This window comes from Varibaculum cambriense (assembly GCF_022133705.1).
GTDB lineage: Bacteria > Actinomycetota > Actinomycetes > Actinomycetales > Actinomycetaceae > Varibaculum > Varibaculum cambriense_A.
The window spans coordinates 57,672-115,342 of sequence record NZ_JAKNHJ010000006.1; the positions used below are offsets into that span (position 1 = coordinate 57,672).

Genomic DNA, 57,671 nt, shown 5'->3' on the forward strand with positions numbered 1-57,671 from the left:
AGCTGGGAAGAATCTTGCGTATCCGGTAGCGACGGTAAGCCCACCCCCGAAAAAATCACTACTATCAAGGCCAAAGCCGCAGTAGCTAGATTCGGCATCGAGATTTTCCAAGTCACGCTAACTAGCGCAGCAACGATCCCAACCATTAGAAAGGCCATCCCGTTTTCACCCAAAAGCGGAATCCATCCCTTCATAGGGCTATCTACCTGGGAAAATCCCAACATTCCCCAAGGCATTCCCGTCCAGGGAAAACACGCTCGCCACGCTTCGATCCCGGCAAAAGAAAAGGCCGTCCAAAATGTCCAAAGCGGGCTGGTCAGTTTGCGGGTAGCCAAAACTGCCCCTGCCCACAAGGTGGGAAATAAGGTTTCAAACAGCGCCAGCGCAATCCAAGGAGTAGAAAAGGTCAGGGAGATAGCCACCCAGCGAAATAGCACCACGAAAAATAGCAGAGAGGTCAGAATGGAGATCACTAGGGCGTAGCTGCGGCGCGCCCGGCGCAGAATTAGTAGCCATAGTCCGAGAGATAACCAGGCGCCTAGCCAGTGTGACCCCCAGGTAGAGGGGAAAGCCAAAAGTAGACCTGCTGCAATGGCGATGGCAGCAACTAGAGCCCAAAAACCATTTATTAAATATCTGACCATGCCACCACTCCGCGCAAAATTAGTTTTTGGGCTTTACGCGCGGTAGCCGAGGTTTCCACACTGCCCACCATTTCTAGTTGCCGCAGCACATCGAGCAGCTGTTTCATCGCTCGCACGAAATCCCCGGCCTCCAAGGGCGCGGTCTCTAAAGCTACCGCGAGCGGTTTCCCCTTAGCCCAAGCGTAGGTCGCTGCCACCAGCGCCGAAGATGACTGCGGAAGTTCTGGTGCTTGCAGCTCGCTTTGTAGCTGGCGCAGATCAGCCGCCAAAGTTTCGATTTGATTGACCACAGATTTCAAAGAAGCAGGCACCGGGGCTCCCGTTTCTTCCCGCCGCGCCTCATAACTAGCCGCCGAACAGGCTGCCGCTAGTTGCGCCGGGGAAAGCCCCGCAAAAACATTTTCTAGGGCGCATTGCGCGATGAGTAAATCGTATTCACTATATATCCGGCAAAGCACCGCCCCGGATTCGGTTACTTGCCCCCTGGGATCTAGATACCCTAACTGGATTAGAACCTTAACGACCCGGTCAAAGGTATCAACCAGTGCGCCCTCCGAAATATCGACTTGGCGCCGCAAGCGGGCAGCCTGCCGCTCGAGACGCGCCCAGCGAGAGGCCTTCTTTATATGGCTCGCTAACTGGGGACAACTGGACGCGGGATGGTGCGCCAGTAGCTCGGTAAGTTCCAGTTCGGTCAGTTCTGCCAGTTCACGGCCATTAGTTTCCAGTACCGGAGAGGATCTCTGCGAGCTTGATACCGCAGGTTTTGCGGGGGTAGCCGCCTCTTCCTCACTAGGTTTGGCAGGTTCCGGATCGGTAAAAATCCCTTCGCGCACCGCGGTACGTAACTTAGAGGCTAGGCGTTGTCGGTCGCGCGGTTTGCGTTCCGAGTAATCTTTCACCCACATCTGCCCCACCAAGGCTAAGGGGCCAGCAAAGCCATTAGTGGAAAACTCCCGTAGCTTGGCGTTATCGGCCAAGATAGTTAAAGTGGTTTCCCCGGTGCGAGTGCCCGATTTTTTCATCACAATCCCGTGACGAGGGCGGCGAGCATCTTTATAAGCCACCACATCACCGCGTTTTAGGGAACTAAAAATCTCTAAGCGCCGCCGCGCTTGCTCGCGGGCAAGCAGTTGGGCATGGCGGGCATCACGTGCCTCCAGCTCACTCTTAATCCTTACATACTCGTAAATATCCCCCAAAGAGCATTCCAAAGACTTAGCCGCGACAATTTCATCGGCTGCCCTTTGCTTTTCAGCGGCTTGCTGCGCCTTCCCCACTACTGCCCGGTCTGCCTGAAATTGCGCAAAAGAGCGTCGCAAAACGTCCCGAGTACCCTCCAAGGATCCTCGCTCCAGCAGGTTAACCGCCATATTGTAGGTGGGACTAAAAGCTGATTTCAGCGGATAGGTACGTTTTGAGGCCAGCGCGGCTACCGTAGCTGGATCCATGCCGGGGCGAAACATTACGATGCCGTGACCCAAAGTATCGATCCCGCGCCTGCCAGCTCTCCCGGTAAGCTGGGTATATTGCCCGGCCGAGAGCATTACGAACTCGTGACCATCCCATTTGCGTAGTGATTCAATAACTACCGAACGCGCTGGCATATTGATCCCCAGCGCCAAAGTTTCGGTTGCCAGCACCACTTTTAGTAATCCGGCAGCGAACATTTTCTCTACTGCTTCTTTAAGTACCGGAAGCAGGCCAGCATGGTGCACGGCGATTCCGCGCCTGAGTCCCTCGAACAGCGTATCCAATCCCAAAGCGAGGGCATCACCAGGAGGAAGATTTTCACTGATGGCATCTAGCCACGCCGAGATTTGGCGTTTTTCCTCGGGACTAGTTAGATCTATGCCCGCTGCTACCAGCTGATTTTGACCCTGCTGACAGCGGGCGCGCGAAAAAATAAAAATAATTGCTGGCAGTAGCCCTTTCGCGTTTAACTCCCCTACCGCTGCGGCCAGTGACGTATGGTGACCGCGTCGGGACTCCCCCAAGCCGCGGCGAGTCCTAGCTAGCAACGCCGGATTAAGTTTAGTTTTACCACCGGAAGACTTTACTTCTAAATCAAAAAGTTGCCCTCCTACCAGCATATGTTGGTAAAGCGGCACCGGACGTTTTTCCGAAACCACAATCTCAACATCTCCGCGCACTTGGCGTAGCCACTGACCGAATTCTTCGGCATTAGACACTGTGGCCGACAAGGCGATTACTTTTACCTGCGCATCCAGATGTAAAATTACTTCTTCCCATACGGGACCGCGATAGCGGTCAGCCAGGTAATGCACTTCATCAAGAACTACAAACCCTAAATCATTGAGGCGCCCATCGGTCCGGTAAAGCATATTGCGCAGAACTTCGGTGGTCATCACCACCAGGGGAGCTGAGGGGTTAACGGATATATCCCCGGTCAGTAGCCCCACATTTTCACTGCCGTAGGTGGCAGAAAAATCTCGAAATTTTTGGTTAGAAAGCGCCTTGATTGGGGTGGTATAAAAGGCTTTCACCCCGCGTTTTAACGCCAAGAATAGGGCGAACTCCCCCACTAAAGTCTTACCGGAACCGGTAGGGGCAGCAACTAATACAGATTTATGGTTCTCGAGGGCGCGAAGGGCTTGATCTTGGAAATCATCAAAGGGAAAATCAAAACCAGCCGCGAAACTAGCCACCTCGCCCTTAATCTGGGTGCGTTTAAAAGTGGCTAACTTTTCCGCCGCACTTAGGGAATCCCAGTCCCCCGCACCTGGAGTAGGAGGTTTTTTTCGTTTACGCCTACGCGGCACCTACATCAGCCCCAGTTTCTCCCAGCGCGCTTTAGCGGCTGATAAGCGCGCGTAGCGGCGAGTACGCCGAGTGGCTGCCACTTCGGCGCGCACCTGGCGAGCCGCAGCTAACACCTGGGGATCACCGCTGGCTCCGGCGGGGCGCAGAGCCGGAAGCTCTGAGGCTTCCTGCAAATTCTCGAGCGGAGAGGTTACCTGCTGAACTTGTTCCCCGAAAACATTTAAAGTGGCATTGGCTTTGCGGAATAGCCAGACAAACATGACAATCGGACAAATTATTGCCGCGAGAATCCCCAGCGTCCAAAGCACAACTAAAAACCCATGCATACCTTAAGCCTACCTGTTTCCGACCCTGGCGGTCACCCCGACAAAGACCGCTAGAATATAAAACATGATGTTACGGGAAGGACAGGTGGCAGCGGTTCGCAACTTCAAAGCCACGCAAGAACTCACGCTCAAGATTTCCGCTCATCCTAGTGGAGCCGAGCAGTTTTTAACCGGGGAAACCATGCGCGCCTTAAACTATCCGGCCTTAAACGGGGAAGTTAAAGCGGGAGACACGGTACGCGTTGATTGTTCTGCCCTCCAGAAGAACTTAGGAACCGGCGGGTTCGCACTGGTGACCGCACTTTGTGGACGTCTGCCAGAAGACTCGTTGCCGGCTAATGAGGGTCACATTATGAAGGCGCGCTATACCCCCAGCCAGTACATGGTTTCCTCTGTGGAAGAACAAGAATCCCCTTATCACCAGCAGATGCGACAGGCAGAAAACTTGCAGGGAATGCCGGTAGTAGGGATCGATCTGCATTCCCAGCTTCCCGCGGTGATCGCCGGGGTGCGGGCGGAAAATCCCGCGGCGAAAATCGTTTATGTTTACACCGATGGCGGGGCGCTTCCGGCGTTTTTCTCCCGCAACATTACCGCGCTGCGCGAAAATGGCTGGCTATCGGCGGTAATTACCGCTGGTCAAGCCTTCGGGGGTGACTTGGAAGCGATCAATACTTTTTCGGCGCTGCTGGCAGCCCGGCAGGTGTTAGCCGCCGATATCGCGATTGTGGGACAAGGCCCAGGCAATGCGGGTAGCGGCACCCCCTACGGTTACTCCGGTTTTGATCTTTCCTCGTTCCTAACCCAGGCGGCTGCAGGAGGCGGGAAAGCAATTTGTGCCCTGCGGATGTCAGCAGCTGACCCTCGGCCGCGCCACCGGGGAATCTCCCATCATAGTTTGCGAATTCTCTCTGATTTTACGCCTGTTCCCCTGACCGTAGCGCTGCCGGAATTTACCGACGAGGGCGAAGGGCAAAAACCTCTCCTAAACAGTGAGTTCACTAAATTGGTAGACTCCCAACTGGCACAGATTAGTTCCCGGCACCGGGTGCAAAAATGTGCAACTACCGGACTCTACCAGGCCTTAAGCGACTGCCCGGTGAAGCTGTCAACCATGCGACGGGGACTGGAGGAAGATGCTGCTCCCTTCCTGGCAGCTGCGGTAGCCGGACGCCTCGCCGCGCAGGTTGCCTAGCCTAAAGCTTCCGGCGAAATCCTTCGGGATTTTACCTCCGAGGCGACAAAGTACCAGTTAGGGTGCCGGCCTGCGCCTGGCGCAGCTCCAGCTAGATCCGAGCCGATAGCAGCTGAGTAACCAGAATTCCTTCCGCCCCTAGGGCGTGGAGTTGATCAACCACCGCGTGAACTTCGGAGCGTTTGCACATCGCCCTAACCGCTAGCCAGTGGCTATCTTGGAGGGAAGATATGGTGGGGGACGAAATTCCCGGAGTGTAATTGACTGCTTTAGCTAGCAGATCTCGGTGAACGTTGTAGTCCACCAACACATAGTTACGCGCATTGAGCACGCCCTGGAGGCGCTGCTGAAGAACTTGCAGACCCGCACTGCCGGCTGCCTGCGGATTAGCGATAAGCACAGCCTCTGATTGCATCAAAGGTGCGCCAAATACTTCCAACCCGGCTGCCCGCAAAGTGTTGCCCGTTTCCACTACATCAGCGATTGCATCTGCCACCCCGAGGCGAACCGAGGACTCGACGGCCCCATCTAGGTGTACGGTATCCGCTTTGACCTGCTGCGAAGCCAGAAAGTCTTGCACAATCCGGTCAAAGGAAGTGGCAATACGTTTACCCCTTAGATCCTGAACCGAACTCATGGTACCTTGAGGCGCCGCAAAGCGGAAAGTAGAGGAGCCAAATCCCAGTGCTAATACTTCTTCGGCATTGACTCCCGAATCCGCTAGTAGATCGCGTCCGGTAATCCCGGCTTGGATAAAACCGGCACCTACGTATTGGGCAATATCGCGCGGACGGAGAAAAAATACTTCCACCTGGTTGGTTTGATCGGTGATATGTAGCTCTCGACCCCGGCGCCGGGTGCGATATCCAGCTTCTGAAAGAATCCTGATGGCTGGCTCTGACAGGCCACCTTTATTGGGAACAGCTATTCTTAACATTTGTATCCTTAGAGTTTTCGGTAGACGTCTTCGAGGCTAACCCCTTTAGCGATCATCATCACTTGAGCGTGATAAAGCAGCTGGGAGACCTCTAAACAAAAATCATCGTGACTTTCGTATTCGGCAGCCATCCAGGTTTCGGCTGCCTCTTCTACGATTTTCTTCCCGATAGCGTGCACCCCGGCATCTAGCTCTTTTACGGTGCCCGACCCTTCCGGACGTTCGCTGGCTTTCGCCTGCAACTCTGTAAATAACTCTTCAAAACTCTTCATAGCTTTAAGGTTAGTGGGTTTTGAAAAATCTTGCCTTCCGGCTCCAGTTGGCAGGAATCCAGTTAGCTCCAACCTGCCCCTGGGGCGCGCGAATAAGCTTTTCGAGGACGCCGCTGCTTCCTCGCCGAAAACCTCGCTAAATACTAGCAGTGGGACTGGGCGATGCGCCGCAGTTCCTCTACCTCCGCGTAGGCATCCTCAGCTTTATAAACCGCTGAACCCGCGACGAATACATCCGCTCCGGCCTCGGCAGCTACACTAATAGTTTCACGGGTAATTCCCCCATCCACCTGCACCGATACTTGCAGGTTAGCAGCAGAAATAGCTTCGCGGGTACGGCGAACTTTCGCCATCATCGACTCTAGGAATGACTGACCCCCAAAACCAGGCTCCACCGTCATTACCAGCAACATATCGATTTCCGGGAGGATATCGATATAGGGAGTGATATCGGTGGCTGGACGCAGCGCCATTCCCACTTTTGCCCCTTGCCGGTGAATCTCTCGCGCCAGACGAATCGGCGCTGCCGCTGCCTCGGCATGGAAGGTTACCGAGGCACATCCGGCCTCCGCATAGGTAGGTGCCCACCGGTCGGCGTCCTCGATCATTAAATGGGCGTCTACTGGCAAAATATTTTGGCGGATTACTGCTTCCACCACCGGCAGCCCCCAGGAAAGATTGGGCACAAAATGATTATCCATCACGTCCACATGCGCGTAATCTGCGTTCTTTATTTTTTTGATTTCAGCAGCCAAGTTAGCAATATCGCAGTTAAGGATAGAAGGAGAAATAGTTACGCCCATGATTAGTTTCCTTTCTAGTTTTTGCTGATTACTGCTGCAAACATAGCGTCACTGGCATGAATATGTGGCCACAATTGTAAGTATTTATCGGCGCAGCCCAAGCCCTGGGGCCAGGCATCGGCATCGATAAGTTGATCCCATACGGGGGTGAGTTCCTGTAGTTGCCCGTCCCCGCGGGCTTTTAATACCCGCTCTACCAGGAAAGTAGTCTCTGCCGGGTGCGGTGAACAAGTAGCGTAAATAACTAAGCCTCCCGGGCGGCAAACATCTAAAGCCCGATTTAACAGACGCTCCTGTAGATCAGTGATATCCGGAATGGTTTCATTACGGGCACGGTAACGGGACTCGGGGTGACGGCGCAATGCCCCCAATCCGGTACACGGAGCATCTACCAGTACCCGGTCATATCCGCCCTCACGGAGCGGAAACTGGGTGCCGTCTTTTTGCGTCACCTGCACATTGTCAAGAGCCTGCACCGAATCTTCCACCAATTTGGCGCGGTGAGGACTAATCTCATTAGCAACAAGTTGGGCGCCGCGTTGCCTGCCTAACGCCGCCATTAAAGCTGCTTTCCCGCCGGGACCGGCACATAAGTCTAGCCAGTTCTGGTCGCTGCCTTCCAAAGGATAGGTAGCTGCGATTCCGGCTACCAGTTGTGATCCTTGATCTTCCACCCCTGCGCGAGCCTGCCGAACCTCTTCTAGGCTTGCGGGGTCGCCTCCAGACACAATCAAACCCCAAGGACTCAGCGTCGAATAGGCAACATCTTGCTCCATATCTTCTACCGCATCGGCAAGTTCTTCTCGATCAACCAAGCCAGGTCGCGCCACCAGGTTGATATAGGGGGCGCGATTATTTTCTGCCAGTAATGCCGTCAGGGAATCATCGTCACTGGGAATCTGGGCACCCAGTTTTGCGTGTTCACTTAAAGCCGCGCGATAGGCGGCAATAATCCAAGCGGGATGGGAATACTCAATTGCCAGGCGGCGGGAGGCACTAAGGGCGTCCAGCCGGGATTCTAGTTCCCCACTGTCAGCCAGGCGCACCGCTTGACGTAAAACCCCGTTGACCAGTCCGGCGGCTCCCTCATTGGCTTCCTGTTTTGTCAGATTCACCGATTCGCTGACCGCGGCGTGGGTGGGCACTCGCATATTTAACAGTTGATGCAAGCCCATGCGCAATATAATCAGCACTTCTTTTTCCAAGGCAGCTACTGGGCGGGTCGAGCACTCATCGATTATCCAATCGTAAAAGCCTTGGCTTCTGAGCGTCCCGTAGGTGAGCTCGGTAGCGAAACCAGCGTCGCGCCCGGCAATATGGGCGCGAGTAAGGCGCGGCGGCAGCAATAGGTTCGCATAGGCATCTTTGGTCTCTACTGCCAGCAGTACCTGGAAAACCAGGGTACGTACCCGATCGGTTTGGGGACGCCATTCCTCCGGTTCGAAGCGGTTTCCTCCCCGCTTTTTTCGCTGGTTACCCCGGGGAGACTTACGGGGAGAATATTCTTTCGAGGGACGATCTGGTCGCACTAGTTTTGCTCACTTTCACCCGGGAGACTAAAGAAAAATTCTTGCCCATATCGTTGTCCCCGTCCCCAGGCATCGGCAGCCATCTCCCTTTTCCCAGCCGGGGTGACAAAGGTGAGTTTCACATCGTTACTGCCGGTGCCGACGGTGACTTCATGTTTAGTAACCCGCACCTGACCGGGCTGCAGCGTATCATGTTCTTTCATCTCGATTACGGGATAGATACTGATCCGTTTACCATCAGGCAGTTCGGTCCAAGCTCCCGGTTCAGAGGTAAAGCCACAAATCATGTCGGCTACCTGGTGGGCATCTTTTTCCCAAGGTATTTGGGCATCTGCCTTGGTGAGCAGAGGCGCGTAGCTGGCGCCTTCGCTAGTTTGCGAATGGGCTTTAGCATTTCCAGTTTCCAGCGCCGCGAGGACGTGGGGCAACAACCCGATTCCCGTGTCGGTTAAGCGCTGCAGCAACAAATCTGCGGTGGTTTGGGGAGCTACGCGGATGGGATCAACCGCATAGATAGGGCCGGTATCCATTCCCTCGTCAATGCGGAAAATACTAACCCCGGTTATTTCTTCCCCAGCGATACGCGAATGCTGCACCGGAGAGGCCCCCCGCCATTTAGGCAGCAGCGAATAGTGTAGGTTAATCCAGCCGTGGGGGAAAACCTCTAATAGATCTTTCGGAATCAGCAACCCGTAGGCGACTACCACCGCCACGTCGGCGCCTAATGCTTTAAAGTCAGGGCGCTCACTGGTGTCTTTCAACGAAGTAGGGGTAAAAATCGGCAAGCCAGCCTTTTCCGCCACCTGTGCCACCGGCGAAGGCGTAAGCTTGCGACCTCTACCAGAGCGAGCAGGACGGCGAGTTAACACCCCGACTACTTCATGCTCCGAGTCGAGCAGATACTTCAGGACAGGTACCGCCGAGTCGGGAGTACCGGCAAATAAGACACGCATAGAGGAAATGTTATCAGTTAAGTACCGCTATCTCAGGAAACATTAAAGATCTTGGGGATCTACCTGTACCCGGATCTGACCCCACTTTTTACGAGAAGCCACCGCTTGCAGGCGGCGCAGCTCTTCGCGCAACAGCTCACCTTGATCCAAACGGGAACGTACCAACACCTGGAAGTGATCGTCCTGCCTAACCGGACCGATAACTTGGGCACCGGGGAAGCTGGACTCAGCAAGGAAACGGTGCAAGGTGTCCTCTGAGCCGCGAATAACCGCTAAGGCGGCAGTGGGGGGAATCCCAACTTCCGCTCGCTCGGCTAGCTCCTGGCTTGCCCAGCTACTAAAAGTTCGGTGTTTAAAAGTTTCGGCGAGTCGCTGCCCCGGATCACCGGTGAGCATCACCTGCCCGCCCGGGGCAACTTTAGCAGCGGTATTTGCCCAACGCCGCAAAGCTTCTTCCGCTGCCCAAATCCGATCTAGGCTCAGGAGCAGGCCAGCATCTAACAGTAGTGCCGCAAGGTAGCCACCCTTAGCTACCGGTTCTTGTTCCGCAGTTGCCACGATTAAGGCTGGCTCAGCATTGATAAGGTTCAAAGAAGTATCGGCGTCACAGTTATAAACGGGGACACGCGGAAACGCGGCCGCCAGTTCGGTTCCGATTTGTTGATGTCCGCGCACCCTAGCGCGGGTCTCTTTAGCCCCACAACGCGGGCACGAAAACCGAAATTGATGAGCGCAACTATGGCAGATAAACTTTGTGCGCAGCTGCTCTACGTGCCCTAGACACTGCGGACAACGCACCGGCGCTAGGCAATTAGCACAGCTCAGGCCGCCGCGTCCTCCTTTGCGAGGAGCCTGGATCAATACCGGACCGTATTTTAATCCGCGCCGCAGGAATTGCAGGGCGGTAGAAGATAGCCCGCTTTGCCCGAGGGAAGGGTCGTCTCGATTTTCATATTCGGGGGTAAAAATTTTAGGCAGCGGCATTTGGTGAGTTTTGGGAACCAACTCGCGAGCCCAGGTAGACATAACTAAAGCCTGCGCCTGGGGTGAACGCGAGAAACTTCCTAACACTAAAGAAGCTTTTTCACGCTGGGATCGTAGCATTGCAACTTGCCGGGTGTGCCAATAAGGTGCGGATTTTTCCTGATAGGTGTCGGCTGTCTCGTCCCAAATCAACAGCAGAGACAGCTTTTTCAAAGGAGCAAAGATGGCGGAACGAGTTCCTATCACCAGAGAAGGATGGTTAAACCGACACTCTAAGAAGGCGCGGTAACGGGCATTCGCCCCCAGATCAGAGTGATACTCCAAGGCTGAGGGGGCTCCGATGGGAGCATATTCATCCCAGTAGGCAGCAAAATTCTGCGCTAGCTTACTAGTGGGGAAAAGACAGAGCGTTGAGCCACTATCCCTTAGCGAATGGGAGATGAGCTGGGAGATTTGAGAGAAGGGAGCGGGCAGTTCGGGTTCGGGAAGTGCTTGCCACACTACGCGGCTCGTTTTCCCCCGCGCTAAAGACTCTAAAAGGGCTGTCCCAGTAGGATAGGAAGCAACGAGGGGCTCCCTAGCTGCTTTGTCCTCGGCGAGCCCGCCTAGCTTTGCCACTTTGGTTGCCACAGATTCGCGGTTATCAGAATCAAAGAACTCTTTCTCAATATTCGCGCGGCGTGCAGGGATCGCCTGGCGTAAAATCGCGGATAAATTTCCGGCATAACGCCGAGCTACCTTTTCTGACAATGCAAAGCTGTCTTCGGACACCAAAGGATGGGGGCTGAGGATCCGGCTGATTGGTCGTAAACGCTGTCGGGTGGGTTCTGCTTTGCGAATATCCCTTACCCATCCGTGTACCAGCTGGCCGGCAATTTTTACGCTCACGAGGCATCCGGGCTGTACTTTTGCCTGCAGCCGGGCAGGAATCGTGTAATCGAGGCCGCTGGCCAGATGAAAAACCGAAACCTCGGGAATAACTCGGGCAATCGGGTCACTATTTTCCCATTTGCCACGGGGTTGACTCGGAGTGGCCAGTAGCTCTTGTTGGGTTCCTGCCAGGGAATTAGTCTGCTTCCGGGATCTAAGGCTAGCTAGGGGGTCAGTGCCGCTCCACCGCGGCATCGTGTCAGTCACTGCAGCTGCTGGCGTACCAGCGTAACTATCTGGGTAGCCACCTGGGTTTTATTGCCCGAAAACTGCCCAATTTCACTGCCTTCGCCGTCAACTGCGCAAACTCTGGTAGCGATATCTCCGAATCCAGTTTCGGTGCCCACTTGGTTAATAAAAATAATGTCGGCTCCTTTGCGGCGAGCCTTTTCTTTACCCAGTTGCAGCACCTGTTCCCAGCTGCCGGTTTCTGCCGCGAATCCGGCTACTAACTGATCGGAGTGTTTCTTTCTGGCTAAATCTGCCAAAATATCGGCAGTGGGGCGCAGCCTTAAAGAGAACTCCTGTTGATTAGGAACTTTCTTGATCTTTTCGCTTTGAAAATCTACTGGCTGATAGTCCGCTACTGCTGCCGCCATTACCGCCACTTGCATGTGGGGGAAATAGTCTAGTGCTGCCTGGCGCATTTTGCCTGCACTAGGAGTAGCCACCACTTCTACCCCACCGGGCAAAGATTCCAGGAGCGTTGGTTCAATATTGGCAGCCAATAAGGTTACTTGGGCTCCCTGCCAAGCAAACTGCCGGGCAATCTCAACTCCAAAGCGCCCAGAGGAACGATTCCCGAGAAAACGTACGGGATCTAAAGGCTCACGGGTGCCTCCCGCGCTTACCATTACCTTCTTGCCTTGCCATTTCCCGGTAGAAAGAACCGATAGCACCTCGGCGTAGATATCTTCTTCCGGTGCTAGCCGGCCTAGCCCTCGATCCCCACTGGATAGCTCACCTGCTACCGGGCCGATGAAACGCGCTCCCCTAGCTTGCAAGGTTTGCACATTTTTCCTGGTAGCCGGGTTTTCCCACATATTGGTGTGCATCGCCGGGGCTAACAATAGCGGGCAGTCAGCCGCCAAAATCACGTTGGTGAGCATATCGTTAGCAATGCCGTGGGTTATCCGTGCCAATAGATCAGCAGTTGCGGGAACCACCACGATAGCGCTGGCCTCGCGGGCGAGTTCAATATGCCCAACTCCGCTTACGGGGGAATCTACCTGCGTGTAGACCGGATTACCGGATATTGCTTGCCAGGTAACTTCCCCGATCATTTTTAGAGATGCTGGGGTAGGAACTACCCAGACATCGAAGTTGGCTTTAACTAATGCCCGCACCACATGGGTGGCTTTATAGGCGGCGATACCCGCCCCCACCCCGACAACAATTTGGCGGCGCTGCGACATAGATCAGTTAATCCTGGGAAGAATCGTCATGCTCTTTCAGATTTAATACTCCCTGATCAATTTCGCGCAAAGCAATACCTAGAGCTTTGTCTTCAGGGGTGGAATCAATCAGCGGCCCGGGAGTGGAAAACATTCCTTCCGCGATCTCCAGATTGTAAGTGTTAATCTGCCGTGCCCGTTTAGCCGCATATACTACTAGGGCATATTTGGACTCTACCTTTTCCAGTAGATCATCTATTGGAGGGTTGGTGATCCCCTCTGGGCTAGCAACAGTACCCGACATATTGTCCTCTCATTTCTATTTTCAGTGGCGAAGCGCCACCTCTTCACGAAGAATCTTACGCTATTCCCATTAGAGCTGCTAGTTCGCTAGCCGCCTGATCAGGGTGATTATTTACCACGATATGCTCAAATTCTCCGGCAGCTGCCATCTCAATTTCGGCGGTTTTTAAACGCCGAGTTACCTCGGCTTCTCCCTCGGTGCCTCTTCCCCGCAAGCGTTCTTGCAAGATCTCTTCACTGGGAGCTTGTAGGAATATAAAACAAGCATCGGGGTTAGTGCGCCGCACCTGCCGCGCGCCAGCTAGATCGATTTCTAAAATCACGTCCTCGCCGCGGGCGATATACTTTGCGATTTCAGAGCGTAAAGTACCGTAGCGCTTTTGACCGTGAACTATCGCCCACTCTACAAATCCATCGCTGTCCACCAGTTCATCGAACTGGGGTTCACTTAGGAAATGATAGTCAATCCCGTCGCGTTCACCCGGACGGGGCGAACGAGTAGTAGCAGAAACCGCTACATTTACCTGGGGATGGGCTTTTCGTAAAGCCTTAACCACAGTTCCTTTGCCTACCCCGGAAGGGCCAACCAATACATAAAGACGAGACATGGGTAAACTTTTCGCTCCGAGCTTGTCCGGTAAATAACAGTATGGGACCCAAATCTTGGGTCCCATACTGCAATAAGTTGGTTAGATTATTAGCCGAAGCGACGAACCAGTTCAGCGCGCTGGTGCTCACCTAGACCACGGATACGACGAGACTTGGCGATGCCGATCTCCTCCATTACCGCAGCAGCAGTGGTGGCGCCTACCCGAGGCAGAGCCTCCAGCAGAGCCTGAACCTTCATCTTGCCCAAGTACGGATCATCCTGAGCGTTCTTGATTACTTCAGACAGGGTCAGTTCCCGGTTCTTCAGCTTCGCCTTAGTTTCAGCACGAGCCTTGCGAGCCTGAGCGGCTTTTTCCAGAGCCTGCGCGCGCTGTTCGGGAGTCAAAGAAGGAAGTGCCATTTTGTATTACCTCTTCATCTAGATTTACGGGATAACAACACGAAAAACACTAGTTGTTTTTTTCCGTTTAAGCCAAACTATCGACTAAGCTTTGCTAGTTCCATTGCGAAAAATATCACTCATTTGCTCAGTTATTCGCCTGGCGGCTGCTTGCAAAGATGACACTTTCGGACCAGCTGAAGATATCCCCCGGGAAGTTGATGCCAACACCCGGAAGGCACTTTCCCCGAATATTTTTTGTATATCCGCTGGTGTAGCCCCTTGAGCGCCGATCCCCGGAGATAAAACTGATCCCGAAAATGCCGAAAAATCGATTCCTAAATCCTTCGCAGCATTTCCAGTGGTGGCGCCCACAACCAACCCCACATCTGCGATATGACCTTGATCACTACCGGCTTTATTTGTGCGTTCAGCCTGCGAAATTATGTCGGCCGCCACGCTTTTACCACTGGCGCATTGGGCATGTTGAACCTGAAATCCTTCCGGATTTGAAGTAAGGGCTAAGACGTAGACCCCTTTCCCATTGGCCTTGGCTAAGTCCAAAGCAGGGGCCAGCGAACCGTATCCCAGGTAGGGAGAAAGGGTAATCGCGTCCGCTGCTAGCGGGGAACCAGAGCTTAAATAGGCCTGCGCGTAACCGGCCATGGTGGAACCGATATCGCCACGTTTAACATCCAAAATGGTGAGCAGCCCCGCCTCTCGGCAAGCCGCGAGCACTTCCTCTAATACCTGGATACCGCGAGAGCCGAAACGTTCAAAAAATGCCGATTGGGGCTTTACTACCGGTACTTGCCCCGCCATGGCTTCCACCAAAGTTAAGGAGAAGCTACGCAAGCCCTGGAGGTTGTCCTCCAATCCCCAAGCGGAAAGTTGTGAGGAGTGGGGGTCAATACCTACACAAACATTGCCTCTTTCGTCCATAGCCTGCGCTAAGCGTAACCCGTAGCGACGCATATTTCCTCCTTAAAACTGTAACTGTCCAGCTAAAACTGTGGGTTTGCCTCGATAGATAGTGTGGCGCACCTGCCCTAATAATTCCTTGCCCACAAAAGGAGTGTTATCGGAGCGAGAAACTTGTCTCTCGCGATGAACCTGCCAGGAAGTATCGGCAGATACAAAACAAAGATTTGCTACCGCTCCCGGAGCGATTTCCTCTCCCTGCCCCTTAGCTCTCCCAATTCTCGCCGGGGTGACCGACATGACGCGCGCCAGGTCGCGCCAAGTCATTTTTCCGCTTTGCACCATAGTGGTGGCCACCACGGCCAGGGCAGTTTCCAGTCCGATCATCCCAAAAGCACCGCATTCAAAATCGCAGTCTTTGAGTCGGCGTGGATGGGGAGCATGATCGGTACCGACCAGGTCAATGGTGCCGTCTGCTAATCCGGCTTGCACTGCCTCCACGTCTTTTCGTGAGCGTAGCGGCGGATTTACTTTAAATAGCGGATCTCGTCCTCTTACTTCTTCCTGGGTGAGGAACAGATGATGGGGCGTGGCCTCGGCACTTATGCGTGCGCCTTGGGATTTGCCCCAGCGCACTAGTTCGACCGCTCTGGCGCTTGACAGGTGGCAGACATGTACTCGCACGTCCAGGTAGAGAGACAGCAAAATATCGCGGGCAATGATCATCTCTTCTGCAACGGTCGGCCAGCCCTTTATCCCCAGTTCCTGAGCCAGGTAGGACTCGTTCATTTGCGAGTCCTCAGTCAGGCGCGGCTCTTGGGAATGTTGGGCAATCAACCCGTCAAAATCGCGGACAATTTCTAGAGCCTGCCGCATCAGCAGCGGATCAAAAACGCATTTTCCATCGTCACTAAACACGTTAACCGCTGCCCGCGACTGATGCATTCCCTTAAGATCCGAAAGCTCTTTGCCCGCTAGATTCTTAGTGACTGCCCCCACTGGATGAACATCTACCCGTCCGGCTTTACGCCCTAAATCTAGGACTTGCTCGACTACCTGTGGACAGTCCTGGGTAGGGGTAGTATTCGCCATGGCGAAAACTGCGGTATATCCGCCCTTTGCGGCCGCGGCAGTGCCAGTGTCGACGGTCTCTGCGTCGCACCCGCCGGGCTCACGCAAATGGGTATGCAGATCCACCAGACCAGGCAGCGCTACCAAGCCCCGGGCATCAACTTCGCGCACCCCCGTGCCGGTGTCTACAGACAAATCTGACCCGACCTGGCGAACCACTTCGCCCTCTATTAAAATATCAGCGCGCTCTTCCCCCAGGATATTTGCGCCGCGAAAAACTATTGCCCCCATGGCTACCTCCTAAAATCTGAGTGCAGCCAGGCGGCGAGGACGCAAGCGTCAGTTTTATGCCGTAGGGCTACTTCTCACTTGGATTATTGTCAGTGGAGCGCCCAATCGCATCTAGCACTCCGTTTATAAAATCTGGTGATTCCGGAGTGGAAATCGCTCGCGCGGTACCTACCGCTTCGTCTACCGCAATCTTCCAGGGAACATCCTCATTGTAAAGAATCTCCCACACGCCGCAACGCAAAATCGCTAGATCCGGTTTGGGCATGCGATCTAGCGCCCATGCCCGGGAATACTGGCTGAGCGTCATATCGATATCGAAAAGATGCTCCGCTACGCCCTCGGCAATTTCTGCCGCGTAATCAGGCAGGGTGGTTTGCGCGGTAGTCAGATGCTGCCGGGCAAGTACCAGTTCCCGCAAATCTTCTGGGTCTTGATCTAGACCTTTGAGATTAGCTTCGTAAAGGGTATCAACTGCCCGTCGCCGTGCTTTGGTACGCCGAGATAGCCGATTCTTGGACACTGGCTACTATTCCTTAACCCGGGAAATATAATCACCCGAACGGGTATCTACCTTGATTTTCTCGCCCTCTTCCACAAACAGCGGAACCTGAACTTCATAACCAGTCTCTACGGTCGCCGGTTTGGTTCCCGCAGAAGAACGATTACCCTGCAGCCAGGGCTCGGTGTGGGTAATCTGCATGATTACCGAGGGGGGCAGTTCCAGGAACAATACCTGTTCGTCATGAAAAGCGACTACGGCGCGCTGATTTTCAATGAGGAAGTTCTTGGCGTCGCCTACGATTTCCGAGGTAATCATCACCTGCTCATAGGTGTCGTCATCCATGAAGACGAAATCAGTACCATCTTGGTACAGGTAGGTCATATCCCGGCGGTCAACCGTTGCGGTCTCGACTTTTACCCCGGCATTAAAGGTACGATCAACCGTTTTGCCACTTAAAACATTCTTGATCTTGGTTCGCACGAACGCCGGGCCTTTTCCCGGTTTAACATGCTGGAACTCCACTACCTGCCATAACTGGTTGTCAAGTTTTAGTACCAGACCGTTTTTCAAATCATTTGTTGTCGCCAACTTAATACCCCCAAGTCAAAATCAATCGTTACTACTTTACTTTAATCATGCGACGGTGGAAAATATTGCCCCTAACCGGTACTTTCACTTCCTAGGTTTAAAGCCTCCGCCACTTTTTGCAGCGCTTGCGCTTTCGATAAATCCGAAACTTCTACTGTTAGGGGATGTAGAATCTGCCACCGCTGGCGTCGCTGCTGCCCCATTTGCCGCAGCCACGCCCGCGGCATCCCCAATCCTAGGGAGCGAGGGCGATTGAGCCCGGCGCGATCGGCCATAGTCGACAGGTCAATCACCAGTTCTAGCACTTCAGCACCAGGCAAGTCTTGCAGCTCGCGCAAGGTTTGCGGGTTATCTAAGGCGCCGGAGCCACAATCAACGATGGTGTTTTCGCGGGGCAGATTATGCAAGAGGTCGCGCAATACTTCCCGTTCGACCTCGCGATAGCGTTCCTCTCCCACTGCTAGCAGCGCAGTATCTGCCGCGACCTGTAATTTGGAGGCTACCTCGCGATCGGTAGCAACCAGGTTCCACCCCAAGTTATCTGCTAGCGCCGCCCCGATAGTAGATTTTCCGCTTCCCGGTAGCCCAATCAAGAATACGATCCTATTCACTTGGCCGCTCCTGGCTCGATAAAGCGGGAGAACCTGCCGCGGTATCAGCCTGGTTTATAGCATTAAAAGCGCGCTCTAATAAGTGGTAATCCGTGATTGGGGTGACCTGAATCTGTCCGTTACCGGTGGTAAGCACCATGCGGATTACTCCCCCGCGAACTTTCTTATCCGAAGCCATGATTTTCAGCAATTGCTTGAAAGAGTATTGTGGGCAAGTGGTCGGCAATCCCAACGCTGCAATCTGGCGGCGTTGGGATTGCATTTGCGAGGGCGTAAGCAGGTTCAGTTCCACCGCCACCTGGGCAGCAAACACCATCCCGATGGCTACCGCTTCGCCATGTAACACTTGGTAGGAACTAGCCTTTTCGATCGCATGGGCGAGGGTGTGTCCATAGTTAAGGCACTCCCGCATCCCTCCTTCGCGCAGGTCTTCGCTAACCACCCCGGCCTTGACATTGATCGCGCGGCTAATTACTTCTTCCGCAGCGGCAGGAGATCCCACCAGCTTTTCGGGACTCTGTCCGTTCAGTATCTGCAATATTTTCCGGTCCGCAATAAACCCGCATTTAATGACCTCCGCCAAGCCGGAGTGCAGCTGCCGTGGCGGTAGGGTCTGCAAATAATCGAGGTCACAGATAACTGCGCTCGGTGGGTAAAACGATCCCACCAGATTCTTACCTAGGGAAGTATTGATGCCGGTTTTGCCTCCGATGGCTGCATCCACCATCGCCAACAAAGAAGTGGGTAGGTTAATTAATTCAATTCCTCGCAGCCAAGTGGCGGCTACGAAGCCCGCCATATCGGTAGTTGCCCCGCCTCCGAGCGCCACCACCGCGTCCTCGCGAGAAAAATGGTTTTCACCCAGACAGCGCCAGGCATCTTCCACAATCCGGATATTTTTGGCACCTTCTCCATCCGGGTGCTCGAACAGTTTTACCACTTGTCCCGATTGGGTGAGGCTAGTAGCCAAGGCACGGGCAGCGCCCGAAAGCGGCGGCGGATAGATTAAGAATATTTTCCGAGGATGCTCTTGTAGCATCTGAGTAAGCGCTGCGCCTGCCCCCTGCCCCACGATGACCTGGTACCCGGCACCAGAAGTTACCGGAATCACCCGCGACGCTGCCTTAACCTGCGCCGGTAAAGTAGCCAAAGCCTCCAGATGGTAGCGGCGCACCGGGAGCTGCTCTTTTCTGCCTAATCCCCGCATTACCGCGGAGGAGACTTCGCTAAGAGTGCCGTTAGCGGGAACGATTAGGGTAGCCGCCTCCAGATAACTCTCCCGGCGCTCTGCTTCCAATTGTGCAAGCTTGCCACTGGGACTGTCCACGTCAGCTAAAAGTGGGCGGTTAGCATCTTTCCCCACGCGGGCAGCCGCCTGGGAAAGTGAAACATCTAGGAAAACCACATCTTTGCCTGCCAGCGCTGATCGGGTTTCCTCCCGAGTGAGCGCGCCGCCGCCCAGGGAGATGACTCCAGCGTCGCTAGCGAGCAGTTCCGCAATAGTCTTTACTTCTAAGTCTCTAAAGCCGTCCTCACCGCGGGTAGCAAAAACCTCAGGGATCGACATTCCTGCCTTTTGGCTAAGCACTTGATCAGCATCCCGGAAGGAACAACCTAAACGCGCGGCCACGAGCCTGCCTACCGAGGTTTTACCGCTGCCGGGCAAACCAACGAAAACTATTTGCTTTTGGCGAGTCATAGCCTCGCCTCCACGCGCTTTTGGTAGGCCTGCAGATTCTCGCGTACCTGATCCAGGGAATATCCCCCCACATGCTCTAACAACGCATCAGCCAGGACTAATGCCACCTGTGCTTGGGCGATCACCGCCCCGGGGACTACCGCGCAAGTATCGGAGCGTTGATGAATAGCTCGGCTTTCTTCCCCGCTTGCCAGATCAATGCTGCGCAAAGCACGAGGTACGGTAGAGATCGGTTTGAAGGCACAACTGACTCGGATTAGCTGTCCGTTCGACATGCCACCTTCGATCCCGCCGGCATGGTTGGAAGCTCGGGTTATTTCTCCGTTTTCTGCCCGAACAATCTCGTCATGGGCTGCCGACCCCGGCAGATACGGCTGGGTTCCATCCCCGACTTTTACGGTTTTCACCGCGGGGATCGACATTAGAGCAGCCGCTAACCGAGTATCTAAACGCCTATCTGCCGTCACATGGCTACCGAGACCAAGCGGTACCCTAAAGGCCGCTACCTCGACACTGCCCCCGATAGTGTCTCCATTTTCCTTAGCCGCATCGATCTGGGAAATCATTTGCTCGCTAACGGTTTTATCCGGACACCGCACCGGGTTTTCGGCTAGGCTGCCTTGTTGATTCAAGTCCGGAACTGGATAATTTACCGGTAGCTCGGCTTTCCCAATTTGAGTTACATAGGAAATCAGCTCTATTCCGGCGGCTTGTTTTAAGAACTCTTGGGCAAAAGCTCCCAGCCCTACCCGCATTGCGGTTTCCCGGGCGCTGGCACGCTCTAAAACCGGGCGAGCCTCCTGCAGGTCATAGGCGAGCATTCCCGCCAGATCCGCGTGTCCGGGGCGAGGACGAGTTAAAGGTTTATTGCGAGCAATTTCCCGCTGGTCGCCTTTACCAGCGTCAATTTTTAGTGCCTGCGGATCTACCGGATCCGGGCTCATCACCGTTTCCCATTTTGGCCATTCGCTGTTTTCAATCAGCAGCGCTATAGGGGCACCGGTAGTCTTTCCCCTGATCACCCCAGCTACCAGATGGGCACGGTCCTGCTCAAATTTTTGGCGGGCTCCCCGGCCGTAGCCGGCGCGCCGACTGGCTAAATATTCGGCGACTTTTGCGGTCGTGATTTCTACCCCCGCGGGCATTCCTTCCAAGATTCCTACCAGCGCGGGGCCATGCGATTCGCCGGCGCTCATCCATCTCAACATGGCTTCATTCTTTCATGGAACCATTTTTTCCGGTTTAGCTTTCCACTTCTAGAACAGCTAAGCACACCGGCTAAAAAAACAAGTTTTCTAGCGAGGAACCACCAGTAGAGCGATATAGGTGGCTGCTAGCAACCAAGGGCCGAAAGCAAAGCGGGTAGCAGAGCTGGCTTTCTTCACTGTCACTAGATAAAGCGCCCACAGACCGCTACCTACTACGGAAAGGATCCCCATCAGCAAGAGGCTATGCCAAGAAGAGCAGGTAGCCAGCCCCACCAAGAGGGGAACTAGCCGCAAATCACCAGCCCCGATACCGTGACGTACAAAAGTACCCGGGAGCAGCAGTATAAAGCTTCCGATCGCTACGATGAGAGCATAAGCCGGTTTTACCCACTGTCCAGTAATGAAGCCAGCCAAGATAACGACTGTTACCACCAGTATCAAGAAAGTTAGAGTCATCGAACGCGGGAGCCTTTGGGTGCCCGCATCAATAACTGAAAGCACCGTCCCCAGGGTGAGTAAGGGAAACAGCAACAGTAAATTGATGGATCCGAACCGTACAATTACTGCAGTTCCGACTGCAACCCCAGCTATCAGACCTATCACCCACGGCTTATTCCAGAATGCTCTCGCTTGACCAGAAAGGCGAAAATACTTATCTACCTTGGGTAACCCGTATGCCAAGTTTCCAACTCCCGCGAATAATAACGCGATAATCAGGACTAACAATTGCATTTTCATGCCGTTATGCCTCCTTAAGAGCTGTCCGCATAGCTTGAAGATTGGGAGTGCGGGAAGTAAATAACTTGACCTGCATTTGGGCTTGATGTAGCAGCATGGATTTTCCGGAAATAATAGTGGCGCCGTCGCGGCGAGCTTGTTTTACCAGTTCGCTCGGCCAAGGATCATACACAATGTCTAATACGGTTTGATCAGAGTTAAAGGAAATAGTTTTATATAAGCCATCCAGAACTTCGCGAGGAACGGTGGAAATAATCAGTTCCGCTGCCTGCAAGGTTTCGCGAGCCTTCTCACTGGCGGCTAGGGGAATATATCCGGGATCGATGCCTAACCTGGTCGCCGCCTGCAGGGCATTACCTGTCCCCGATACTCTGCGCGCCAACAGATTAATCTGAGCGGCCTCAAGTTCGGTTAAAGCGGCTAGCGCCGAGGAAGCAGTGGCCCCCGATCCTACTATGACCGCTTTTTCGGGGCTGAAGTCACGACCCTTAGCCTCTTTAATGGCTGCCACCAACCCATAAACATCGGTGTTAAATCCCGCGGTAACTCCTCCTGGGAAGGGCACTACGGTATTTACGGCTCCGGTTGCTTTGGCTAGCCCATCAACTTGGGAAAGTAGGGGAATAATCACCTGCTTTAAAGGCATAGTCACCGACAGTCCCACCAGGTTTTCCGGCCAGCTGGCCAAAAATGGCTCCACCTGATCCTTGGTAACTTCTATCCGGCGATAGTCAATATTTAACCCAAGATCCCGATAGGCTGCCAGGTGGAGAACTGGAGACAGCGAATGGCTAATCGGGGATCCGATTACCGCTGCCCAGGGAGTTAGCGTTTGCATTTGCCCTGGTTTTGCTGGCACCACTGCTTAAGTTCCTCCACGCTCTTCTTCTGTTCTTCTAAAGTGAGGGCGAACTTAGTTTCCCCACTGTCCAGATTGACCGTGGTGAAGTAAAGCCATTTACCATCAGCCGGTTTCACCGCCGCTTGCAGTGCCTTCTGCCCTACCGTCCCGATGGCAGTTGGGGGCAGTCCTTTATGCTTGTAAGTGTTATACGGGGTGTCTTGTTTTAGATCCTCGCTACTGGGAATTCCGCCGGAGCGGCCAAGACCATAAACCACCGTGGAATCCATTTGTAAAAATCCGTGAGTATCCGGATTATCTTGAAGACGATTTTCAATAACCCTAGCTACCTGGGCGTAATACTTATCGAGATTGACTTCTTTTTCTAAGATAGAAGCCTTAATCAGGACACTAGCACGCTGCTCGGGAGCCACTCCCGCCTCATCTAAGCGTTTAATCTGGGTGTCCACCATGGTTTTTACCAGATCTTTTACGCTCTGTTTGGTGGAAACAGTATAAGTATCGGGAGCTAGCCAGCCTTCGAAAGATTCTTCGCTTTGCCCGGGAATACCGTATTCGGCGGGGTCTGCGAAGGCTTCAGCTACCTGATCAGCATTGAATCCGGCAGTTTCCTGCAAGCGGGTCTTTATCTGCTTAACGGTAAACCCGGGAGGAATAGTTACCTTAATATCTGCTTTGGAGGTAGGATCTAGCAGCATTGCCAGCGCTTCTCGCGAAGACATCCGTTTGTGCAGTCGGAATCGTCCGGCTTGCACCCCTTGTGCCAAAGAATTTTTCTTAAATATATCGGCAAAGACGTCCGCGTCCGCGATTACTCCTTCTTTTTCTAGGATTGTTCCGATAGTTTTACCCGAGGCACCTTCGGGAATCTCGATGATTACTTCCCCGCTGCCTTTACCTTCGTAGTCTTCACCCCCAGATATTATGCCGCTAATTCCTCCGAGCTCTTTGGCAGCAATAACTGAGGCTCCAGTAATTAAGCCGATGACCACCAGGATTACCACTGCCGCAATAGTACGTTTTTTACGGCGGGCTTTCCGCCGCGCACTACGCCCGGTAACGGCTGACCGGGAAGGAGTAGTCTCAGCCGACTCCCCTTCCCAATAGCTGTCGAGGTTAGCGGAATCTTGCCTTTGAGAAGGCTCCGCTACGCTGTTTTTATCGGCGCGGCGGGACGGAAAATGTCTTCTAGCCTCGCCATTGTCTTCCTCGCGGCTCATCAGGCTCCCTCGCTTTCAGATCCGTTGGCCAGCGGCAATCCGGGGGGACGTCCGGTTCGCCGTTCTATTTCCAGCGCCTGCTCCAGGATTAGCACTGCAGCCTGTTGGTCTACGACGCTCTTATGGTCACGCCCTCCAACTCCGGCAGAGCGCAACTGCTGATGAGCGCTCACCGAGGTGAGTCGTTCATCTACAAGTCTTATGTTACAAGTTGGTAACAGCTGTTCCAACTCTGCGCCCCACGCGCGCACGTCGGCGGCGTTTTTGCCTTCTTTCCCACTGAGTAAACGCGGCAGGCCAATGATGATTTCCTTCGCCTCATGCTCAGCTACCAATTCGGCGACGCGAAACAGCTCTTGCCCGCCGTCACGGTAAACAGTTTCCACCGGCAATGCCAAGATACCGGCCGCATCGGAGCGAGCCACCCCAATGCGTCTAGTACCCAGATCTATCGCTAGTCTGACGCCGGTACGCATTAGCTATTTGCAATCTCGCGTTCAATTGCTTGCAAAGCCTCAGCAAGCTTACCTGCGTCTTTACCTCCGCCTTGCGCCAGGTCGGGTCGGCCTCCTCCGCCGCCTCCCATGGTTTGAGCAGCGATCTTCACTAGATTCCCGGCTTTGAGTCCTTTTTCCCGAGCGCTAGCAGTAGTGGCGACAACTACCGAGGGACGATCTTTAAATACGCCCCCTACTGCTACTACTGCATTGGCATCGTGTAAATGTTGACGCAGTGCTTCTGCAAGTACCCTCAGGGCTTCCCCGGGCACCTGCCCCGCATTAAAGCTAACTACCCGCTTGCCCGCAATCTCTTTGGCAGAGGCCGCTAACTCCCCTACCCGGGATAAGAGATTTTCTTGTTGCAAGCGGTTTAGTTCTTTTTGCGCATGACGTAGGCGAAGTAGGGCATCGTCAATGCGGGAAGGAATCATTTCCGGTTTAGTTCCCATAATCTTGGCGATCTGGGTGATTAATTCATGCTCTTTTGCCTGAAAATCAGCGGCTTTATCGGCTACTAGCGCCTCGATTCGTCTAACCCCTGACCCGATAGAGCTTTCAGACATCAAGACTACCTGTCCCAGGTATCCGGTGGTTGGCATATGGGTACCACCGCAAAGCTCGCGATCCCAGCCATTACCAATATCAACTACTCGCACTTCTTGCCCGTATTTTTCCCCGAACAAAGCGGTAGCGCCCGACTTTTTGGCATCTTCTAATGACATAATCTCGGTATTAACCGGCAGATTTTCCCGCAGCTGATCATTAATCCGGTCAAAAATCTGCTCTGTTTGCTTATCGTTTAGAGATTTGCCGTGGTGGAAATCAAAACGCAGACGGTTTTCGTTATTTTCACTGCCTGCCTGGGTGGCCTGGGCGCCTAAAGTTTCTTGCAACGCCTTATGTAGCATATGGGTTGCAGTATGGGAACGGGCAATCGCTTGACGGCGAGCGGTATCAATCGCGGCCACCACCTCGTCGCCTACGGCGAGTTGTCCCGCTTCCAAAGTTCCTCGGTGTACCCGCAGACCGGCAACCGGACTTTGCACATCTTCGACCTTAAATTTAGCACCCTGGAAGGAACGGATTACTCCATGATCAGCCAGCTGCCCGCCCATTTCTGCATAGAACGGAGTGGCATCTAAAACGATTTCTACATTGCTTCCGGTAGAAACAGCCGGTACTGCCTGACCATCAGCCAGCAGTCCAATCACTTTCGCGTTGCAGCTGTCTTCGGTATAGCCCACGAACTCGACTTCGTGACCGAGTTCAGCTTCCAGTTCATGGTAGATACGCGCATCCACGTGCCCAGTCTTTTTAGCCCGGGCATCTTCGCGGGCACGGTTCTTTTGTTCCTGCATTAACTCGGTGAACTTCTCGCGATCAACCTGGATACCCTGTTCGGCGGCCATCTCAATAGTCAAATCAATCGGGAAACCGTAGGTGTCGTGCAAGGAGAAGGCATCTTTACCCGATAGCTGGCTTTCATGATGTTGCTTAAGGCGGGTTACAGCCTGGTCAAAAATTAAGGTCCCGGACTCTAGCGTGCGCCTAAAGGCTTCTTCTTCCGCGTAAGCCACAGTAGAAATGGTTTCCCAATCCCGGTCTAATTCGGGATAGGACGCTGCCATTTCCCGCTTTGAAACCGGCAACAGATCAGGAAATACCGGTTTTTCTACCCCCAAGAGGCGCATAGCGCGCACTACTCGGCGAATCAGACGACGCAGTACATATCCGCGACCATCATTACCGGGACGTACCCCATCCCCAATCAACATTAAAGCGCTGCGTACGTGGTCAGCTACTACCCGCATCCGGATATCGTCAGGATTATTGGAAGTTTTACCTTGGGTGTACCGTTTCCCCGACAGCTCCTGAGCCTTTTCAATTACCGGGAACACCTGGTCGATCTCGTACATATTGTCTTTGCCTTGTAGCAAGAACGCTAGCCGCTCCAGACCTAATCCGGTATCAATGCATTTCTTATCGAGTTCGCCGAGCAGCGGATAGTCTTTACCGCGTCCTTCACCACGTAAGTATTGATCAAAAACCAGGTTCCACAATTCCAGATAGCGGTCGCCACCGGTATCTGCTTCCGGGCCGCCTTCTGGGCCGTAGCCGCTTCCGCGATCGAAGTGGATTTCAGCGCAAGGTCCGGCAGGCCCGGGCTGCCCGGTATCCCAAAATATTTCTTCGCGAGGCAGCTTTTGTAGATGCATCGGATCGAGGCCGATTTGGTTTAACCAGATGTCTTCGGCTTCAGCATCGTTTTCCCAAATAGTTACCCACAGTTTGTCGCCGTCCAGACCGTATTTGCCTTCGTCGACCGAACCGGTGAGCAGATCCCAGGCCATGGTGGAGGCACCCTGTTTGAAATAGTCACCGAAACTAAAGTTCCCACACATCTGGAAGAAAGTGCCATGCCGGGTGGTTTTCCCAACTTCTTCAATATCGTTGGTGCGGATGCACTTTTGCACACTGGCAACCCGCGGCCAAGGGGCTGGCTCGGTTCCTACAATATAGGGAATGAACGGCACCATTCCCGCGATAGTGAACAAAATCGACTTATCGGGAGAAACCAAGGGAACGGAAGGGGCTAGGTGGTGTCCCTGCTTTGCAAAATAGTCGAGCCAACGGGAACGAATTTCAGAAGTTTGCATTATGCCTCTAGATCTTAGGGAGGAGGAGCTGAGCTCCCTCCTATTGAACATGGGATTAACTTAAGGGAGTGGTTTGTGGCATTAACGCCGCCCGCAATTGCCTTTCTCGGACTTTAAAATCTTCCTGGAAAGCGGATCCGGCAGCTTGTATCCGCTGACGTACCGGAGGGATCGAATAGGCAACGGCACCCACAACCGCCACGGCGATCCCCAGTTTTACTAGTTTGTTCATTAGTCTTGCCCTTTCCGGTTAAACATTCTCCGGGCGGCGTAAGAAAAGGCAGACAGCTTAATCAGTGGGCCGGCAAAGGTAGAAGAAACCAAGGTCGAAACCGCAGAGATATCTTGCGCAACTTGTGCTGCGGAAGTGGTTACTGCATCTACCCGCACCAACTGGGCATTGGCATCCCGGACTGTTTGGGAAACTTCCTTAACGGTATCGCCAGTATCCGCTGCTACCTGCTTAATTGATCCTTGAAGCTGGTCAAATACTTTCCCCAGCTTCCACAGAGGTATCGCTAGAAACACTACCAGCAGCAAAAACGCTAAAGCGGCGATTAATGAAGCAACCTCACCCACGCTCATTGTTCTTCCTTCCTAAAGAATGCTTGTATATAGCTAAATTTTACCCTACCGAGCATCAGTCCCAGAACCAAGCAAAATATGCGTGATGCCTCCCGAAAAATCGGGAGGCATCAGGCAACAAGAATAATTACTTAGCGTGAGTAGTGTTCAACCACCATCTGCAGATCGCAGACTACCGGGATTTCGTCGCGCTCAGGCAAACGCACGTAGGTTGCCTGTAGCTGTTCTAGGTTCACATCCAAATAGGGGGGAACATCCGGGAGTACATCGCGGTGAGAACCCGCGGCCGCCACAATAAAGGGATCTTTAGTCTGGGACTTGGGGCAAATCTGGATAACCTGACCGGGCTTTACCCGGTAGGAGGGACGGTCAACCTGCTTGCCATCGACCAGCACGTGACGGTGAACTACCGTCTGGCGAGCCTGCGGCATAGTGCGGGCAAAACCAGAACGCAAGACCAGGGCGTCCAGACGGGACTCTAGCAGTACGATTAGATTTTCACCGGTCATGCCCTTAATCCGCCGCGCCTCTTCGAATAGGCGGTGCATCTGAGCCTCGCGGATATTGTATTGGGCACGCAGACGCTGTTTTTCCTTCAAACGGATCGCGTAGTCAGATTCGCTGCGACGGCGAGCCCTGCCATGTTCACCAGGCCCATAGGGGCGACGGTCAAAGTAACGCTGTGCCTTCGGGGTCAGCGCGATCCCCAGAGCGCGAGAGAGACGAACCTGCTTACGTGCACGTTTATTTGCCATTTAATTTTCTCCTGTATGGGTTCTTTAATTTTCATTCACCGGCATTGCCGGTGGGGTCACCACGCGGGCTAAGACCCCAGGGTTGTCTGGAGACAACTGTCTTAGATTAGCTTATTTTTGTTCCCCATTGCCATTGGCCAAAATGCCGCGGATGGTATGCAAACGTTTAGACACCAAATCTTCGTAGCCGTTATCGGTGGGGTAATAATACTGAGTGCCAACTAAAGACGCAGGTAGATAGGTCTGCGCCACAATATGATGCGGATAATCGTGCGCATATTTATATCCGGACACTCCCAATTTTTTCGCATCAGCGTAATGAGAATCACGCAGATGGGCAGGTACTGAGCCGCTTTTCCCGGCGCGCACATCTTTAATGGCGGCTTCAATTCCCAAATAGGAGGCATTGGATTTCGGGGCGGTAGCAACTGCCACGGCGGCCTGCGCCAGAATAATCCGCCCCTCCGGCATTCCAATCATCTGGACTGCCTGAGCCGCGCTGACTGCAATTTCTAGCGCTTTAGGATCGGCCATCCCCACGTCCTCGCTGGCACAAATCATGATTCGCCGGGCAATAAAACGTGGGTCTTCTCCCCCTTCGATCATGCGTGCCAAGTAATGCAAGGTGGCGTCGACGTCAGAACCACGCATGGATTTAATAAAGGCACTGATTACGTCATAGTGATCATCGCGATCATATTTCACGATTGCAGTATCGGCGGCGCGAGCTATATCTTCAGTGCTGAGGGCGCTACGTCCCGCCGTTAACGCCCCCTCCGCGGCTGCCTCTAATAAAGTCAGAGCTTTGCGCGCATCGGCTCCCCCGAGATCCGCTAGGCGATTTAGGGCGTCCTCGTCCGCGGTTACCTTGCCTTTCAATCCGCGTTCATCAGTGAGGGCGCGCTGCAGCACTCCTTTCACGTCCTGCTTATTTAGCGGGTTTAAGGTGAGCAGCAAAGAACGCGAAAGCAAGGGAGAAACTACGGAAAAGGAGGGGTTCTCGGTAGTGGCGGCTACCAAAATAACCCAAGAATTTTCCACCGCCGGCAGCAGCGCATCTTGCTGGGACTTAGAGAAGCGATGCACCTCGTCCACAAAGAGCACGGTTTGTTTCCCGGTGGCTCGCAGTTGCTCGCGTGCCTGCTTTATAACTGCCCGTACTTCTTTAACCCCGGCAGAAACCGCGCTGACCTCCACAAAGTTTCGCTGCGAGGCAGTGGCGACCAGATAGGCTAGCGTGGTTTTCCCAGTTCCGGGCGGGCCCCAAAATACTATGGAACTAACTGCCCCCGCACTGCCTTGAGGTTCTAGAAGCCGCCGCAAGGGAGAGCCCGGCTCTAGCAAGTGTGCTTGCCCGACCACCTCGTCAATACTGAGCGGACGCATCCGTACCGCCAAAGGTGCGGATGCAGAAAAAGCGGGGATCCCCTGTTCGTTAAGCGCCGCCTGTTGAAAAAGATCCACTAGATCATTACATCCGAAAGATCACCGGCACCTTGGCGTAATACCTCAGGCACCTGGCCGGTGAGATCAATAACCGTGGTGGGACGGGCTTCTTCTACCGGGCCTTCAATCACTGCATCTAACAGGTAACCGATTTCATCGCGAATTTCCCACCCGTTCGCTTCTGGTACTTCTTTATCTGGCAAAATCAAAGTGGAGGACATTAACGGTTCCCCCAATTCTTCTACCAGTGCCAAAGTAGTTACGTGGTCAGGAATCCGTGCCCCCACCGTCTTTTTCTTAGGGTTGAGCATAATCCGTGGCACCGCTTTATCGCCCTTCATAATGAAGGTGAAAGGCCCAGGGGTGAGCCGGTTTATCAGCTTAAACGCCGAATTGTCGACGATCACTAGCTTCCCCAGCTGCTTGAAATCATGGCAAATTAGGGTGAAGTTGTGAGTTTTAGGCAGCTTGCGGATAGTTTGGATCCGTTCCAGCCCCGCTTTGTTTCCAAGTTTGCAACCGAGGGCGTAACCAGAATCGGTGGGGTAAGCGATCACGCCTCCATCTCGAATAATGTCAGCAGCTTTAGTGATTAGCCGCGCTTGGGGATTAACTGGGTGAATATCTATATAGGCAACCATGTCTTACAGTCTAGCAACCCGAGAATAATCAGTTCCTCCTGTTTAGCTTGGAGCATTAATCCGCCTGCACTTTGCTTTCGACCCGAGGACGGATTTGGGTATTATTGACCCGGATCAGTCGGCCGGGCGACCGCGGCTAGTAATAGTCGAGGAAAGTCCGGGCTCCACAGGACAGGATGATGGCTAACAGCCACCCGGGGTGACCCGCGGGCTAGTGCCGCAGAAAACAAACCGCCACGCGTGCGCGTTGGTAAGGGTGAAAAGGCGGTGTAAGAGACCACCAGTGGTCAAGGTGACTTGGCCAGCTAGGTAAACCCCATCCGGAGCAAGACCAAGCAGCAAGTTGGGTGGTCCGCCTTTAGCTTGCGGGTAGGTTGCTTAAGGCGTGCGGTAACGTACGTCTCAGATAGATGGTCGCCGCTGGCTATGCCAGTACAGAACCCGGCTTATAGGCCGGCTGATCTGCTAAAACTCTTGGCGGATACGCCAGGGAGAGGACGCGAAAACAGAACTGACGTTACTGCTTTTCGGTCTTCGCGTAAAGATCCTCGATTTGCTCCCCATAGGCATCCCGAATCCGATTACGCTTAATTTTTAGCGAAGGAGTCAGCATCCCGTTCTCGGTAGTCCAATCGGTAGTAATTATTTTGATCTTCCGGATAGATTCTGCCCGGGACACTGCCCGATTGGTGCGCTGAACTGCCCGCTGCAGAGCCTCCAGCACTCGCGGATCGCGAGCCGCACGGGTAACATCCATCTGCGCCATGCCGTGATTTTTCAGCCAGGTGGGCAACATTTCTTTATCTAGAGTGACTAAGGCCGCTACGAAAGGCTTATTGTCCCCCACCACCATCACTTGCGAGATCAGAGGATGCCCCTTCAGTCGTTCTTCTAGAACCTCGGGGGCAACGTTTTTTCCACCGGCAGTGACGATAATTTCCTTGGCCCGTCCAGTAATTTTAACGTTTCCATCGGCATCGATCTGCGCGATATCCCCGGTTTTTAGCCACCCATCCTCGGTAAAGGCCTCCCGAGTAAGCTGCTCTTCCCCGTGATAGCCGCGCATAATCGAACCTCCGCGTGCCTGCAGCTCGCCGCCCTCACCCAGACGCACTTCGTTACATAGCAACGGATGCCCGACATATCCGGTTTTATTACCGATCCGATCAGACATAGTTAAGGGGCCAGTAGTTTCGGTGGCGCCGTAGCCTTGCAAGACTTCGATTCCGCACCCGATAAAGAACCGGCCGAGCCGCTCGGCCATCGGTGCCCCTCCAGATACGATCCCCTCTAGGTTTCCGCCCATCAGTTTGCGAATCTTATTTAGGACTAGCCGCCGAGCCATGCGAATCTTGACTTTTTGTCCGAAAGAAATTTCTGCGCCTGATTCTTGCAGGCGCGCCCACTGTTCGGCAGTGCGGGCTGCCATCCGGAAAATCCGCAGTTTAATCCCGGAACCAGCAGTAGCATCAGCAGCGTTATAAATTTTTTCCAGCACTCGCGGTACCACTAGCAGCGCGTTCGGTTTAAAGGTCTGCATATCTTGCACAATGGTTTTCGGGTTAGGCAAGAAAGCGGCGGTACCGTGACCTACTAGTTGCTGATACCCCAAGAAACGGGCAAGTACGTGGGCTACCGGCAGGAAGTAAATTACCCGGGCACCGAGGTTGTAAATCCAGTCATTCCAGCTGCCCCGCTCGATTACGGCGTTTAAGGGACGCAAAAAGTTGGCGTGGGTAATTTCCACCCCTTTGGGGCGCCCGGTAGTCCCGGAAGTAAAAACGATAGTGCACAGGTCATCAAGTTTTATTTGCTGCAGGCGTTCATCTAGTTCTGCGGGAGGAATAGCGCGTCCGTGTTCTAGCAGCCGGGTAAAACCAGAGTCATCTAGAGAAAAAACCACCGAGATTTGCCCAGCGAGTTCGGGTTCTCTATCTAGCTGACGGATCATATTGGCTTGCACCGTAGAATCGGTAATAACCGCTTTTACTTGGGCTTTTTGGGCAATCCACTTTACCTGTTCGTAGGAATCAGTTTCGTAGATAGGTACCGTTACCAGCCCCGCTGCCTGCGCCCCCAGATCCATAACCATCCACTCGTAAGAGGTGGATCCTAAAATAGAAACCGCATCTCCCGGTTTGAGTCCCAGTCCGATCCACCCTAAACCGGCTGCCCGGATCGCGTCTCCCAGAGAAGCTGCAGAGATTTTTTCCCACGCTGCCCCCAGTGCGGAAGGGCGTTCCACCGCTACTTGCCGCGGGCGCCTGCGAGCACGATCAAGGACTGCTGCAGACACCGAAGTGAATTGCATTAGATCGATAAGGGGAGCTCCCATTGGCGAATCTCCAATTCAAAATAAGTTTCTCTTTTCCGTAGATTAGCACAGCACAAAAGACAAAAACGGCTAATCTTTCAGCACCAGTATTACTTGTCTCATTACTCTCTTTACTTAAGAGAACATCAGTTCAACATTGCGCGCAGGAACTGTCCGGTGTAGGAAGTTTTCACTTTTGCTACTTGCTCCGGAGTGCCTTGCGCCACTAGCGTACCTCCGCCGTCTCCGCCCTCGGGGCCTAAATCAATCACCCAATCAGCGCACTTGATTACATCCAGATTGTGTTCGATTACGATTACCGAGTTGCCTTTGTCTACTAAGGACTGCAAGACCAGCATTAATTTGCGAATATCTTCCAGGTGGAGGCCGGTGGTGGGCTCGTCTAATACATAGATAGTGCGTCCATTGGAGCGGCGCTGCAGTTCACTGGCCAGTTTCACTCGTTGGGCTTCTCCCCCAGACAGGGTGGTAGCACTTTGGCCCAGGCGCAGATACCCTAATCCTACCTCTACCAGGGTGTTGAGATGCCGAGAAATCTTGTTTATGGGAGCAAAGAATTCCGCTGCTTCGCTGATTGGCATATCAAGCACCTCGGCAACCGATTTATCCCGATATTTAATTTCTAAAGTTTCCTGGTTATAGCGAGCGCCCCCACATACTTCGCAGGGCACATACACATCCGGCAGGAAATTCATTTCGATCTTGAGGGTGCCGTCTCCCTTACAGGATTCGCAACGTCCTCCTTTCACATTGAAAGAAAAACGGCCGGGTCCATATCCGCGCAGCTGCGCCTCCGGAGTTTGGGCAAAGAGGGCGCGCACTGCATCCCAGACCCCGGTATAAGTTGCCGGGTTGGAGCGGGGGTTGCGCCCAATCGGGCTTTGATCAACGTGCACCACTTTGTCCAGATGCTCGACTCCTTCGATAGCTTTATGTCGCCCGGGAACCACTCTTTTTCGCTGTAGCTTGGCGGCTAGCGCCTCGTACATCACCTGATTAATGAGGGTAGATTTACCCGACCCCGACACCCCGGTGACCAGAACCAACTTACCTAGAGGGATCGAAACATCGAGATTTTTAAGGTTGTTTTCTCGCGCCCCAATAATTTTTAGTTGCCGATCTTTCTCGATCTGGCGCCGTTTTTTAGGGACTACTATTTGCTTCTTACCCGACAAATATTGTCCGGTGAGGGAGCGTTTACAGTCTGCGATCCCCGCTACTGGTCCCGAGTAGAGGACTTCTCCCCCATGTTCACCAGCTTGCGGCCCGATATCGACTATCCAGTCGCTGGAGCGGATAGTGTCCTCATCATGTTCCACCACCAGCAAAGTGTTCCCTAAATCGCGCAGCTTCTTGAGGGTTTCTATTAGCTTATGGTTATCCCGTTGATGCAAGCCAATCGAGGGCTCATCGAGTACATAAAGCACCCCGACTAGCCCGGATCCAATCTGAGTGGCCAGACGAATCCGCTGGGCTTCACCCCCGGAAAGCGTGGCCGCTCCCCGCGCTAAGGTTAAATAACCTAGACCTACATCTTGTAAGAACTGCAAGCGTACCTGCACTTCTTTCAAAATAGGTTCCGCGATTTTCTTGGCCGGCTCAGTTAACTCCACTTCCGCCAGGTATTGACAACTGGCGGAAATCGATAGTTTAGTTAGCTCCGCGATATTTAGGTCCCCGATTTTTACCGCCAGTACCTCCGGTTTTAGACGGTCACCGTGACAGGTGGAACAAGGAACCTGGCGCATATAGCCTTCGTAGCGCGCCCGCATCACCTCGGACTCGGTTTCCTCGCGCTTGCGCATAATCCAGGGGATTGCGCCCTCGAATCCGGAGGAATAGGTGCGCATCCGTCCCCAACGATTCCGGAACTTTACTTTCACCCGATAGTCGCGCCCTCGCAACAGAGCTTTCTTTTGGGAGGCCGAGAGCTCTCGGAAGGGAGTATCCAGATCGAATCCTAGTTCCTCCCCCAGACCAGCCACCATGTGCATAAGATATTTATTTTTGGTTGACCAGGGACGAATCGCACCCTCGGAGATAGATAGCTCCGGATTGGGAACCACCAGTTCCGGATCAACCTCTAGATGGGAACCCAGGCCGGAGCAATCAGGACAAGCCCCATAGGGAGCATTGAAGGAAAAAGTGCGCGGCTCGATTTCCTCGAGCTGCAACGGATGATCATTGGGACAGGCGCGATTTTCAGAAAAGTGGCGGGAACGCTCCGGATCAGATTCATCTCGGTCCACAAAATCCACCACTACCAACCCGTCTGCCAGTTTTAGCGCGGTTTCTATCGAGTCGGAGAGCCGGGTGCGCACTCCCTCTTTCATCACTAGACGATCGACGCGCACAAAAATATCGTGTTTAATTTTGCGCTCCAGCTTGGGGGGCTGAGTCAGGCGCACAGTTTCCCCATCCACCACTGCTGCCGAGAAACCTTGGGTTACCAGGTCCGCAAACAGTTCGCTATATTCGCCTTTGCGTCCGCGCGCCACCGGAGCCAGAATCTGGAACCGGGTTTTTTCCGGCAGGGTAAGCAGGCGATCCACGATTTGCTGGGCGGTTTGGGCTTGGATTTTTTCCCCACACACCGGGCAGTAAGCCTGCCCGGCGCGGGCATACAGCAACCGCAAGTAGTCGTAGACCTCGGTAATCGTACCTACGGTAGAACGCGGATTCCGGGAGGTAGATTTTTGATCGATAGAAACCGCCGGAGATAGCCCGGCGATGAAATCTACATCTGGTTTATCCAGGCGCCCGAGAAACTGGCGGGCATAAGAGGACAGGGACTCTACATAGCGGCGCTGACCTTCGGCGAAAATGGTATCGAAAGCCAGTGAAGACTTCCCCGATCCCGAAAGTCCGGTAAACACCACCATCTGGTCGCGGGGAATCTCGATGCCCACATTGCGTAGGTTGTGTTCCCGTGCTCCCTTAACTACCAGTTTTTCATCCACACTCCTATCCTACGAACAAACGTTCTATTTTGCATTTTCGCAGGCAGCTAGGCTTCCTTTTCTTTGGTAACGTCCCAGCTCGGATCGGATTTGATCCCTTTTTCGACCAGCTTGGGATCTGCCGAAAGCGAAGTGCGCAGTTTCGGATACCGTTTGTCTTCCTTCCACCAGGGCATCCATCCCACATATCCGTCTACTGGCGGCAGTTTAGATTCCGGTTCGAACCCCAGCCCGGAGGGAGTTTCGGGGATGAAGTCCGTTAAGAAATATTTATCCTTATCGTCCGCGTATTGCTTGACCACTTTCCTAAAGGCTCCTAGTTCGAAGAACAGGCAGTTCGTCCAGGGATTGCGGTGATGTTTCTTCATCTTGTAGAGCCAATAAATAAACAGCGCCACATTAGATAGCAAAGCCAACCAGGCACACACGATATTGGCCGTCGGGTTCATAGTGGCGTAGTTAGTCATGATGGAGGGGCGCACTAGCAGTTCCGGGAAGATGTTGTTGGCCGCAATCCAGAACATCAAAGTGAAACAGCGGAACCAGATCCATTGTCCTTTCGCCCAGGTGAAGGCAGGTACCGTACAAGCTAGCAGTAACGCCAAGGTACAGTACCAGGTGTAGTCGGCGAGCGAGTTGTACAGGAAAGAATGATTCCACAGGTCATAGGCAATAATCCACGGCCAGGCCATATCCGCCCAAATCAGCCCTTGCACTTTTCCTTTCTTTGCCGAAGACACAAAAATTTTTCCTAGGCCGGTAATAGTAATAATGTTTAGTACCCCGGCGGCGGCCGAGAGTAGGTTCCAGTAACCACCGATGGTACGGAATCCGGTGGCAGGGTCGATGCCTACTCCGCTGGTCTTAAAAGCCTCTGCGGCAGCTTGATACCAGGCTACAGAGCCACTAGCTGCGGTGATTCCGCGAGTTTCTGGTAGCCCCTCGATCATCGAAATTGAACGGGCGGAATCGATATCCATTAGGCATTGGAAATTGGTGGCGCAAGCGCGGTAGGTGTCAGCTTCAAAATAGATGGTCAGGTCGCGAATATTAGCTTCCATAATATTTACTGCCAGCCCAATCCAGAGGGCAACCCCAAACCAAATCGCATAACGGCGAGCTTTTAGGGGATTGCGTTTACCCCAGTGCAGGAGGAAGGCCGTCATCGTAGCTGTGGCGAGCATGATGATGAATTTTCCGAAGGGGAACCATCCCACCATGGGCACCCCGTGGATAATGACATAGGGAATCAGTAAAACTCCGCCGACTGTCCAGAGGGCGAAGGCAGTCCACGTCCAACGGCGATGCATTTCGGCTACTAGCATTTGGAGAACAAAAATTAATATCCAAAAAAGGTAGACCCAGATTGGGCCTACTTCCCATAAAAATCCCATCAGAATTCCTTTTTAACCAGGCCACGCTGCCCGATTACTTTGACCTTACGTATTAACTTTTAAAATGACACTACCTGCGGATGCGTCACCATAAAATATCTTTTCAAAAGACCTTAGAATCCGACAGACAGTGATAGGTTAAATGCTAACGCAGGGTTAACAACGGTGTTACCTGTTTAAAAAAAATATCCAAAACATACAACTACGGAGAATCTATATGTCTAGCAAATCTGGCCGGATAAAAAAGGTTTTGCGCCTGGGAGCTTTCGGGGGCAGTGTCGCCCTCGGCGGAATGTTCGGCTTCAGTCAGTTTTCGGGCAAAGCTACTAAAGAAGAAAATGAGTGGCACTATCCTTCCGATGACTTAATCGATCGTTGCTACTCCAATGGTCGCTCCTCTACTTATGCCATTAATATTGATGCTCCCGCCTATGCGGTGTACCGGCACCTAAAACAGTTAGGTTGCGACAAAGCCGGCTCCTATTCCTCCGAATTCCTAGAACGAACCTTTGCGCGGCTGCCTTTCTTTAACTCCTACGAAATCCAGGAACAGTGGCAAGGACCAGAAGCCTTAAAGCCCGGGGACATCGCGGCTTTTGACTTTACCGGTATGTCCATGGAGTGGGCGGATGTAGTCCCCGGTAAGTATCTTTCCCAATGGGTCGACACCAAACACCCGCCGCGGGCACCGGGATCATTCGCGTTCCGCTATCCCGGGATGAAGCACTACGCGGCAGCCTGGTGTTTTTACCTGATTCCCCTCCAGGGCGAAAGGTGCCGGCTGATCAACCATTGGCGGATCGGATTTGAACCCGACACCAAATTCGCGGCCGCGATTAACTGGATCAACATTGAATTAATCGGCGGGTGTATGGCGCATCTGCAGAACCTCTATGTGAAGCGGGTTGCCGAATTCCGCAAGAAACCGCAGTGGCAAGGCCGGATTAAGCGGGCAGTCCTGGGGGGCAAGCTCTTCGGCTATAACACCCCCGCGGGACGCTGGGATGGCACTGAGCTTTACGAAGACACCCACAACTAGTGGCTACGCTATGGCCGCCAAGACCCGGCAGTAAATGAGGTGCGTCCTCCGGTAACCGACAATCCGGCTTGGCCGCCCACCTCTGCTAACTCCCCCTGGGCCGAGGTAGTAGATAGCGACTATTTCACCGATTGGGAAGAACCCGAGTTTTCCTGGGAGGAACAGATCCGCCAAAAGAAAGAGAAAACCTATCTACCTGGTTGGGGTAAGAAGGCGGCGAAATAGCAAATGACACCGGACTATCCCACTTTATTCTTTTTCGAACTGGGTCAGTGGTATGACTACCTAATGTTAGTGGTGGTCATCGCGGGGCTGGCGGTAATGGCCTGGCTAGCGATCCGTTATAAATGGGTGGCGATCGCGGTATTCATTGTCATCCCCGTGGCCTTGACAATTTTCTGGTGGCCTTATTCACGTGCCGGCACTAACTCGGACGGTTGGTTCCCGATTGTGAAACAATACTCGGCGCTAATCGGGTCATTGTCGCTGGTAGCGTTGCAGTATTTCCCGAAGCTGCGTGATAAACGTTGGTACCTGTGTATCCCGCCTTTTATTTTGGCGATAAACATTACCGAAGCAGTTATTCGCGATTTCCAGTGTTATGGCATTCACGGGGTCGATCCCTCGCAAGGCATGGTTACCTGGGGCGGGCCGTGGAACATTATGAACGGAATCGCGGGAATCCTAAATTTCCTGATGATTTCGGGCTGGATGGGAATCTACGTATCCAAAGGCAAGAATAAGCAAATCATCTGGGGAGATCTGACTGTCGGTTGGATTATTGCCTACGATCTGTGGAATGTTGCCTACGTTTATAACTGTCTAGCTGATCGCGCCTGGTATTCGGGGGTAGCTCTACTGGCCTCTTGTACGATCCCCGCCTTCTTAGCATTCGGGAAGGGAGCCTGGATTCAATACCGGGCTTACACCTTGACCTTCTGGTCAGCGATAGTGCTAACCTTCCCGCACTTTATGCAAGATTCCATGTTTGCCCACCGCAGCGCCCACAACTCCACGGCGATGCTGCTACTTTCGGCAGCCGCGCTAGTGGCCAATGTGGTGGTGTTCGGGTATCACCTCTATAAGGTGCGCTCCACCAGGCGCAATCCCTTTACCCAAGAAGTTTATTGGGATACCCCCTATAATCAGCAGATTGCTCGCGAAAATGGCGGCAAACTAAAAAATAATTAGCACCTCCCGGCCGCGGCGCTGGGTCAGAGCCTGTCACCTAGATTTCCTGAGTTTGATTAAGGTTTCTAAGTGGCAGGCTCTTAGCTTTACCAGTCTTTATAGATATTTTTAGAGGCCGAGGACGTCCGCAATATTTTGGGGTTGGCCTGCGAAACCGAGTAGTTTAGTAGGGTATGTAAACACTAGTTACTGCGCCTCGTAAGGCAGCAGAGCCGTTAAACAGGGAAAAGATAAAATAGGAGATGGCCGATGAGTAATCCCCACGATCACCGGGATTTAACCGATCTGAACTTACCCGCCCCCCAGGTACCTCAGCGAGTAAGCGTAGACGGCCTTGAAGAACGCTGGGGGCAGACCTGGGAAGAGCAGCAGGTCTATGCGTTTGACCGCGAGGCGCAGCGCGAGCAGGTGTTCTCGATTGATACTCCCCCGCCTACGGCCTCCGGATCTTTGCACGTAGGACACGTGTTCTCCTATACCCATACCGATTGCCTCGCTCGCTACCAGCGCATGCAGGGCAAAGCGGTTTTTTACCCCATGGGATGGGACGATAATGGCCTGCCTACCGAGCGGCGTGCCCAAAACTATTACGGAGTCCGCTGTGACCCCACCTTGCCCTATGATCCGAATTTTGAGCCGCCTCATCACGGGGATTCCAAGTCGGTGAAAGCCCGCGATCAGGTACCGATTTCTCGTAAAAACTTTATTGAACTGTGTGAAGAACTAACTAAAGAGGACGAGAAGTCCTTTGAGGCACTGTGGCGGCGGCTGGGACTGAGCGTGGATTGGAAGCATCAGTACCAAACCATTTCTAAGGATTCCCAAAAGGTTGCCCAAACTGCGTTTTTGCGGAATTTAAAGCGCGGGGAAGCCTATCAGTCGGCCGCCCCCGGCCTGTGGGACGTAACTTTCCAAACCGCGGTGGCACAAGCCGAACTAGAAGCACGCGACTACCCCGGCTTCTATCATGCGCTCGCTTTTCACCTGCCGGGTGGAGATGACGTAATAATTGAAACTACTCGTCCGGAGTTACTGGCGGCTTGCTGCTGCCTGGTGGCACACCCGGATGACCAGCGCTACCAGCATCTATTTGGCAAAACGGTGAACAGCCCGGGCTTTAACGTTGAGGTTCCGGTGTTAGCCCACCCGGCAGCCGAAATGGATAAGGGCGCCGGCATCGCCATGTGCTGTACTTTCGGTGATGTTACCGACGTTCAGTGGTGGCGAGACCTCGAACTACCTACCCGAGTGATTTTGGCAAAAGATGGCCGGATTACTCATGAACCGACTGATTGGATTACCGATCCGGCAGGCAGCAAGCTAATGGATGCAATTCGCGGGAAAACCACTTTCTCCGCCCGGCAAATCGTAGTGGACGCCCTCAAAGAAAGCGGAGAGCTGCAGGGAGAGCCGCAAAAAACTATGCGGCAAACCAATTTCTTTGAAAAAGGTGACCGTCCTCTAGAGATCGTAATGTCCCGGCAATGGTACATCCGCAATGGCGGCAGCGACTACACCCTGAGCGGACACTCTGAGAACCTCAATAGTGAGCTACTAGGGCGCGGAGAGGAACTTAAATTCCACCCCGATTTCATGAAGGTACGCTACTCCAACTGGGTGCATGGCCTGCATAACGACTGGCTGGTTTCCCGGCAACGCTTCTTTGGGGTACCGATTCCGCTGTGGTATCGCATTGACCAGAACGGCGAGGTTGATTATGACCAGGTGCTGATGCCAGCGGAAGAATCCTTGCCGATTGATCCTACTAGCGATGTTCCCGCCGGATTCACCGCGGAGCAACGCGGGAAAGCCGGCGGATTTGCCGCCGAAGTAGATATTTTGGACACTTGGGCGACCTCTTCGCTGACTCCTCAGATAGCTGGCGGTTGGCTGCGCGATGAAGATTTATTCCAACGGGTTTACCCCATGGATGTACGTCCCCAGGGTCAAGACATTATCCGCACCTGGTTGTTCTCGACGGTAGTGCGCGCACACCTGGAGTTTGGCGCCCTTCCCTTTAAGAACGCCGCGATTTCAGGCTGGATTCTGGATCCGGATCGCAAGAAAATGTCGAAGTCTAAAGGCAATGTAGTTACCCCCATGGGACTGCTAGAAAAACACGGATCAGACTCGGTGCGTTATTGGGCGGCGGCTGCCCGGCTAGGCACCGACACTGCTTTTGAAGAAGCCCAAATGAAGATCGGGCGGCGCCTGGCAATGAAACTGCTCAACGCCTCTAAGTTTGCTCTATCTATGACCGAGGACGCCGGTTTGTGCCTAGATCCCGCAAACGTAACTACTCCCTTGGATAAAGCGGTAATCGCCCGCCTAAATGAGGTCATTACCACAGCTACCACAGCTTTCGATAACTACGACCACACCCGGGCGCTGGAGCAAACCGAGTCTTTCTTCTGGGATTTTTGTGACAACTACCTAGAGCTAGTTAAAGATCGCGCCCACAACTTCGCCGGGAACTGGGAGAGAGAGGTGCAGGATTCTGCGCGGACTGCCCTGGCAATTGTGGTGGATAACGTAACCCGCCTGCTGGCACCGTTCCTGCCCTATGCTGCTGAAGAAGTTTGGTCTTGGTATCGCACGGGATCGGTTCATACCGCTCCTTGGCCGCAGGTTACTCCCGCTCTGCAAGCCGCCGCAGGAGATGCACAACTTTTGAAATTGGCTGGCGACACGCTGAGTGTGCTCCGCAAGGTAAAGTCCGAAGCCAAAGTGGGACAGCGCACCCCATTTGAGCAGGTAACTGTGGTTTACGCCGATGATTGGTCAGCGGAGAATCTGCCGGCAGTGCGGGCTGATTTAGACGCGGCTGCCTCCTTAACTGGGACGGTTAAAGTCGAGGTAAACAAAGAAGCCGAACTGCAAGTCACTACGGAAGATGCGGTGCTGGGCACCCCTCCCCCTAAGAAAGTACGGAAGTAACTTAGGATAAACTAAAGTCATGATTAAACGGTTCAAGGAGAAACCAGTGGAAGCAGACAAAGGATTTACTTTTCCTCCCGGAACAGTTGCGGTGGCCGGGGATACTCCCGGTAAATTAAAAGAGTTTTCCATGCCGGCAACGAAGGTTCGTTCTGAACACGACAATGTTGTTTCCCTGTTTCGCCGTCGCGTTACCCAAAACCCTGACCAAACGGTTATTGAACAAAAAACCATGCTGGGCGAACAATGGCGTAAGGTCTCTGCCGGCGAATTTTGGGACGAAGTTTGTTCCGTATCTCGTGGCCTGCTGGGGATTGGCCTAAAGCCAGGCGACCGTTTAGCCCTACACGGGCCTACTTCCTATGAGTGGACTTTGATCGATATGGCCGCGCTAGCCATTGGGATTATTACGGTTCCGATTTACGAAACCGACTCTGCCGCCCAAATCGAATGGATTCTTAAAGACTCGGATATTCGCTATGCGATAGCGTCCAACCAGTCCTCTCAGGAACTGATTCAGGCGGTAGCCGCGCGTGCAGACCGCAAATGCCGGATATTTTCGCTGGCTGCCGGGGATTTACTCACCATTATTGAGGCGGGGCGGCAAATAGCTCCGGCAGTTATTGACTCCTATAACGCCCAAATCACCGGGGATACTATTGCCACTATTATTTATACTTCCGGAACTACCGGGCATCCCAAAGGCACCATTATCACTCAGCGCAATGCCACCAGTTTGATATTGAACGCGCTGGACTATATGTCAGAAATTGGGATGCAAAAAACCACCCGCTGCCTGCTATTCTTGCCAGTAGCGCATGCACTGGCACGGATGGTTTCCTGGGGCGCCCTCGTAGGGCCAGGAGTGCTCGGACTAGTACCCGATACTAAGAATCTCTTGGCGGATCTCGCCTCTTTTAAACCTTCCTATCTGTTGGCAGTCCCCCGCGTCCTCGAAAAAATCTACAATGCCGCCGATGCGTCTGCAGGACACGGGATAAAGCTGCGTTTGTTCCGGATGGCCGCCAAATCCGCTATCGACTATTCCAAGGCGCTAGATACCCCCGAGGGGCCTTCCCGGGCGTTAAAGCTTCGTCGACAGGTGTTTTATCAACTGATTTTGTCGCGCATCACTAATCTTTTAGGCGGCAATGCCAAATATATTATTTCTGGGGGCGGTCCCCTCTCTACCCGTTTAGGACACTTTTTCCGCGGGATTGGAGTCGCGGTTTGCGAAGGCTACGGCCTGACCGAAACTCTAGGACCGGCCGCCGTGAACGTACCAGATCGCGCCAAAATAGGCTCCGTGGGACAGCCAATTCCCGGGATTGCAGTACGGATCTCTGACGAGGGCGAAGTATTGTTCAAGGGCGAGCCGATGTCTCCTGGCTATCGCAATTTGGAGAAAGAAACCGCCGAGCTTTATACCGAAGATGGCTGGCTGCGCACCGAAGATAAGGGCTGGGTTGATGCTGACGGTTTCCTCTACATCACCGGTAGGATGAAAGAAATTATCGTTACTGCCGGGGGCAAAAATGTTTCTCCGGAAATACTAGAAGATGGTCTGCGAGGACACCCGCTGATCTCTAATGTGGTAGCGGTGGGAGATCGTCGCCCCTTCATTGCGGCACTAGTTACTTTGGATCCCGAAATGCTTCCGGGCTGGCTGCGCAACCACAACTTACCGCCGATGGATGTTTCTGATGCCGCTCGCAACCCGGCAGTGCTCAAATCTTTGGAACGGGCAGTGGCGCGCACTAACCAAAAGGTTTCTCGCGCCGAATCTATCCGCAAGATCCGGGTATTAACCACTGATTTTTCTTTGGAGAACGGCACGATGACGCCCTCGCTGAAGGTAAAACGTTCCGTAGTGCTAAAGCGTTTTGAAAACGAGATTAACGCGATCTACGGCGGCCCGTTGCAAGATGATTAGCGCTTAGCAGCTAGTCTATCCCCCGCCATACTTAGTTTTATTGTCTGTAGGACTAGCTGCGCTGTTGCTCAGCAATATCGATATGGTGGCGGATAACTTCTTGCACAATAAAATTTAGGAATTTTTCGGCAAACACCGGATCTAAGCCTGCTTCTTCCGCTAAAGCTCGCAGTCTTGCTACCTGTCGTTGTTCCCGTCCTTTATCCTCCGGATTAAGCCCCAGCTGAGCTTTAAGATACCCTACCTTTTGGGTACATTTAAAGCGCTCCGCCAAAATATGAATCAAAGCGGCATCGATATTGTCGATAGTGGCGCGCGCCTGAGCCAATTCGGGCGGGATCGTAGGGGTGGAATGTTCCTGCTTAATATCCATGGCCTAAGGATAAATGAGAGCAAGCCAGTACGGCCAACACTGTCCAAGCTAACCTGACTAATATCACTATCCGCTAGCAGTACCCGTTAGCCGGCCAGGTTAGCTCTTCCCGGTTCCCTCCGGACCGGCACGCCTCGTTTTTAGGCCGTCTTAGAACGCGGAACCGTCTCTAGCAAAGTGGGTTTAGCCCCCTGGTTCACTACCTCTTCCGTGATAGTCACGGAACGTACATCCGGTTGGGAAGGAACCTCAAACATAGTCTCCTTGAGCACCGCCTCCATAATGGACGAAAGCGCCCTAGCTCCAGTGCCGCGTTCCCTGGCCATCCGCGCCATCGCGTGAATGGCTCCATCGGTGAAATGCAGATCAATTCCGTCTAACTCAAACAGGGAACAGTACTGGGTAACCAAGGAGTTTTCTGGCTCCACCAATACCCGCACCAGATCGGACTCGGTGAGTTCCTTTACCGAAGTTAATACCGGCAGCCGCCCGATAAACTCCGGAATGAGGCCAAACCGATGCAAATCATCCGCGGTGACCTGTGCATAAAGGTCACCATGTTCGGCAGAAGACTTCAAGGAAGAACCAAAACCGGTGGAATGTTGCCCTAGCCGTGACTTCACAATCTCATCTATGCCGGCAAATGCTCCAGCCGCTATAAAGAGGATCGAGTTAGTGTCAATCTCTAGATACTCCTGGTGCGGGTGTTTACGTCCACCTTGTGGAGGTACCGAGGCCACGGTTCCCTCAATAATTTTTAGTAACGCCTGCTGCACGCCTTCCCCCGAAACATCCCGGGTAATCGAGGCGTTCTCTGCTTTGCGGGAAATCTTATCAATCTCGTCGATATAAATAATCCCGCGTTCAGCGCGTTTAATATCGCCATCGGCGGCATTAATTAACTTCAGCAAGATATTCTCAACGTCTTCGCCCACGTATCCGGCTTCGGTTAAGGCGGTGGCATCTACGATGGCAAATGGGACGTTAAGCAGTTTAGCTAAAGAACGCGCCAAATGAGTTTTACCGCAACCAGTAGGACCTAGCAGCAAAATATTTGACTTCGTCAAAGACATGTCAATGTTCTGGCCCCGCTCTTTAGCCTGCACCCGCTTGTAATGGTTATAGACCGCGACTGAAAGTGCCCGTTTAGCCTGGTCTTGCCCAATAACATAGTGATTTAAAAAGTCGTAGATTTCTTTAGGCTTTGGCAGAGGTTTTGCTTTGGAGCGCGAATGTTTCGCGGTATCCTCTTCCATGATTTCGTTGCAAAGATCAACGCATTCATTACAAATATAGACAGCCGGCCCGGCAATTAATTTGCGTACTTGCCGCTGCGTCTTACCGCAAAACGAGCATTTTAAGAGCTCGGCCTCTTCGTCCACCTAGATCCCTCCTAAATCAAATCCCTACTCCCCTAGCCTAGGGGTATTTCTAAGACTGGGCAGCGCCAACACGCGCCCTGAGGGATGCTAGTGCTTTACGGGGTTCTTACGAGACTCTAAGACCTGATCGATCAGTCCGTACTCCTTGGCAGCCTGGGCGGTCAAAATCTTATCGCGCTCGATATCTTTGCGCACTTGCTCGGAAGTCTGTCCCGAGTGCTTAGCAATCGTGTCCTCTAACCAAGTACGCATACGATCGATTTCTTCGGCAATGATCTCGATATCAGTCGCCTGTCCTTGCGAGCCCTGCATCGAAGGCTGGTGGATCACGATTCGCGCATTGGGCAAAGCCAAACGGCTACCGGCAGAGCCACCAGCTAAAAGCACGGCCGCCGCCGAAGCTGCCTGCCCCAAGCAGACCGTCTGGATCTGCGGTTTAACGTATTGCATGGTGTCATAGATTGCCGTCATAGCGGTAAAGGAGCCACCGGGCGAGTTAATGTACATGGTGATGAGAGAATCGGGGTCTTGGGATTCCAACACCAGTAGCTGAGCCATGATATCGTCAGCCGAAGAATCATCAACCTGTACCCCTAAGAAAATGATGCGCTCATCGAAAAGCTTCGTGTAGGGGTTTTGGCGTTTGAAACCATAGGAGGTACGTTCTTCAAACTCGGGAAGCACATACCGATCAATGGGCATGTTAGCTGCTAAACGAGGTGCCCCCGCCGGGTATAGAGGTGAAAAAGCCATAGTGATTACAGTTCCTTTCCATCAGCGCCGAGGTTGCGAGCCGACTCAATAACGTGGTCGATAAAGCCATATTCCAGAGCCTCTTGAGCGGTAAACCAGTGATCCCTTTCGGAGTCTTCGCGAATCTGTTCGACAGATTTACCGGTACGCTGGGCGTTGATCTCCGCTAGTTCTTGTTTCATCTGCAAGATCAAGTTAGCGTTAATGCGAATATCCGAGGCGGTGCCACCTACTCCCCCGGAAGGTTGGTGCATCAATATCCGGGCATGCGGAGTAGCATAGCGTTTGCCGGGGGTACCGGCGGTAAGTAGTAGCTGTCCCATTGAGGCTGCCATCCCCAGCGCCACCGTTACTACCTCTGGCTGAATATATTGCATGGTGTCATAAATCGCCATGCCGGCAGTAACCGAACCTCCTGGGGAATTGATATACAGGAAAATCGGCTTGTCTGGGTCTTGCGCTGCCAGTAACATCATCTGCGCGCAAATCTGGTTGGCGTTATCCTCGGCTACTTCCGAGCCCAACCAAATAATCCGTTCTTTTAACAGCTTATTGAATACATGGTCACCTAAAGCTAGGGAGCTAGGCTGATCTCCCTCATTTTTTACTGCCGCAGTTTGCACAGGTTTTTCCTTATCTGTGGGACTAAAATGATTCACTATCAAAACTATCGTCTTTGGAAGCGGTTTTCTTCTTACACATGCCGTTTACGCTTTTAGCGCAGGAAATTGTGAGGCTAGGATCATTTTAAACACTTACTGCCAGGGGCTATTACCAGCCTGAAGATGTGTAATGATGAGAAATACTACTGGGGGCAGAAAGCTCTCGCTTTCTGCCCCCACCAGCTTCGAAAGGTTAACTTGCTAAACGGAGCTAATTCTCGTCGCCTTCGCCCTCAGCCTCACCTTCGCCCGATGCGGCGGCCTCGGCGGCAGCTTTCGCCGCCTGCTCTGCACGCGCCTCAGCAGGATCCTTAGTGAACTCTGAAAGGTCGATCTCGGTGCCGTCCTCGTCTTTGACGGTCACTTCCCGCAAAGTAGCCACTAATGCTCGATTACGCCGCAAATCTTGCCCCATTGCGGCCACCTGGTTTTGATCCTGCAGCATCTGCATAGGATCAACTCCATACATTTGAGCAATCTCAAAAATCGACTGATACAGCTCGTTAGGATCGATCTCAACGTCGCGGTCATTAGCGATCCGATCCCCCAATATCTGCTGCTTGGCTTGCTTCTTCACCGACTCGGTGATCTCCTCCCGATCGGCGTCTTCATTTCCCTCAGCCAAGCGATCAACTTCTGCGTCAATAAAGGCTTGCGGCAGCGGGAAATCAGTATTTTCTACCAAGTAGTCCTGCAGCTTCTCGCGAGCCTCCAGAGCCTGCTGCTGGCGACGCATCTTCTCCACATTGCCACGTAGGTCGCTACGGAGCTCTCCAATGGTGTCGAACTCGGAAGCCATCTGGGCGAAATCATCGTCAGCTTCTGGCAATTCGCGTTCCTTAACCTTATGGAGAGTCAAAGTCACATCAGCTTCTTCGCCCTCGTGGTCGCCTCCCTTTAAGGTGGACTTGAACTCGGCAGTATCTCCGGCGTTCATCCCGGTTAAGGCCTCATCCATACCTTCGAGCATGGAAGCAGACCCGATCTGATAAGAAACCCCAGATACGGAGTCAATTTCTTCGTCTCCAATCTTGGCGACCATGTCAATAGAGGTAAAGTCACCATCTTGGGCAGGACGTTCAACAGTCTTTAGCGAGGCAAAGCGATCACGAAGCTGATCGAGTTCCTTCTCTACGTCCTCGTCACTAACTTCGAGCTTGGCTACTTCTAAAGAAACTCCTTCTAAGGAGGGCAATTCGAACTCGGGAACAATATCAACTTCCGCAGTGAACTTTAGATCCCCGCCCGGTTTACCTTCTACTGCCGGAGTTTCTATAATGTCTACTTCCGGCTGTCCCAGCGGGGTAAGTTCTGCTTGCCCGAGGGCGCGCCCATAAAAGTCACCTAGCCGCTCGTTAATGGCCTGTTCTAGTACGTAGCCACGCCCAATCCGCTGGTCAATGATCTGATTCGGGACGTGTCCAGGGCGGAAGCCAGGTATAGAAACCTGCTTCCCTAGCTGCTTGTAGACCTTATCGATTTCCGGTTTGAGATCTTCGTAAGGTACCTGAACGGTTAGTTTCGCCCTGGTTTCTTCCAGCTTTTCCACGTCTGTTTTCACAAATACGCTCCCGTGGCTCGTATGCGGGGCTCTGCCTATAGAAGGCAAATCTCCCCAGCTCGGATAAATTGCAACGCTGATAATCTTAGGGCAATCCGCGATATTCAGGAAATGATGACCCCTAGGATGTGAGCTAGCGTACCTAAATGGCACGTTTTGGGCTTCACACCGCAATGAGCAGTGCCCGCAAATGAGGCCGGAAAGCCTACCTTTATAGAGGTTTGATCTGAGCAGTAGAAGCAGCGCTAGGCGGAGCTTTTAGCTCTGTCGCTTGGTCCTCGGTAACCTGGCGCAGATTAGCCAGATAGCGAGCGGCCGTGGCTTTAGGTAAGTTGGTTCCAGCGCCCTCGGGAGTTTCAAAAAGATATCCCGGAACCACCTGTAAAGTAGAACGATCCATAATCAGCGGGATCCAACCTGCCGCAGAAACATAAGGCTTCCCGGTGGACGGCAAGGTAATGGTGGGAAAGGCGATTTGGCCGGCTTGGGTGCCGATCCCCTGGCGAGGATTCATCCCCGAAAGCAAGTTACCGACCCCGTAGTAAACCCACAGTCCTTTACCGTCAACTCCGCCCGGAATCTTCCTAATCGGTTGGGGAACGTGCACGTGGTGACCCAAGTAGAGGTCGACTTGCCCAGATTCGGCTAAGGTAGTGGCGATGCGGTCTTGCTCCGCAGAAGGGGCGGATTGGTATTCCACTCCCGAATGTACCGAGGCAACTACAAAGTCAGCACCCGCACTACGCGCTTGCCGGGCAATGTCCACAATAATTTGGCCGTCAGTAGTGAGATTTACTAGCCAAGGATTCTGTTTATATTGCGGGATTTCACCCTGGTTTAAGCCATAGGCAGTCGAAATATGCGCGAGTTTAAAGGATCGTCCCTCTTTGGTGATCTCATACATTTGATAGCGCGGCGCTTCGGAACTCTCTGCTGATCCAGTTACTCCCAACCCCGCAGTCTGCAAGGCCTGGATAGTGTGCACCACCCCATCTCGTCCTTGATCTAAGGTGTGGTTTGAGGCAGTCGAGCAACCATCATAGCCAATATCTTTGCTATCTTGCGCCCATCCTAGTGGCGCTTTGAACACCGGATATCCCTCAGAATCTTTATCAGATTTACCGAAAGGGATTTCTTGATGGCACAGCGCGATATCGGCTCCCGCTATCCAGGGACGCAGCTTCTCTATCGACGGGGTGTAGTGACTTCCATTGCCGTGCTTCCAGCTGGTTTGTACTACCGGGCCATGTGCCAGTACGTCCCCGGTTGCCGCCAAAGTTATTTGCACTTCTTTTGGCGCAGGCGTACTGGAAGTCGCCGGCTTTGCAGTTTTAACCACAGCTTTAGTGGCATGAGTTACTTTGGGCTGGTTAACCTTTCCTGCCTCGTACATGGAGTATCCCATGAGCGCTCCCACGGCAAGCACGGTAATCAGCGACAGGACCCCTAAAACCGTAAGCACAATTTTCCAAGAAGACTTACTCTCGCGCCGATGTGCGGGCGGGTGTTTCGCTCCTTTGCTCATGATGGGGAAGGCTTTCTGTAGGGTCTTAAGCGATTATTTAGTTAGTAATGACACTATGAAAAAAACCGGGGCAACAGGCCAAGGACAACCACACTAATAAACCAGACGATAGCAGTTACTACAGTAATGCGATTGAGGTTGCGCATAGCAACTCCCGAGGAGCCAGCGCTAGAAGTAAGGCCACCTCCGAACATGTCGGATAGCCCGCCCCCGGAACCTTTATGCATCAAAATAGTGAGAATCAGGAATAAGCTGGATAGTACCAGCACTACTTGCGCGATAATCTCGATTACGGTTTCCACTAGTTTCTTCTCCCAAATAAGTATGAACTGCTCTTCACTATAGCGTATTGGCGGCGGGTCTAGGTTGACCCGCCGCCAATCGTTAGGAACTTCACCGCCAAGTAGCGGAAAATTTCAGTAGCTTGCTACTTAGTCATCAAAGCGAGCAATCTTAGAGAACTCTTCGGCCTTCAAGGAGGCTCCCCCCACGAGGGCGCCGTCCACATTCGGCTTCGCCATAATTTCGGCTACGTTGGCAGATTTAACCGAACCGCCGTAGAGAACCCGGATGGACTGCGCCACGTCTGCCGAATACAGTTCCGCTAGTTTTTCCCGGATAGCTCCGCAGACTTCTTCCGCGTCCTCCGGAGTGGCAGTTTCACCGGTACCAATCGCCCAGATCGGTTCGTAAGCAACTACGGTATTAACCGCATCATCTGCAGAAATGCCTTTATAGGCGCCTTCGATCTGCTTAACTACATGGGCTACATGCTGACCGGCTTTACGTACTTCTAAGCCTTCACCGCAGCAAATAATGGGGGTCATACCAGCTTCTAAAGCTACCTCAGCTTTTTGACCTACCAGTTCATCGCTCTCGTTGTGGTATTCGCGTCGTTCCGAGTGGCCAACTACCACCCAGGAGCATCCCAGCTTGGTGAGCATAGAAGCTGCGATTTCCCCAGTGTAAGCACCGGATTCATGCACAGAAACATCCTGGGCTCCATAGGTAATTTTTAGATTGTCAGATTCCACTACAGTTTGTACCGAGCGAATATCAGTGAACGGGGGAATCACTACGACATCATTGCGGTAGTCGAAATTGTGATCCTGCAAATCCAAAGCCAATTCTTGAACCAGACGAGTTGCCTCGAGGTGGTTCATATTCATTTTCCAGTTACCAGCTAGCAATGGGGTGCGAGTCATGTTATTAATCCTCCAATACGGCAATACCCGGAAGGGTCTTACCTTCTAATAGTTCCAAAGAAGCTCCGCCACCGGTGGAAATATGGCTGAACTTATTTTCATCAAATCCCAGGGTACGAACAGCGGCTGCGGAGTCTCCCCCACCGATTACGCTAAAGCATTCAGAGTCAGCCAGAGCTTGGGCTACCGCTTTAGTGCCTTCGCTAAAGGCAGCGAACTCAAATACCCCCATAGGGCCGTTCCAAGCCACCGTTTTGGCGGCTTTGATCTTCGCGCCGAACAGTTCGGCAGTCTTAGGTCCGATATCTAGCCCCATCTGACCAGTGGGCATCTGGTCGCAGTCGACCAAAGTTGCCGGAGAGTCAGCCGAAAATTCCGGAGCGACTACAGTATCAACTGGCAGCAACAGGTCTACCCCGCGTTCGTCAGCTTTTTCCATATAGCCTTTCACGGTTTCAATCTGCTCAGTTTCCAGCAAGGAGTTGCCTACCTCGTAGCCTTTCGCAGCTAAGAAGGTGTAGGCCATGCCGCCCCCAATAGCCAGGAAGTCAGCTTTTTCCAATAGGTTTTCGATAACGCCCAATTTGTCGGAGACTTTGGAGCCTCCCAGAATGACTCCATAGGGACGTTCCGGGTTATCGGTTGCCCGGCGCAAGGATTCAATTTCCTTAACTACTAAGAATCCTGCTGCAGAGGGCAACAACTTCGCAATGTCGTAAACGGAAGCCTGCTTGCGGTGTACTACCCCGAAACCATCGGAGACAAAGAACTCAGCCAGTTGCGCATATTCTTTAGCCAATGCTTCGCGCTCAGCATCATCCTTGGAGTTTTCGCGTCCGTCAAAACGAACATTCTCTAGCAGTAAGACCTGTCCATCTGTTAAGGAAGCGGCCTGCTTCTTGGCATCTTCACCGACCGTATCCTTCGCCAAGATTACGTCTTGTCCGAGTAGTTCTCCGAGCCGTGTTGCCACCGGCGCTAGGGAAAACTCGGGATTTACCTGCCCTTTCGGACGACCGAGGTGCGCCATCACCACTACTTTGGCTTTGGCGTCCACCAGAGCTTTAAGGGTGGGCAATGCGGCACGAATGCGGCCGTCATCTGTGATTTTGCCGTCCTTTAACGGCACGTTAAAGTCGGAGCGCACCAGGACTTTACGCCCTGTTAAATCTCCTAAGGACTCAATATCTCTCAGAGCCATTATTTAGTTAACCTTCCTGCCCCGGTGGGCGTAAAACGACTAATAAGACGGTGCCCGCCTGCCTGGAACAGGCAGGCGGGCACAGCTTATGCATCACGTCGCATTAGTTTAGAGCTTTTCCCCTACAAGTTTGGTCAGGTTGACCAAGGAGTTGGAGTAGCCCCACTCGTTGTCGTACCAGGAGACCACTTTCACCTGGCCATCGATTACCTTAGTCAGAGCGGAATCGAAGATCGAGGTGTGCGGATCGGTCATGATATCGGTGGAAACTAGCGGCTCGTCATTGGAGTATGCAAGAACTCCCTTGAGCTCGCCCTCAGCAGCTTTCTTCATCGCCGCATTGATTTCTTCGGCGGTGCAGGGCTTGGAGGGGGTGAAGGTGAGGTCAGTAACCGAGCCGGTAGGTACCGGTACGCGCAGTGCGTATCCGTCCAGCTTGCCCTTCAGTTCCGGCAAGACCAGAGAAACTGCCTTGGCAGCACCAGTGGTGGTAGGCACAATGTTCAGCGCAGCAGCGCGGGCGCGACGCAGATCCTTGTGCGGAGCATCGTGCAGACGCTGATCCCCGGTGTAGGCGTGAATCGTGGTCATCAAACCACGTTCAATACCAAAGTTGTCGTTTAGTACCTTTGCCATCGGAGCTAGGCAGTTGGTGGTGCAGGAAGCATTGGAAATAATGGTGTGCTTTTCCGGATCGTAATCGGTGTGGTTTACGCCCATTACGAAAGTAGCATCCACGTTCTTGCCGGGAGCGGAAATAATAACTTTCTTAGCTCCCCCATCCAGGTGAGCCTTAGCCTTGGTGGCATCAGTGAAAAAGCCGGTGGACTCGATAACGATATCTGCACCCACTTCGCTCCAGGGCAGGTTAGCAGGATCGCGCTCTTCGAAAGTTACGATTTTGTGGTCGCCTACGGTAATAGATTTTTCATCGTAGCTAACCTCAGCATCAAGGCGCCCCAGAATCGAATCGTATTTTAGCAGGTGAGAAAGAGTTTTATTGTCGGTGAGGTCGTTTACTGCCACAACCTCGATATCGGCACCCTGAGCCCGAATGGCCCGGAAGAAGTTACGGCCGATACGGCCAAAGCCGTTGATTCCAACACGGATAGTCACTATTATCCTCCTGAACTGCTGGTTTACCAGCGGAGTCTATTTATTCGGTCAAGATCCGCAGCCACCTAGTGAAACTAGTGACCCCAATCTTGGGGACGACCATCTTGAGCCGTCCTCTTAGTTTTTAGTTTACACAATATAGCGGCTTTCCGCTTAGGCCAATAGTCGTTATTTACCAAGACTTTACTGTGAGAGAATTCCCGGTCGCTAGGAAACCAGAATTACTGATTATCCTGCCGGTCAACAGCTTCTTGAGTGGAAGGTATACCCCGCTCATGGGCGACTTTATCTGCCATCGCTAATAGTCGCCGGATCCTGCCGGCAACCGCATCTTTCGTTAGCGCAGGATCGGCCTTATGCCCCAGTTCCTCCAAAGATGCTTCCTTATATTGCAGTCGCAGTTGACCTGCTTGTAACAGGTGTTCTGGAATGTCATCACCCAGAATTTCGAAGGCTCGCCTGACGCGGGCAGCCGCCGCGACCGCTGCCCGGGCACTGCGTCGCAAATTAGCATCATCAAAATTCGCTAAGCGATTAACTGACCCGCGTACCTGATTAGTTTCGCGATTCTTCTCCCAAACCGCTTGCGCTTTAACTGCCCCGATAGCCGTTAACAGTTTTGAGATTTGCTCCCCATCGCGAACTACCACCCGATCCAAGCCGCGAACCTGACGAGACTTTGCACTTACCCCGAGACGGCGCGCCGCCCCCACTAGCGCTAACGCGGCCTCTGGTCCGGGGCAAGTAATTTCTAAGGAGCCCGAACGGCCTGGCTGAGATAAAGACCCGCGAGCCATAAAAGCACCACTCCAGGTGGCCTTAGACACCCCCAAATCACCAGAAACTAGCCGCGGCGACAACCCCCGCACTGGACGGCCGGCTCGATCAAGTAAACCGGTCAAGCGGGCTAGAGTGCCAGCATTTTCTACTACCCGCACCACATAGCGATCATCGGCATGAATTCCCTTGGCCTCTACTTTCACCACATCGGGGTAGGCGTCAAAAAGGTTTTGCAGGCTGTCAACCAAATTCTTCATTACCGCTACATTGTCGACATCAGCTTCCACCACGATATTGCGGTTAATCAGATGGATCCCTCCGGCAAAACGCAAGATACTGGCGGTTTGCGCCTTAGCCTCAGACTGCCTAGCTAAGGTCTTCTCCGCTAGTTCATTTTTAATATCTGAGGTCAAAGACATCTGCTGTTCCCTTTCCGCCCTCAAAAACAAATACTTAGTTTCTTTCTAGGCTTATTCTAGCTAGAGCTCAGAAAATCCGACTTCCGAGAGGTACCCTTCGAAAGCATCCCGCAGCGCTGCCGCCAGACGCAAAGGGTCATGCTGCTCCGAGGCCGAACCAGCTCTTACCTGACGCATGATCAGCTTTGCCCCGATAGATTCCGCGGCGCTTTCTAGATCATCATCATCTTCAATAGCAGTAGGATCCACGATTACCACGTCAATATGGGTATCGGGCGCAAAATGGCGAAAAGCCTCAATATGTCCGGAAACCGTTAAATCCTCGGTTTCGTCCGTGTGGGGCTGCAGATTCATCACCATTACTTTCCCTGCTGATGACTGTTGCAAAGCCTCAGCCAATTCAGGAACCAACAGATGGGGAATCACCGAGGTGTACCAAGATCCCGGCCCGAGAACAATTCCCTCGGCATCTTGGATCGCCTGGATAGTCTGCGGACAAACTCGCGGATGAGCCGGGCTAAGCCGCACGTCAACTACTTTCCCCGGGGCTTTAGCGGCTTTTGCCTGCCCGTGTACCGTACGTTTTTCTCCCCCTCGTACCAAATCTGCTTCAATCTCCATCGGCTCGGCACACATCGGTAACACTTTACCTTTGCAGTTGAGTAACCTCGCCACCCAATCAAGGCCTTCAACTACGTCTCCTAATAAATCCCACATGGTGACAATCAAGAGATTACCTAGGGCATGGTTATCAAGCGGACCATCGGAACTAAAGCGATGTTGCATGGCGTCACGCCAGGTCAGTCCCCAATCGGTGTCATCGCATAAAGCCGCCAGCGCCATCCGTAGATCCCCGGGAGGCAGTACCCCGAGCTCTTCCCGTAAACGCCCCGAGGAGCCTCCATCATCAGCTACCGTGACCACAGCAGTTAACTGCCGGGTAATGTGACGTAGCGCCCGTAAAGTTGCAGACAACCCATGTCCCCCGCCGAGTGCGACAATATTGGGTCCTGTCCACCCGCGGGTCATCCAGCCTTCTGAATCTAGTAACGTCCTCATTCCAGCCCCAGATCTCGATGAACAGTGCGTACCGGCAAACCCTGCGCCCGGAAAAGCTCACTCATTTTTTCCGCCAGTGCGACTGATCGATGCTGCCCGCCGGTACAGCCCACCGCGATAGTAACGAAGGGTTTAAGCTCCGTTAGATAGCCGTCAAAAATCGGGCTCAACATATTAACCATGTTTTGTACAAATTCCTCGGCTCCCGGCTGATCCAGCACATATTTCGCTACCGGTGTGTCCCGGCCGGTTAAATGCCGCAGTTCGCTCACCCAATAGGGATTAGCTAAAAAGCGCACGTCACATACCCAATCAGCATCTAAGGGGATCCCATTTTTAAACCCAAAGGACATTACGGTGAGTTTCATCGGGCGCTCCCCTTCGCCAGCAACCACATCCCGCATATGCCGATTCAGGTCATGCACATTCATATTAGTGGTGTCGATGAGGGCGTCGGCACGGGCGCGAATGGGAGCCAGTATTCGCCGCTCGGAGCGAATTCCGTCAAGTATCCGGCCTCCTCCTTGCAGCGGATGGGGACGCCGATTAGATTCATAGCGACGCACTAAGACCCGCTCGTCCGCATCCAAGAAAACTAGCTGATAACGGATATTGCGCCGTGAGAGTTCATCCAAAGCATGCTGCAGTTTAGAAAACAGTTCCCCACTGCGCACATCCACAATCGCCGCCAGGCGGTGAATACCCTCCCCTTCCGGAGTCATCATATCCGCGAAGGGCAGCAACATAGCGGGCGGGAGATTATCGACTACATACCAGTCCAGGTCTTCTAACGCCTGTCCCGCTCGCGAACGTCCCGCCCCCGACATTCCGGTAATAATAATCATCTCCGGAACATTCGCATCGCGAGGGGGCGCGGTTTCGTCAAGAATAGGTACTCCCTCGGGCACGGTGGGTGGGGAGGATTGGTATTGTTGGTGAGCTTGATCCATGTTCTAAGTATGCAACGAAGCGCGCTAACTTACCGGCTATCGGCAAGAGATTGATAAATCTGCCGTGCCATTACCTGGCCAATACCTTCAACTTGCGCGATTTCACTTTCTTCGGCTGCCCGCAGCCGCTTTAAGGAACCAAAGTGTTTTAACAAGGCCTTCTGCCGTACTGGCCCCAACCCCGGAACCGTATCTAACACCGATTTCCGCATGGTTTTGCCGCGTTTTTTCCGATGTGCAGTAATCGCAAAGCGATGGGATTCATCCCGCAAGTACTGCAAGAGATAAAGCGCGGGAGAGGTACGAGGCAAGATAACTGGAAAATCTGATCCCGGTACCCAAACTTCTTCTAGACGCTTGGCTAATCCAATCACACTCACATTGGCGCCTACGGCTTCCAAGGCTTTTTGCGCCGCATTCACCTGGGGCGCTCCCCCGTCTACCACGATTAAGTCCGGAGGATAAGAAAAACGGCGCAGGTTACGTTCCCCAGAGATTTCGGTACTTACTAATTGCCTTTGTGCTTCCGCTTCTTCCTGGCGCAGCCTAGCAAAACGCC

The 57,671-nt window shown here is 53.1% G+C and carries 51 protein-coding genes, 1 other RNA gene and 1 pseudogene (2 of these 53 cut by a window edge); 6 read left to right on the forward strand and 47 right to left on the reverse strand.

What is annotated here, in order from left to right:
• The 3 genes in view from lnt to L0M99_RS04115 are tightly spaced (each overlapping or abutting the next) and all read right to left on the reverse strand, a layout consistent with a single transcriptional unit that may run on beyond the window.
• Positions 1 to 644, reverse strand: partial view of an apolipoprotein N-acyltransferase gene (lnt, locus tag L0M99_RS04105; RefSeq protein ID WP_238127847.1) — the beginning only. It extends 964 nt beyond the left edge of the window; only the first 644 of its 1,608 coding nucleotides appear in the window; it begins with the start codon at positions 642 to 644; the stop codon falls past the left edge of the window.
• Positions 629 to 3,427: a DEAD/DEAH box helicase gene (locus tag L0M99_RS04110; RefSeq protein ID WP_238127848.1), complete on the reverse strand. Its 2,799-nt coding sequence runs from the start codon at positions 3,425 to 3,427 to the stop codon at positions 629 to 631. Before L0M99_RS04110 ends, lnt begins: the two co-directional genes overlap by 16 nt.
• Complete coding sequence (locus L0M99_RS04115) at positions 3,428 to 3,754, reverse strand: hypothetical protein (protein ID WP_238127849.1); 327 nt, start codon at positions 3,752 to 3,754, stop codon at positions 3,428 to 3,430.
• Positions 3,755 to 3,818: 64 nt separating this feature from the next.
• Between L0M99_RS04115 and L0M99_RS04120 the strand changes: the two genes are divergently transcribed.
• Positions 3,819 to 4,949, forward strand: a complete 1,131-nt coding sequence (locus L0M99_RS04120; protein WP_238127850.1) for a DUF3866 family protein — start codon at positions 3,819 to 3,821, stop codon at positions 4,947 to 4,949.
• A 91-nt stretch (positions 4,950 to 5,040) separates the two neighbouring features.
• Here L0M99_RS04120 and hisG read toward each other — a convergent pair whose 3' ends face one another.
• The 27 genes from hisG to L0M99_RS04255 form a co-directional block, all read right to left on the reverse strand.
• The gene (gene hisG / locus L0M99_RS04125; protein WP_238127851.1) at positions 5,041 to 5,886 is read right to left on the reverse strand and encodes an ATP phosphoribosyltransferase; all 846 of its coding nucleotides are present in this window, start codon (positions 5,884 to 5,886) and stop codon (positions 5,041 to 5,043) included.
• Positions 5,887 to 5,894: 8 nt separating this feature from the next.
• Positions 5,895 to 6,158, reverse strand: a complete 264-nt coding sequence (locus tag L0M99_RS04130) for a phosphoribosyl-ATP diphosphatase (protein WP_024058839.1) — start codon at positions 6,156 to 6,158, stop codon at positions 5,895 to 5,897.
• Between the two features lie 143 nt (positions 6,159 to 6,301).
• Complete coding sequence (gene rpe, locus L0M99_RS04135) at positions 6,302 to 6,961, reverse strand: ribulose-phosphate 3-epimerase (protein WP_238127852.1); 660 nt, start codon at positions 6,959 to 6,961, stop codon at positions 6,302 to 6,304.
• Between the two features lie 14 nt (positions 6,962 to 6,975).
• Complete coding sequence (locus L0M99_RS04140) at positions 6,976 to 8,490, reverse strand: RsmB/NOP family class I SAM-dependent RNA methyltransferase (protein WP_238127853.1); 1,515 nt, start codon at positions 8,488 to 8,490, stop codon at positions 6,976 to 6,978.
• A complete protein-coding gene (fmt, locus tag L0M99_RS04145) occupies positions 8,490 to 9,443 on the reverse strand; it encodes a methionyl-tRNA formyltransferase (RefSeq protein WP_024058836.1) in 954 nt (317 codons plus the stop codon). Before fmt ends, L0M99_RS04140 begins: the two co-directional genes overlap by 1 nt.
• 42 nt (positions 9,444 to 9,485) lie before the next feature.
• On the reverse strand, positions 9,486 to 11,564 hold the full coding sequence (locus tag L0M99_RS04150; RefSeq protein WP_238127854.1) for a hypothetical protein: 2,079 nt from the start codon (positions 11,562 to 11,564) through the stop codon (positions 9,486 to 9,488).
• Entirely contained in the window at positions 11,561 to 12,772 is a 1,212-nt protein-coding gene (gene coaBC / locus L0M99_RS04155; protein WP_238127855.1) for a bifunctional phosphopantothenoylcysteine decarboxylase/phosphopantothenate--cysteine ligase CoaBC, read from the reverse strand. The genes L0M99_RS04150 and coaBC overlap by 4 nt, the downstream gene beginning before the upstream one ends.
• A 7-nt stretch (positions 12,773 to 12,779) precedes the next feature.
• Positions 12,780 to 13,055 (reverse strand): DNA-directed RNA polymerase subunit omega, encoded by a 276-nt coding sequence (gene rpoZ / locus L0M99_RS04160; RefSeq protein WP_238127857.1) that lies wholly within the window; start codon positions 13,053 to 13,055, stop codon positions 12,780 to 12,782.
• Between the two features lie 55 nt (positions 13,056 to 13,110).
• The gene (gmk, locus tag L0M99_RS04165) at positions 13,111 to 13,662 is read right to left on the reverse strand and encodes a guanylate kinase (RefSeq protein ID WP_238127858.1); all 552 of its coding nucleotides are present in this window, start codon (positions 13,660 to 13,662) and stop codon (positions 13,111 to 13,113) included.
• Positions 13,663 to 13,751: 89 nt separating this feature from the next.
• Positions 13,752 to 14,063: an integration host factor, actinobacterial type gene (mihF, locus tag L0M99_RS04170; protein WP_022865224.1), complete on the reverse strand. Its 312-nt coding sequence runs from the start codon at positions 14,061 to 14,063 to the stop codon at positions 13,752 to 13,754.
• Positions 14,064 to 14,147: 84 nt separating this feature from the next.
• Positions 14,148 to 15,017, reverse strand: coding sequence for an orotidine-5'-phosphate decarboxylase (gene pyrF, locus L0M99_RS04175; protein ID WP_238127859.1), 870 nt, complete (start codon positions 15,015 to 15,017; stop codon positions 14,148 to 14,150).
• Between the two features lie 9 nt (positions 15,018 to 15,026).
• Positions 15,027 to 16,325: a dihydroorotase gene (locus L0M99_RS04180; RefSeq protein ID WP_238127860.1), complete on the reverse strand. Its 1,299-nt coding sequence runs from the start codon at positions 16,323 to 16,325 to the stop codon at positions 15,027 to 15,029.
• Positions 16,326 to 16,392: 67 nt separating this feature from the next.
• Positions 16,393 to 16,845: a transcription antitermination factor NusB gene (gene nusB, locus L0M99_RS04185; protein ID WP_024058829.1), complete on the reverse strand. Its 453-nt coding sequence runs from the start codon at positions 16,843 to 16,845 to the stop codon at positions 16,393 to 16,395.
• Positions 16,846 to 16,851: 6 nt separating this feature from the next.
• A complete protein-coding gene (gene efp / locus L0M99_RS04190; RefSeq protein ID WP_238127861.1) occupies positions 16,852 to 17,415 on the reverse strand; it encodes an elongation factor P in 564 nt (187 codons plus the stop codon).
• 71 nt (positions 17,416 to 17,486) lie between these two features.
• Positions 17,487 to 18,026: a shikimate kinase gene (locus tag L0M99_RS04195; protein WP_238127862.1), complete on the reverse strand. Its 540-nt coding sequence runs from the start codon at positions 18,024 to 18,026 to the stop codon at positions 17,487 to 17,489.
• The gene (gene aroB, locus L0M99_RS04200) at positions 18,019 to 19,725 is read right to left on the reverse strand and encodes a 3-dehydroquinate synthase (protein ID WP_238127863.1); all 1,707 of its coding nucleotides are present in this window, start codon (positions 19,723 to 19,725) and stop codon (positions 18,019 to 18,021) included. The genes L0M99_RS04195 and aroB overlap by 8 nt, the downstream gene beginning before the upstream one ends.
• Positions 19,722 to 20,933, reverse strand: coding sequence for a chorismate synthase (gene aroC / locus L0M99_RS04205; protein WP_238127865.1), 1,212 nt, complete (start codon positions 20,931 to 20,933; stop codon positions 19,722 to 19,724). Before aroC ends, aroB begins: the two co-directional genes overlap by 4 nt.
• An 87-nt stretch (positions 20,934 to 21,020) precedes the next feature.
• Positions 21,021 to 21,671 carry a prepilin peptidase gene (locus tag L0M99_RS04210; protein WP_238127866.1) on the reverse strand — a complete coding sequence of 217 codons (651 nt, stop codon included), beginning with the start codon at positions 21,669 to 21,671 and terminating at the stop codon, positions 21,021 to 21,023.
• A 4-nt stretch (positions 21,672 to 21,675) separates the two neighbouring features.
• Positions 21,676 to 22,509 (reverse strand): shikimate dehydrogenase, encoded by an 834-nt coding sequence (locus L0M99_RS04215; protein WP_238127867.1) that lies wholly within the window; start codon positions 22,507 to 22,509, stop codon positions 21,676 to 21,678.
• On the reverse strand, positions 22,497 to 23,753 hold the full coding sequence (gene mltG / locus L0M99_RS04220; RefSeq protein WP_238127868.1) for an endolytic transglycosylase MltG: 1,257 nt from the start codon (positions 23,751 to 23,753) through the stop codon (positions 22,497 to 22,499). Before mltG ends, L0M99_RS04215 begins: the two co-directional genes overlap by 13 nt.
• Positions 23,753 to 24,229, reverse strand: a complete 477-nt coding sequence (gene ruvX, locus L0M99_RS04225; protein WP_238127869.1) for a Holliday junction resolvase RuvX — start codon at positions 24,227 to 24,229, stop codon at positions 23,753 to 23,755. The genes mltG and ruvX overlap by 1 nt, the downstream gene beginning before the upstream one ends.
• On the reverse strand, positions 24,229 to 26,910 hold the full coding sequence (gene alaS / locus L0M99_RS04230; RefSeq protein ID WP_238127870.1) for an alanine--tRNA ligase: 2,682 nt from the start codon (positions 26,908 to 26,910) through the stop codon (positions 24,229 to 24,231). Before alaS ends, ruvX begins: the two co-directional genes overlap by 1 nt.
• A 55-nt stretch (positions 26,911 to 26,965) precedes the next feature.
• Positions 26,966 to 27,142 carry a hypothetical protein gene (locus L0M99_RS04235; RefSeq protein ID WP_238127871.1) on the reverse strand — a complete coding sequence of 59 codons (177 nt, stop codon included), beginning with the start codon at positions 27,140 to 27,142 and terminating at the stop codon, positions 26,966 to 26,968.
• Positions 27,142 to 27,495, reverse strand: coding sequence for a DUF948 domain-containing protein (locus L0M99_RS04240; protein WP_024058818.1), 354 nt, complete (start codon positions 27,493 to 27,495; stop codon positions 27,142 to 27,144). Before L0M99_RS04240 ends, L0M99_RS04235 begins: the two co-directional genes overlap by 1 nt.
• 131 nt (positions 27,496 to 27,626) lie before the next feature.
• A complete protein-coding gene (gene rpsD, locus L0M99_RS04245; RefSeq protein WP_024058817.1) occupies positions 27,627 to 28,250 on the reverse strand; it encodes a 30S ribosomal protein S4 in 624 nt (207 codons plus the stop codon).
• Between the two features lie 111 nt (positions 28,251 to 28,361).
• Positions 28,362 to 29,714, reverse strand: a complete 1,353-nt coding sequence (locus tag L0M99_RS04250; protein ID WP_238127872.1) for a replication-associated recombination protein A — start codon at positions 29,712 to 29,714, stop codon at positions 28,362 to 28,364.
• Positions 29,714 to 30,337 carry an L-threonylcarbamoyladenylate synthase gene (locus L0M99_RS04255; protein ID WP_238127873.1) on the reverse strand — a complete coding sequence of 208 codons (624 nt, stop codon included), beginning with the start codon at positions 30,335 to 30,337 and terminating at the stop codon, positions 29,714 to 29,716. The genes L0M99_RS04250 and L0M99_RS04255 overlap by 1 nt, the downstream gene beginning before the upstream one ends.
• A 114-nt stretch (positions 30,338 to 30,451) precedes the next feature.
• Here L0M99_RS04255 and rnpB point away from each other — a divergent pair.
• An RNA gene (gene rnpB / locus L0M99_RS04260) (RNase P RNA component class A) lies at positions 30,452 to 30,802 on the forward strand.
• Positions 30,803 to 30,854: 52 nt separating this feature from the next.
• Here the strand turns inward: rnpB and L0M99_RS04265 are convergent.
• The 3 genes from L0M99_RS04265 to L0M99_RS04275 all read right to left on the reverse strand — a co-directional run bounded on the left by L0M99_RS04265 (position 30,855) and on the right by L0M99_RS04275 (position 37,026).
• A complete protein-coding gene (locus L0M99_RS04265) occupies positions 30,855 to 32,672 on the reverse strand; it encodes an AMP-dependent synthetase/ligase (protein WP_238127874.1) in 1,818 nt (605 codons plus the stop codon).
• 125 nt (positions 32,673 to 32,797) lie between these two features.
• A complete protein-coding gene (gene uvrA / locus L0M99_RS04270) occupies positions 32,798 to 35,632 on the reverse strand; it encodes an excinuclease ABC subunit UvrA (RefSeq protein WP_238127875.1) in 2,835 nt (944 codons plus the stop codon).
• A gap of 47 nt (positions 35,633 to 35,679) precedes the next feature.
• A complete protein-coding gene (locus L0M99_RS04275) occupies positions 35,680 to 37,026 on the reverse strand; it encodes a DUF5692 family protein (RefSeq protein WP_238127876.1) in 1,347 nt (448 codons plus the stop codon).
• Positions 37,027 to 37,318: 292 nt separating this feature from the next.
• Between L0M99_RS04275 and L0M99_RS04280 the strand changes: the two are divergent.
• From L0M99_RS04280 to L0M99_RS04295, 4 genes and pseudogenes are all read left to right on the forward strand, one after another.
• A pseudogene (locus L0M99_RS04280) lies at positions 37,319 to 38,290 on the forward strand (hypothetical protein).
• 3 nt (positions 38,291 to 38,293) lie between these two features.
• Positions 38,294 to 39,256: a DUF5692 family protein gene (locus L0M99_RS04285; RefSeq protein ID WP_238127877.1), complete on the forward strand. Its 963-nt coding sequence runs from the start codon at positions 38,294 to 38,296 to the stop codon at positions 39,254 to 39,256.
• Positions 39,257 to 39,505: 249 nt separating this feature from the next.
• Positions 39,506 to 42,193, forward strand: a complete 2,688-nt coding sequence (gene valS, locus L0M99_RS04290; RefSeq protein ID WP_238127878.1) for a valine--tRNA ligase — start codon at positions 39,506 to 39,508, stop codon at positions 42,191 to 42,193.
• Positions 42,194 to 42,212: 19 nt separating this feature from the next.
• A complete protein-coding gene (locus tag L0M99_RS04295) occupies positions 42,213 to 44,126 on the forward strand; it encodes an AMP-dependent synthetase/ligase (RefSeq protein ID WP_238127879.1) in 1,914 nt (637 codons plus the stop codon).
• 52 nt (positions 44,127 to 44,178) lie between these two features.
• Here L0M99_RS04295 and L0M99_RS04300 read toward each other — a convergent pair whose 3' ends face one another.
• The 14 genes from L0M99_RS04300 to uvrC all read right to left on the reverse strand — a co-directional run.
• Positions 44,179 to 44,499 carry a chorismate mutase gene (locus L0M99_RS04300; RefSeq protein WP_101929906.1) on the reverse strand — a complete coding sequence of 107 codons (321 nt, stop codon included), beginning with the start codon at positions 44,497 to 44,499 and terminating at the stop codon, positions 44,179 to 44,181.
• A 140-nt stretch (positions 44,500 to 44,639) separates the two neighbouring features.
• On the reverse strand, positions 44,640 to 45,881 hold the full coding sequence (clpX, locus tag L0M99_RS04305; RefSeq protein WP_238127880.1) for an ATP-dependent Clp protease ATP-binding subunit ClpX: 1,242 nt from the start codon (positions 45,879 to 45,881) through the stop codon (positions 44,640 to 44,642).
• Positions 45,882 to 45,968: 87 nt separating this feature from the next.
• Entirely contained in the window at positions 45,969 to 46,634 is a 666-nt protein-coding gene (locus tag L0M99_RS04310) for an ATP-dependent Clp protease proteolytic subunit (RefSeq protein WP_024058798.1), read from the reverse strand.
• A 5-nt stretch (positions 46,635 to 46,639) separates the two neighbouring features.
• A complete protein-coding gene (locus L0M99_RS04315; protein WP_024058797.1) occupies positions 46,640 to 47,257 on the reverse strand; it encodes an ATP-dependent Clp protease proteolytic subunit in 618 nt (205 codons plus the stop codon).
• Between the two features lie 250 nt (positions 47,258 to 47,507).
• Positions 47,508 to 48,857 (reverse strand): trigger factor, encoded by a 1,350-nt coding sequence (tig, locus tag L0M99_RS04320; RefSeq protein WP_238127881.1) that lies wholly within the window; start codon positions 48,855 to 48,857, stop codon positions 47,508 to 47,510.
• A 211-nt stretch (positions 48,858 to 49,068) separates the two neighbouring features.
• The gene (locus L0M99_RS04325) at positions 49,069 to 50,382 is read right to left on the reverse strand and encodes a CapA family protein (RefSeq protein ID WP_238127882.1); all 1,314 of its coding nucleotides are present in this window, start codon (positions 50,380 to 50,382) and stop codon (positions 49,069 to 49,071) included.
• Between the two features lie 53 nt (positions 50,383 to 50,435).
• A complete protein-coding gene (gene secG, locus L0M99_RS04330) occupies positions 50,436 to 50,684 on the reverse strand; it encodes a preprotein translocase subunit SecG (protein WP_024058794.1) in 249 nt (82 codons plus the stop codon).
• A 129-nt stretch (positions 50,685 to 50,813) separates the two neighbouring features.
• Positions 50,814 to 51,587: a triose-phosphate isomerase gene (gene tpiA / locus L0M99_RS04335; protein ID WP_024058793.1), complete on the reverse strand. Its 774-nt coding sequence runs from the start codon at positions 51,585 to 51,587 to the stop codon at positions 50,814 to 50,816.
• Between the two features lie 4 nt (positions 51,588 to 51,591).
• Entirely contained in the window at positions 51,592 to 52,782 is a 1,191-nt protein-coding gene (locus L0M99_RS04340; protein WP_278613135.1) for a phosphoglycerate kinase, read from the reverse strand.
• A gap of 114 nt (positions 52,783 to 52,896) precedes the next feature.
• Positions 52,897 to 53,904, reverse strand: a complete 1,008-nt coding sequence (gap, locus tag L0M99_RS04345; protein WP_238127884.1) for a type I glyceraldehyde-3-phosphate dehydrogenase — start codon at positions 53,902 to 53,904, stop codon at positions 52,897 to 52,899.
• Positions 53,905 to 54,125: 221 nt separating this feature from the next.
• Positions 54,126 to 55,103: a DNA-binding protein WhiA gene (gene whiA / locus L0M99_RS04350; RefSeq protein ID WP_238127885.1), complete on the reverse strand. Its 978-nt coding sequence runs from the start codon at positions 55,101 to 55,103 to the stop codon at positions 54,126 to 54,128.
• Between the two features lie 60 nt (positions 55,104 to 55,163).
• Positions 55,164 to 56,162, reverse strand: a complete 999-nt coding sequence (locus L0M99_RS04355) for a gluconeogenesis factor YvcK family protein (RefSeq protein WP_238127886.1) — start codon at positions 56,160 to 56,162, stop codon at positions 55,164 to 55,166.
• Positions 56,159 to 57,112, reverse strand: a complete 954-nt coding sequence (gene rapZ / locus L0M99_RS04360; protein ID WP_238127887.1) for an RNase adapter RapZ — start codon at positions 57,110 to 57,112, stop codon at positions 56,159 to 56,161. Before rapZ ends, L0M99_RS04355 begins: the two co-directional genes overlap by 4 nt.
• A 29-nt stretch (positions 57,113 to 57,141) precedes the next feature.
• A protein-coding gene (uvrC, locus tag L0M99_RS04365; protein WP_238127888.1) for an excinuclease ABC subunit UvrC crosses the window boundary here: on the reverse strand, positions 57,142 to 57,671 show its end. The gene runs 1,432 nt beyond the window's last position; 530 of the gene's 1,962 nt are visible here — the last part of the coding sequence; its start codon lies off the right edge, out of view — the gene reads right to left on this strand; it ends in the stop codon at positions 57,142 to 57,144.

What these genes read in the sequence shown, in the direction of transcription:
- L0M99_RS04115 (WP_238127849.1), bottom strand. Translation starts at nt 3,754, where the DNA reads ATGCATGGGTTTTTAGTTGTGCTTTGGACGCTGGGGATTCTCGCGGCA.
- L0M99_RS04120 (WP_238127850.1), top strand. Translation starts at nt 3,819, where the DNA reads ATGATGTTACGGGAAGGACAGGTGGCAGCGGTTCGCAACTTCAAAGCC.
- hisG (WP_238127851.1), bottom strand. Translation starts at nt 5,886, where the DNA reads ATGTTAAGAATAGCTGTTCCCAATAAAGGTGGCCTGTCAGAGCCAGCC.
- L0M99_RS04130 (WP_024058839.1), bottom strand. Translation starts at nt 6,158, where the DNA reads ATGAAGAGTTTTGAAGAGTTATTTACAGAGTTGCAGGCGAAAGCCAGC.
- rpe (WP_238127852.1), bottom strand. Translation starts at nt 6,961, where the DNA reads ATGGGCGTAACTATTTCTCCTTCTATCCTTAACTGCGATATTGCTAAC.
- fmt (WP_024058836.1), bottom strand. Translation starts at nt 9,443, where the DNA reads ATGCGTGTCTTATTTGCCGGTACTCCCGACTCGGCGGTACCTGTCCTG.
- coaBC (WP_238127855.1), bottom strand. Translation starts at nt 12,772, where the DNA reads ATGTCGCAGCGCCGCCAAATTGTTGTCGGGGTGGGGGCGGGTATCGCC.
- rpoZ (WP_238127857.1), bottom strand. Translation starts at nt 13,055, where the DNA reads ATGTCGGGTACTGTTGCTAGCCCAGAGGGGATCACCAACCCTCCAATA.
- gmk (WP_238127858.1), bottom strand. Translation starts at nt 13,662, where the DNA reads ATGTCTCGTCTTTATGTATTGGTTGGCCCTTCCGGGGTAGGCAAAGGA.
- mihF (WP_022865224.1), bottom strand. Translation starts at nt 14,063, where the DNA reads ATGGCACTTCCTTCTTTGACTCCCGAACAGCGCGCGCAGGCTCTGGAA.
- pyrF (WP_238127859.1), bottom strand. Translation starts at nt 15,017, where the DNA reads ATGCGTCGCTACGGGTTACGCTTAGCGCAGGCTATGGACGAAAGAGGC.
- L0M99_RS04180 (WP_238127860.1), bottom strand. Translation starts at nt 16,325, where the DNA reads ATGGGGGCAATAGTTTTTCGCGGCGCAAATATCCTGGGGGAAGAGCGC.
- aroB (WP_238127863.1), bottom strand. Translation starts at nt 19,725, where the DNA reads ATGACTCGCCAAAAGCAAATAGTTTTCGTTGGTTTGCCCGGCAGCGGT.
- aroC (WP_238127865.1), bottom strand. Translation starts at nt 20,933, where the DNA reads ATGTTGAGATGGATGAGCGCCGGCGAATCGCATGGCCCCGCGCTGGTA.
- L0M99_RS04210 (WP_238127866.1), bottom strand. Translation starts at nt 21,671, where the DNA reads ATGAAAATGCAATTGTTAGTCCTGATTATCGCGTTATTATTCGCGGGA.
- L0M99_RS04215 (WP_238127867.1), bottom strand. Translation starts at nt 22,509, where the DNA reads ATGCAAACGCTAACTCCCTGGGCAGCGGTAATCGGATCCCCGATTAGC.
- mltG (WP_238127868.1), bottom strand. Translation starts at nt 23,753, where the DNA reads ATGAGCCGCGAGGAAGACAATGGCGAGGCTAGAAGACATTTTCCGTCC.
- ruvX (WP_238127869.1), bottom strand. Translation starts at nt 24,229, where the DNA reads ATGCGTACCGGCGTCAGACTAGCGATAGATCTGGGTACTAGACGCATT.
- alaS (WP_238127870.1), bottom strand. Translation starts at nt 26,910, where the DNA reads ATGCAAACTTCTGAAATTCGTTCCCGTTGGCTCGACTATTTTGCAAAG.
- L0M99_RS04235 (WP_238127871.1), bottom strand. Translation starts at nt 27,142, where the DNA reads ATGAACAAACTAGTAAAACTGGGGATCGCCGTGGCGGTTGTGGGTGCC.
- L0M99_RS04240 (WP_024058818.1), bottom strand. Translation starts at nt 27,495, where the DNA reads ATGAGCGTGGGTGAGGTTGCTTCATTAATCGCCGCTTTAGCGTTTTTG.
- rpsD (WP_024058817.1), bottom strand. Translation starts at nt 28,250, where the DNA reads ATGGCAAATAAACGTGCACGTAAGCAGGTTCGTCTCTCTCGCGCTCTG.
- L0M99_RS04255 (WP_238127873.1), bottom strand. Translation starts at nt 30,337, where the DNA reads ATGGTTGCCTATATAGATATTCACCCAGTTAATCCCCAAGCGCGGCTA.
- L0M99_RS04265 (WP_238127874.1), bottom strand. Translation starts at nt 32,672, where the DNA reads ATGGGAGCTCCCCTTATCGATCTAATGCAATTCACTTCGGTGTCTGCA.
- L0M99_RS04275 (WP_238127876.1), bottom strand. Translation starts at nt 37,026, where the DNA reads ATGGGATTTTTATGGGAAGTAGGCCCAATCTGGGTCTACCTTTTTTGG.
- L0M99_RS04285 (WP_238127877.1), top strand. Translation starts at nt 38,294, where the DNA reads ATGACACCGGACTATCCCACTTTATTCTTTTTCGAACTGGGTCAGTGG.
- valS (WP_238127878.1), top strand. Translation starts at nt 39,506, where the DNA reads ATGAGTAATCCCCACGATCACCGGGATTTAACCGATCTGAACTTACCC.
- L0M99_RS04295 (WP_238127879.1), top strand. Translation starts at nt 42,213, where the DNA reads ATGATTAAACGGTTCAAGGAGAAACCAGTGGAAGCAGACAAAGGATTT.
- L0M99_RS04300 (WP_101929906.1), bottom strand. Translation starts at nt 44,499, where the DNA reads ATGGATATTAAGCAGGAACATTCCACCCCTACGATCCCGCCCGAATTG.
- L0M99_RS04310 (WP_024058798.1), bottom strand. Translation starts at nt 46,634, where the DNA reads ATGGCTTTTTCACCTCTATACCCGGCGGGGGCACCTCGTTTAGCAGCT.
- L0M99_RS04325 (WP_238127882.1), bottom strand. Translation starts at nt 50,382, where the DNA reads ATGAGCAAAGGAGCGAAACACCCGCCCGCACATCGGCGCGAGAGTAAG.
- tpiA (WP_024058793.1), bottom strand. Translation starts at nt 51,587, where the DNA reads ATGACTCGCACCCCATTGCTAGCTGGTAACTGGAAAATGAATATGAAC.
- whiA (WP_238127885.1), bottom strand. Translation starts at nt 55,103, where the DNA reads ATGTCTTTGACCTCAGATATTAAAAATGAACTAGCGGAGAAGACCTTA.
- L0M99_RS04355 (WP_238127886.1), bottom strand. Translation starts at nt 56,162, where the DNA reads ATGAGGACGTTACTAGATTCAGAAGGCTGGATGACCCGCGGGTGGACA.
- rapZ (WP_238127887.1), bottom strand. Translation starts at nt 57,112, where the DNA reads ATGGATCAAGCTCACCAACAATACCAATCCTCCCCACCCACCGTGCCC.